26 protein-coding genes and 2 tRNA genes (1 of these 28 only partly in view) are annotated in these 40991 nt (G+C 69.6%); 15 read left to right on the top strand and 13 right to left on the bottom strand.

Features of this window, described 5'->3' with window-relative positions; all coding sequences use genetic code 11:
- The 5 genes from QSK03_RS28240 to QSK03_RS28260 all read left to right on the top strand — a co-directional run.
- Positions 1-146 carry the final stretch of a PH domain-containing protein gene (locus tag QSK03_RS28240; RefSeq protein WP_285658910.1) on the top strand. 1327 nt of this gene lie to the left of the window's left edge, so the window shows 146 of its 1473 coding nt (coding positions 1328-1473); its start codon lies beyond the left edge, outside the window; it ends in the stop codon at positions 144-146.
- A gap of 10 nt (positions 147-156) precedes the next feature.
- Positions 157-831 (top strand): oligoribonuclease, encoded by a 675-nt coding sequence (gene orn, locus QSK03_RS28245; protein ID WP_285658911.1) that lies wholly within the window; start codon positions 157-159, stop codon positions 829-831.
- Between the two features lie 86 nt (positions 832-917).
- A tRNA-His gene (locus QSK03_RS28250) sits at positions 918-990 on the top strand.
- Between the two features lie 63 nt (positions 991-1053).
- A tRNA-Lys gene (locus tag QSK03_RS28255) sits at positions 1054-1126 on the top strand.
- Positions 1127-1227: 101 nt separating this feature from the next.
- Positions 1228-2451: a tyrosine-type recombinase/integrase gene (locus QSK03_RS28260; protein ID WP_285658912.1), complete on the top strand. Its 1224-nt coding sequence runs from the start codon at positions 1228-1230 to the stop codon at positions 2449-2451.
- Between the two features lie 466 nt (positions 2452-2917).
- On the opposite strand, the gene QSK03_RS28265 is transcribed toward QSK03_RS28260, so the two are convergent.
- Entirely contained in the window at positions 2918-4726 is a 1809-nt protein-coding gene (locus QSK03_RS28265; protein ID WP_285658913.1) for a hypothetical protein, read from the bottom strand.
- The gene (locus QSK03_RS28270) at positions 4707-5018 is read right to left on the bottom strand and encodes a hypothetical protein (RefSeq protein ID WP_285658914.1); all 312 of its coding nucleotides are present in this window, start codon (positions 5016-5018) and stop codon (positions 4707-4709) included. Before QSK03_RS28270 ends, QSK03_RS28265 begins: the two co-directional genes overlap by 20 nt.
- 952 nt (positions 5019-5970) lie before the next feature.
- Between QSK03_RS28270 and QSK03_RS28275 the strand changes: the two genes are divergently transcribed.
- The 9 genes from QSK03_RS28275 to QSK03_RS28315 all read left to right on the top strand — a co-directional run bounded on the left by QSK03_RS28275 (position 5971) and on the right by QSK03_RS28315 (position 27711).
- The gene (locus QSK03_RS28275; RefSeq protein WP_285658915.1) at positions 5971-7185 is read left to right on the top strand and encodes a hypothetical protein; all 1215 of its coding nucleotides are present in this window, start codon (positions 5971-5973) and stop codon (positions 7183-7185) included.
- Between the two features lie 133 nt (positions 7186-7318).
- Positions 7319-8560, top strand: a complete 1242-nt coding sequence (locus QSK03_RS28280) for a hypothetical protein (protein WP_285658916.1) — start codon at positions 7319-7321, stop codon at positions 8558-8560.
- A 103-nt stretch (positions 8561-8663) separates the two neighbouring features.
- Complete coding sequence (locus QSK03_RS28285; RefSeq protein ID WP_285658917.1) at positions 8664-9263, top strand: hypothetical protein; 600 nt, start codon at positions 8664-8666, stop codon at positions 9261-9263.
- 195 nt (positions 9264-9458) lie between these two features.
- Positions 9459-12383: a helicase-related protein gene (locus QSK03_RS28290; RefSeq protein ID WP_285658918.1), complete on the top strand. Its 2925-nt coding sequence runs from the start codon at positions 9459-9461 to the stop codon at positions 12381-12383.
- Positions 12380-17101 (top strand): class I SAM-dependent DNA methyltransferase, encoded by a 4722-nt coding sequence (locus QSK03_RS28295; RefSeq protein WP_285658919.1) that lies wholly within the window; start codon positions 12380-12382, stop codon positions 17099-17101. The genes QSK03_RS28290 and QSK03_RS28295 overlap by 4 nt, the downstream gene beginning before the upstream one ends.
- A complete protein-coding gene (locus QSK03_RS28300) occupies positions 17098-23433 on the top strand; it encodes a DEAD/DEAH box helicase (protein WP_285658920.1) in 6336 nt (2111 codons plus the stop codon). The genes QSK03_RS28295 and QSK03_RS28300 overlap by 4 nt, the downstream gene beginning before the upstream one ends.
- 14 nt (positions 23434-23447) lie before the next feature.
- Positions 23448-25604 (top strand): UvrD-helicase domain-containing protein, encoded by a 2157-nt coding sequence (locus QSK03_RS28305; protein WP_285658921.1) that lies wholly within the window; start codon positions 23448-23450, stop codon positions 25602-25604.
- An 81-nt stretch (positions 25605-25685) separates the two neighbouring features.
- Positions 25686-27191, top strand: a complete 1506-nt coding sequence (locus QSK03_RS28310; RefSeq protein WP_285658922.1) for a hypothetical protein — start codon at positions 25686-25688, stop codon at positions 27189-27191.
- Positions 27192-27270: 79 nt separating this feature from the next.
- On the top strand, positions 27271-27711 hold the full coding sequence (locus QSK03_RS28315; protein WP_285658923.1) for a hypothetical protein: 441 nt from the start codon (positions 27271-27273) through the stop codon (positions 27709-27711).
- On the opposite strand, the gene mobF is transcribed toward QSK03_RS28315, so the two are convergent.
- The 11 genes from mobF to QSK03_RS28370 all read right to left on the bottom strand — a co-directional run bounded on the left by mobF (position 27696) and on the right by QSK03_RS28370 (position 39979).
- Entirely contained in the window at positions 27696-32153 is a 4458-nt protein-coding gene (gene mobF, locus QSK03_RS28320; RefSeq protein WP_285658924.1) for a MobF family relaxase, read from the bottom strand. The genes QSK03_RS28315 and mobF overlap by 16 nt on opposite strands.
- Positions 32154-32442: 289 nt before the next feature.
- On the bottom strand, positions 32443-33318 hold the full coding sequence (locus QSK03_RS28325; RefSeq protein WP_285658925.1) for a hypothetical protein: 876 nt from the start codon (positions 33316-33318) through the stop codon (positions 32443-32445).
- The gene (locus QSK03_RS28330) at positions 33308-33688 is read right to left on the bottom strand and encodes a hypothetical protein (RefSeq protein WP_285658926.1); all 381 of its coding nucleotides are present in this window, start codon (positions 33686-33688) and stop codon (positions 33308-33310) included. The genes QSK03_RS28325 and QSK03_RS28330 overlap by 11 nt, the downstream gene beginning before the upstream one ends.
- Positions 33685-34410 carry a hypothetical protein gene (locus QSK03_RS28335; RefSeq protein WP_285658927.1) on the bottom strand — a complete coding sequence of 242 codons (726 nt, stop codon included), beginning with the start codon at positions 34408-34410 and terminating at the stop codon, positions 33685-33687. Before QSK03_RS28335 ends, QSK03_RS28330 begins: the two co-directional genes overlap by 4 nt.
- The gene (locus tag QSK03_RS28340; protein WP_285658928.1) at positions 34407-35846 is read right to left on the bottom strand and encodes a hypothetical protein; all 1440 of its coding nucleotides are present in this window, start codon (positions 35844-35846) and stop codon (positions 34407-34409) included. Before QSK03_RS28340 ends, QSK03_RS28335 begins: the two co-directional genes overlap by 4 nt.
- 458 nt (positions 35847-36304) lie before the next feature.
- Positions 36305-38179: a type IV secretory system conjugative DNA transfer family protein gene (locus QSK03_RS28345; RefSeq protein WP_285658929.1), complete on the bottom strand. Its 1875-nt coding sequence runs from the start codon at positions 38177-38179 to the stop codon at positions 36305-36307.
- The gene (locus QSK03_RS28350; protein ID WP_285658930.1) at positions 38176-38535 is read right to left on the bottom strand and encodes a hypothetical protein; all 360 of its coding nucleotides are present in this window, start codon (positions 38533-38535) and stop codon (positions 38176-38178) included. Before QSK03_RS28350 ends, QSK03_RS28345 begins: the two co-directional genes overlap by 4 nt.
- A complete protein-coding gene (locus tag QSK03_RS28355; RefSeq protein WP_285658931.1) occupies positions 38528-39058 on the bottom strand; it encodes a hypothetical protein in 531 nt (176 codons plus the stop codon). The genes QSK03_RS28350 and QSK03_RS28355 overlap by 8 nt, the downstream gene beginning before the upstream one ends.
- Positions 39055-39465, bottom strand: a complete 411-nt coding sequence (locus QSK03_RS33480; protein WP_502872231.1) for a WhiB family transcriptional regulator — start codon at positions 39463-39465, stop codon at positions 39055-39057. Before QSK03_RS33480 ends, QSK03_RS28355 begins: the two co-directional genes overlap by 4 nt.
- Positions 39462-39695, bottom strand: coding sequence for a hypothetical protein (locus QSK03_RS28365; protein ID WP_285658932.1), 234 nt, complete (start codon positions 39693-39695; stop codon positions 39462-39464). The genes QSK03_RS33480 and QSK03_RS28365 overlap by 4 nt, the downstream gene beginning before the upstream one ends.
- Positions 39695-39979, bottom strand: coding sequence for a hypothetical protein (locus QSK03_RS28370; RefSeq protein ID WP_285658933.1), 285 nt, complete (start codon positions 39977-39979; stop codon positions 39695-39697). Before QSK03_RS28370 ends, QSK03_RS28365 begins: the two co-directional genes overlap by 1 nt.
- Positions 39980-40178: 199 nt before the next feature.
- Here QSK03_RS28370 and QSK03_RS28375 point away from each other — a divergent pair, with 199 nt between their 5' ends.
- Positions 40179-40889, top strand: a complete 711-nt coding sequence (locus QSK03_RS28375; protein ID WP_285658934.1) for a hypothetical protein — start codon at positions 40179-40181, stop codon at positions 40887-40889.
- The last annotated feature ends 102 nt before the right edge of the window (positions 40890-40991 follow it).

The raw sequence follows: 40991 nt of genomic DNA on the forward strand, positions 1-40991 counted from the left end.
CGGTCACCGCGGCCGGGCGCGGGCGCTACGAGGTGCTCGACGTCGGCGCCGGCCGGGCGCTGGAGCTCGTCGACGACGTCACGCCCGGGCTGCTGGCGCCGTTCGTGATCGACGGTCGGGCAGCCGGGCGCTTCGTGCGCCGTTAGGGTCGGTCGTGTGAGTGCCCGTCTGGTGTGGATCGACTGCGAGATGACCGGCCTCGATCTGAAGAACGACGCGCTGATCGAGATCGCCGCCCTGGTGACCGACGCCGACCTCGTGCCCTTCGGCGAGGGCGTCGACGTCGTCATCCACGCGCCGGACGCCGCGCTCGACGCGATGCCCGACGTCGTGCGCGACATGCACGCGAAGTCCGGGCTCACCGACGAGGTGCGGCAGTCGACGGTGACGATGGCCGAGGCCGAGAAGCTCGTGCTCGACTACATCCGCGAGCACGTCCCCGAGGGCCGCTCGGCGCCGCTGTGCGGCAACTCGATCGCCACCGACCGCGGCTTCCTCGCCCGCGACATGCCCGAGCTCGACGGCTACCTGCACTACCGCATGGTCGACGTCAGCTCGATCAAGGAGCTGTGCCGGCGCTGGTACCCGCGCATCTACTACGCGCAGCCCGAGAAGGGCCTCGCGCACCGCGCGCTCGCCGACGTCCGCGAGTCGATCCGCGAGCTCGAGTACTACCGGCGCACGGCCTTCGTGCCCCTGCCGGGCCCGAGCACCGAGGAGGCCCAGACCGCGGCCTCGTCGGTGGTGGCCGAGGACCGCGCCGGCGTCGTCGCGGCGTCGTCGGAGCAGGCGGGCCCGGCCGGGGGCCAGGCACCGCCGCCGGAGGGCTGATCCGGCGCCGGGCCGGTCGCGAGCGGCTCGTGCCCGGCTTGTAGGCTTGTCGAGGCTCGCCGGGGAGACCCGGAGGGCCTGCCATGGTGGGTGTAGCTCAGTTGGCAGAGCACTGGGTTGTGATCCCAGGTGTCGCGGGTTCAAGTCCCGTCACTCACCCGGACGGCAGAGGGGCCACCCGCTGCCGGATCGGTCCCGAAGCTTTGCTAGGGTTCTGATCACGCGCCGTTAGCTCAATGGGCAGAGCAAGTGACTCTTAATCACTGGGTTCGGGGTTCGAGTCCCTGACGGCGCACCCATCGTTGCAGGTGTCGGGCCTGCGCTGCTTTCCTCCCGGAGATCGACCGGCCGTTTACCGGCCGGAAACTCCTCCGAGCTTCGTCCGGGAGACCCTCGATGGCCCGTCCGCCACTCCCCCTCGGCACACCCGGCGCGATCACCGCCAAGGAAGAATCGCCGGGGGTGTGGGTGGCCCGCTGCCGCTTCCGCGATCACGACGGAGTGACCCGTCGACTGTGGAAGCAGGGTCCCTCGAAGACAGCCGCACGGGGCGCGCTGCACCAGACGATCCAGGACCGCCAGCGCGGCTCCGGTGGTGGTCGCACGCTCACCCCCGCGTCACGGTTCGGCGAAGCAGCCGAGCTCTACCTCGCGAAGATCGACCGGAAGCGCGAGGACTCGACGCATGCTCTCTACGCCTACCACCTCGAGCGCACGGTCCTCCCTGCCCTCGGGGCGCTCCAGCTGCGCGAGTGCACCGTCGCGCGGCTCGACGCCTTCCTGGAGGCCCTCGAGCCCCGCTACGCGCCGGCTACCCGTCGAACGCTGCGCTCCATCGTCAGCGGCGTCCTCCAGGTCGGCGTGCTCCACGAGGCCCTTCCGGCCAACCCGGTCCGCGAGCTGGACCGCATCGAGCAGCCCAAGGGCCAAGCCAAGAGGAAGCCGCGTGGTCTGACCGTCGACGAGCGCCAAGCGCTACTGGGCTGGTTCGACGGCACCTCGGACGACGCCCGAGTTCGGCGTCTCCAACGGGTCGCTCGAGCCGCTGAACTGCCAGAGCTCGTCCGGCTCTGCCTCGGTACCGGCCTGCGGATCGGAGAAGCGCTCGCCGTCCGTCGGCTCGACGTGAACCTCAACGGCGTGCTGGTCCGCGGCGATCACGGACCGGTGCGGGTGCCCGTGGTCACCATCGCCGGGAACGTGACGTGGGTGAAGGGCAAGGGCCTCGTACGGCACGACGGCAAGAGCGAGGCCGCCCTACGAGTGATTCCGCTCCCCCAGTTCGCCGCCGATCTCCTCCGCGAACGCCTGACGCAGCCCGGAGACGAGACCTGGCCTCTCTTTCCGGCCGCCGGCCGGGACGGGCGGATCACCTATCGCTACCCGTCCAACGTGAGGAGGACCCTGCGGTCGGTCCGCGAGGAAGTCAGCCTCGGCTGGATGACGCCGCACACCTGGCGTCGCACCTACGCCACGATCCTCGACGACGAACTCACCTTCACCGACCGCATGAAGGCCGACCTGATGGGCCAGGCCGACTTCCTGAAGAACACCTACGTCAGCCGTGGCGAGCTCCACGCCGGCGCCGCTGTCCTTCTCGATGCGGCCCTCGCTGCGTAGGAACGAGGTCGAGCTGGAGATCAAATCGACTCAGATTTCGACGCATCACGTAGGAGACCCCAGACTCGCGGATGACGCTCGAGGGCATTACCAGGAGCTATTGTTCTCACCCGCGTGTCCCTGAGCATCTCCAGGAGCCCCCGGTGGCGGGGGTTCGCAACACGTTTGGCACTACGGTGCCGCCAGAGCTGAGGTGGATCACGGCTCGCAACCTCACCGAGGCCGCCACAAGACGCGGTCCCCTTCGCGAATCTGATGTGGCGCCGCGCCCAACAGCAAGCACCAGGAAGCACCAGGAGGCGTCTCCTTCGCCGTTGACCGAGGCGGCAGGGGGCGCGCTCGATGGGCCATCGGCACGCGACAACCCTGTATGACTACCTATCCGTAAGGTGACCCGGGCGCCCGACGCATCCGCCACAATGTGCATCACCCGTCGCGCGCACAATCGACACTAGTTCGCGGACCACTATTCGCGGCTCGTTCCGTCTCGATCGCCAAACAAGTCCTCAATAGACGGCAAGTCGGACACGTAAGTGTGTGTGTCAGTCCAACGCTTGTGCCACCGCCTGGCAACTTCGTCAGGTGCGATATGCAACCGCACGGAAGCAACTGTGTAGTGACAAAAGTCCGCTAACTCATACTGCTCTCGTCTCGCCCGTTCCTGATCGGTTAGACCCTTGCCCGGACAGCCCAATGATATAGACGTATAGAAGCAAGATGCTACGCCGGTAGACCGATCAATGAGACCGCATTGACTGTGGTCGACACGTCCCGGCTCCCGGGGTTCCGCAATGGGAGACAGAACCGCAAGACGCAGGGCGTCTGTCCCGACGTCCATCGGAGTCGCATCGATCGGGTGATCAAAGTGGAGCGACTTCCCAGGTACGGGTGTGTCGGGGAAATATTCGTCGCCCAGCTTGATGAGCGGCAACCGAAATCTGTGGGCGAGATCTCTAGGCCGACTGACTAGATCAGGGTACCACCTGGACTCTCCAACACGGCTCGCAAGCGCATTGATCATCATGGAAATGGAGCGAAAGCCAACAAATCCAAAGCGCCATTCGCGCAGGCCAGCGTTCAACGATGCCCACACGCGACCGATATCCTCCATGTGACCAAGCCAGTCGCGCACGTCGACTCTCAGCAAACGGCCGTGCGCTGAGCGAGCTTCGACGACATCTTCTCTCTCATCGTGAAGGCTGCCCAGATAGGCACCAACGATCCGCGTCAGTCGGAGCATCTGCCGGCCAGCGACCTCCGTCGGCGGGGGCCAGCCAAGCTGTCGACTGACATACCATTGGTATCCACCGAGCCACTCGTCGTCTCTCACTTGATTTTGCACCTCCGGAGGAGGCCCCAAATCCACCAGGAGCTTGAAGCGTGCCCCTACAGACACCTCGCGAAAGTATTGCTCGAGCGAGTCGCTGGATTCGCGGTGGTCATGAACCATTGCGCAGTCACCCATCAGCGCACAATCCAGAATCGCGAGAAAGAGTCTCATAAGCTCGCGCACCGTGTACTCTTCCTGCGCAAAGAAGCGCCTGAAGTACAGCCAAGCTCCCCAGTACAGGAGGTCCTCTGACGAGTTAGCCTCTACGAGGGGCTGGTGGTCGGAGCTCAGCGCTTCGGTCACGGACGCCATCGCCTCCGTGAGGTGACGCACGTCGAAGTGCACACGGCCTACAAATCCACTGGAGGAGTGATAGGTCCACCCTACGTAGTGCGTCTCACTGCCGGGACCTCCCCCGGATACGATTCCGTAATGAAGTTCTTGCTCGGCGAGCCCGTCCTCGTCCGATTGCTCTAATTCGACCTCGCCTCTACTTGCGTCCAGTTGCCCGAGAAGCCTTGCGCGCAAGATGTCGACGTAAGCGGAGGGCGCTACAGCGCCACCCGTTGTAAGTCCAGCTAGGAGGCTCGGGTCGCCCCCAGGCACCTCGGCGACTTCACAGCGCACCTTCTCCATCTTATATAGAAGGTTGAGCTGGAGAATTGGGTACGTCAGCAGTTGCCAGTAATGAAGCCTTTCATGATCAAGCTCGCCCAAGGCGCTCACGAAGAACTCAGGCTGATTAACCAGGTGCACGCTATCGTCGGCCGAGTCCGCGGTCAGCCTCGCAGACAGAAGCGCGAAATCACGTGCGGACTCGATCTCGACGGGATCGCGCAACGTGTCGAGCCGACTTCGAAGCGCCTTGGAATCAGGTTCATCGCTGAGCATGTGGCACATGAACGTCGAGAGCTCCAGATACCCACTAAGGTCGAGCATCGTCATCCCCAGAGCACAGCTTATCAAGCCCGTGTCGAGTCGCGAGAACGCTAAAGGCGGCCACCGGCACCTTGTCGAAGGCCGGATTGTCAAGCAGGCCGATAGTCAGCGCGCACGCAATGTCGACGTACTCGGCCGTATCATCGCGCACTTTAGCGTAAATCTCGCAGATCTCTTTCCGAACCGTTTGCAACTTCGCGTTGAAAAGCTGCCTGCCTCGTCGCGCTCTGCCCGATGGGCTGTATAAGGCGACATCCTCGCTCTCGACCAGGAGGAGCCGCAAATCGTCGTCGGACAACCCGCTAAGCTTATCGACGGTGGCTCGGATAGCTTCGGGACTGCTGGTAGACACAACCTCTTCCCTCATTTCTTCCGCCTTCGCTTCGATGTGTATACGTGCAGGCTCGGAGTACTTAGCCATCACCAAAGACGTGTGCCTTGAGCCCTCTTGCCAGACCTGGCTCGAGCATGCGGTCACATCTCTCGAGGACCGAGGAATGCTGAAAGATTCAGTACGGTGGCAAAGTCCAGGATTACATCCCCCTACCGTCAAAACTACGTGTCTTGATGGCGCTACAGGCGCAGCCAACATTGCCTGTCGTACCGACCACAGGGCCGACTGGGGAGGTTTGCTGCGTCCGTTCGAGTGACGACCAGCCCACGAGCCGCCGCGAGTACATGTCGAGCACGACCGCGCACAACACCTTGCCCTCGCGGGTGGGGTCGGTGACCCACAGCTGGTTGGGTCTCTCGCGGGCGAAGTCGCGCGGGCGAAGTCGCGCGGACGGGGCGCCGGCGACCGACTGGCCGCTGGTGCCTTGGGTTAGCACTTCTAGCCTGCGACCGACGGCTTGTAAGAAGGCGGGAGGTGCTTCTCAAGGCTCCTACCAGGGCCTTTGTTCTCGCTGGCGTGTCTCTGAGGGCTCCACGAGCCTCTGGTAGACCCCAGTTCGCACCACGACCCGCACCACGCGGAGCGATCTCGAGGACAGTCGCTCTCGACCTCACCGAGCAAGGGCGCTCTGCTCCCTGTCCAGGTGAACGACCCGTCAGCGCGCTGCGGCCCACGCCTACAGACGTTCTGCCGCCAGATGGGTGGCTCACCTATGGGCTTCGCGCAGCGTGGGTAGGAACGACACATGGCCTCGCGCTGGACCGCACCGCCGAACTGGCCTCAACCACCGCGCGGCTGGGAACCGGCCGCAGGGTGGCGACCCGATCCCGCCTGGGGCCCGCCGCCGACGGGGTGGGTGTTCTACCAGGACGATGATGACCGGCCCGGCGCTGACGGCGATCTCGTATGCGGGCAGGGGACCAGTCGCAAAGCGGCCAAGCTTGCCTCGCGGCTCGAGCCCCACCTGGGCGAGGCAGAAGAGCTTCGTGGCCTGTTCCTCGTCAACTCGTTGCGACCACTGCTCAACATCTTGGCCGTCACGTCCGCACGCCTGATCTTCGGTACTGACGATCTTCATCGCCGCCCACCGAAGCTTGTCCTGAACCCTGAGGACCTGGTCGGCTTTGCCTTACCGAAGGGCAGGATGGGAGTCCGCCTGGTTCGCGACGACGAGCACGGGCAGCCGATAGCCATCACGACGCTGGTACACGAGCGCGACACCGAAGCCCTCGCGGCGCTCGTGAGCGATCTTCGGTCTCGCCCGATTCCGCCCGGACCGCCGCGCGGGAGCCGCGTCGGCACGCCCGCGCCATCGGCAGAGGTGCCGCGCGACCGAAAGGCGTCTCGCGAAGACCGAGTCGCCGACATCGAGCGCCGCGGCTCGGAGCTGCTCCGACAAGCGGCGGGTAGGGCTGCCGAGCAGGATGTCCAGGGCGAGGAGCGACTGATTCACCGCGCACTCCAGCGTTGCTCTGAAGGCCCAGTTTTCGCCCGCGGCGCACTCAAGAAGAGCTTGCAGGCGCAAGTCGATGAGCTTGTTCAAGCTGGCGAATTACGGCGACGAGCGCGCTTCATCGGCACGGTTCACCAGCTGAATCCCGTGGGGTTCAGCTCGATGCCACCACTTATGGTGTACGACGACCGCATCATCCTGGCCGACGCCTGCCAACTGTTCGATGGCGACGTCAGCGCCTCGGTCGAATGCGATGGACAGGTTCTCGTCCATCACCGACCGACCATGACCCGAATGGCTGCCGGAGCGGTACTGCCGGGATCGGCGCTCCTCGTCGGGATGGCGACGGCCAAGAAGGAGACCACGGACACGCGCTCCGCTCGCTTCATCGTCGTCCACCCCGAGTGGCGGTTCTCGATCGCGATCAGCCCCGATGCCCTTGGTGAACCACGCGCGTTGGCCGCACAGATCAACAAGATCGCCGACACGAAGCGGGACAGCGGCGGCGGTGCTGACGACAAGCTGTCCAAGCTCGAGCGGCTCGCCGCCCTTGTTGCGTCGGGGGCGCTCAGCGCATCGGAAGCCGAGCGGCTGCGCGGCGAAATCCTCCGCAGCTAGCCCGTCGTCGGGACATTCCCTCAACGGAGGGACCCGAGATCGCGGCCGGTAGGAGGCGCCGTCCACCTCCGCGGCACGGTCTGTGGCGGGGATCAGACATCATGCTCCGAGAGCGCCGACGGAAGGGGACTGGGTGCCGGACGAGGCCGAGCAGACGGGCGCCGACAGCAGCGCCACCACTGACGTGACCGCGTGGGCGGAGGATGGACGCCTGCTGGTCGCAGGGGAACAGGCCGCCGTCGACGCCTTCATCGCCGAGCTGGCGCCGGACCGGGAGCTGGATCTCCGGCCCTACCGGGCGCTCAGCGAAGGCGTGGGGTCCCTCGGCCAGTCGCGCACGGGTGAGATGGCGAAGCGCTACGTGGAGCTGGGCGCGGAGCGTTGGAAAGAGGTGGCCTCGTCCGGCGGGGTAAGCAGTGAGCTGCGGGTCGTCGCTCGCGACGCCAAGACTGGCAAGTTCGTGGCCAACGTGCCCGCCCCGAGCCTGAAGGCGGTCGCGAAGGTCCAGCCCGAGGTCATGATCGCTCTTGCGGCCATCGAGATGGCGCTGCAGTCGTTGACGGAGACCGTCGAAGAGATCGCCAGTAACGTCGAAGATCTTAAGCGCATTGCCGAGACTGTCGAGATCGGGAACCTCGCCGGGCTCTACCGCGTCCTCGCCAATGCCCGCACACAGGTTGATCGCACGGGCACGATCTCGCGGACGACGTGGGAGTCGCTGGCGACCCACGAGGTCACCGCACAGCAGTCAGCAGACCGGCTCCGCGCCTACCTGCAGCGGGTGCTCAAGGACCTTCCGGTGGCCAAGGACGCCGGCGACCGCTCGAAGGCCGCGGGCCGCCTCCTCAAGGAAGGGACCCTCCAACGGACACTCCGGCTGCTGGTGCTCGCCGAGCAGTGCCGGCTGTTGTGGCGGTCGCTGAAACTCGATCAGGTCCGGGTCGCCGAGCCCGAGGCACTCGACGCCGAGGCGGAAGCCGCGAAGGCATTGCTCGCCGAGAACGCGCATGCTGATCGCGAGCTCGTTGCCGCCCTGCGACAGGCGGTCGAGCAACTCACGAAGGTTGGGCCCCTCGACGGCGCGCGGCTGATGACACGGAGCCAGATGCCCGAGCAGCGCGCGGCTCTCCGCGCCCAGGTGGAGGAGTTCGCCACCTCCCGCGCGCAGCAGTTCGACTCGTGGGCGCCCGACCAGAACTACAAGCTACGCGACGCTGTCCGAGAGGTCGGCCAGATCACCAAGCGCGGGGCCACCGTTGGTACTGACGTCGTCCGAGGACGGGTGGCAAGCTTCGGCGCCTGGCTCCACGACACCGCCAGCTCGGGCGGGACGTCTGGTAGGCACTCACACCCTTCTGACGAGCGTGACAGCTAACGGCCACTGGGTCCGGTGCGACGCACGAATGGCCGTCGCTGATCAGGGTGGAATCAGTCTCCGAGCGTGTCCGACCGTCCTCGACCAGTGCCACGGTCGAGAAGTGGACGCCGCGCAGCGAGTACAGCTCTTAGTCTCGGCGTACGAGGACTACCTCGCCGACGTCAGCGAGTACTACGACGAGGTCGTCAACGACGTCATCGGACGCGTCCGACAGTCCGGGTGCCTCTCGAAAACCGACATCGCGGCGCTGGTGAGTTGGAAGCGACTCCAGGCGAACACCCTGTGGATGCGACGTCTCATGGGAACGCCTGACGAAGAGGTTTGGAAGGTCACGAGCGAGGCGGTGACGCTCGCAAGGGACGAGACCGTCGACCCGCCTCACTCGGCCACCGCGGCTCGGTCGGCCCTGTCGAGCTTGGCCGGCTTCGGGAGTGGGGACGCCCTCGCCTCCACGATCTGCTTCGCCGCCGCCCCTGACCGTTTGGCGGTTTACGACCGTCGCGCGGACGCGGGGCTCGGTCACATCGGGCTTGAGCTCTCCCGACGTCGGGGCAGGTACGGGCGATACATAGGGCTCGTTGAGGGCTGCCGACAGGAGCTTGCGGGCGCTGGATACGCGTGGTCGGCGCGGCAGGTCGACCTCGCTCTATTCCAGCTGGGCCGGCCCTCGCTGGCCGCGAGCGGGACAACTTCAGTCTGATCCGACGAGGGCGCAGCTGATCGACCGGGGGCCGACGAATCTGGCGCTCCATCCGTAACGCCACCCCTTCCGGTCACGACGTGTCACCAGGACGTAGCGTGATCGGAGTGTCGGGGGGCACACCTCGGCTCACCGAGATCGGACCTGTCGGGGCGTGACGCCGGGCGTCGCGCGGCGAGTTCGGAGTACAAGCGCTTGACGACCGCACCGAGCACGACCGCCGACCCGCACGAGGCGAATGAGCAGCGGACGGAGGCCGAGTCGGGACGGGTCGGGCACCTCGCTCCGGGGTCGGTCGTCGTCGTCCGTGACGAGGAATGGTTCGTCCGGGCCACCGAGGAGACGGCCGACGGACTGCTCGTCCACGTCCAGGGCCTCGGCGAGCTGGTCCGCGACACCACGGCCAGCTTCTACGCCGCCCTCGACGACATCCGCCCCCTCGACCCGGCGGCCGCGACCGTCGTCGCCGACGGCAGCCCGCACTACCGGACCGCGCGCCTGTGGCTCGAGTCGACGGTCCGCAAGACGCCGGTGCCGCTGGGCGACCGCTCGCTGACCGTCGCCACCCAGGCGCTGAGCAACCCGCTCAAGTACCAGCAGACCGCCGTGCGGCGCGCGCTCGACCCCGATCACCTGCGCCCGCGGATCCTGCTCGCCGACGCCGTCGGCCTGGGCAAGACCCTCGAGATCGGCATGATCCTCGCCGAGCTGGTGCGCCGGGGCCGTGGCGACCGCATCCTCATCGTCACCCCGCGCCACGTGCTCGAGCAGATGCAGCACGAGATGTGGACGCGCTTCGCACTGCCGTTCGTCCGTCTCGACTCGGCGGGCATCCAGCGGGTGCGGCAGAAGATGCCGGCGACCCGCAACCCGTTCACCTACTACAAGCGCGTCATCATCTCGATCGACACTCTCAAGCGCGACAACTTCCACGCCAGCCTGCGCAAGCAGCGCTGGGACGCCGTCGTCATCGACGAGTCGCACAACCTGTCGAACAGCGCGACACAGAACAACAAGCTCGCCCGCCTGCTCGCGCGCACCGGCGAGGCGTTGATTCTCGCCTCGGCGACCCCGCACAACGGCCGCGCCGAGTCGTTCGCCGAGCTGATCCGGCTCCTCGATCCCTCGGCGGTCCCGCCGAGCGGTGGCCTCGTGGCCGAGGAGATCGAGGACCTCGTGATCCGCCGCCACCGGCACAGCCCCGAGGTGGCGCAGGTGGTGGGCGCGGACTGGAAGCCGCGGCAGGAGCCGCTCAACCTGCTGGTGCCGGCGACCCTGGCCGAGGACGCGATCGCCCGCGAGCTCGAGGACGTCTGGCTCTGGCCCGGCGAGGGCGGCAGTCCCTGCTCCGGGCAGAACGCGACGCTCTTCCCCTGGACGCTGGCCAAGGCGTTCCTCTCGTCCCCGGCCGCGCTGCTCGAGACCGTGAAGGAGCGCACGAACCGGCTCGGGTCGGGCGCCGAGCAGGAGCGTCAGGCCCTCGACCGCCTGGGCACGCTCGCCAGCGACGCCCTCGGGCAGCCGTCCGCCAAGTACACGAAGCTGCTCGAGCACCTGCGCGGGATCGGCGTCGGGAAGGGCAAGCCCGCCCGCGCGGTCGTCTTCGCCGAGCGGGTCGCGACGCTGCGCTGGCTGCAGGAGCACCTGCCGAAGGACCTCGGTCTCGACGCGAGCGCGGTTGACATGCTGCACGGCGGGCTGGCCGACGACGAGCAGCAGCGCATCGTCGAAACGTTCAAGCAGGAGACGGCCCCGGTGCGCGTACTCGTCACCGGCGACGTGGCATCCGAGGGCGTCAACCTCCACGCCCAGTGCCACGAGCTAGTGCACTTCGACATCCCGTGGAGCCTCATCCGCATCGAGCAGCGCAACGGGCGCATCGACCGCTACGGCCAGAAGCACCCGCCCCGGATCACCGCGCTGCTCCTCGACCCGTCGAGCGAGCGGTTCGCCGGCGACGTCCGGGTGCTCGCCTCGCTGATGGCGAAGGAGGACGAGGCGCACACCGCGCTCGGTGACGCGGCGTCGTTGATGGGCGAGTACGACGTCAAGGCCGAGGAGGCACAGATCCGCGCGGTGCTGGCCCGCCGGGCGACGCTCGATGACGTCGTCCGCACTCCCGCCGAGGCTGCCGCCGGCAACGACCTCACAGGCCTCGTCGCCCGCCTCGCCGCAGGGAAGGCGAAGAACGACGACGAGCCTGCGGTCGTCGACGGGGCCGAGACCAACGCCGGGGGCACCGGGCTCTACCGCGACGACGTCTCCTACCTCGACGACGCGCTGCACGCCGCGTTCATCGACCCGACCGCGTCCCCGAGCAAGAACGGCGTGTCATGGCGGCGCGACGACACCTTCGGCACCGCCGAGCTCGTCCCGCCGAAAGACCTCGTGCAGCGCCTCGAGGTCCTCCCCCAGACCTACCTCGCCGACCGCGACGTCACTGCCAAGCTCGTCCTGGCCACCAAGAAGACGCGCGGCGCCGACCGGCTCGCCGCCGCGTTGCGCGACGAGACCGGCTCGAACTGGCCCGATGCGCACTACCTCGGGCCACTGCACCCGGTGCTCGATTGGGCGGCGGACCAGGCCCTGTCGAACCTCGGGCGCAACGAGGTGTTCGCCGTGCGCGGCGACGTCGAGGCTCCAACGGTGCTGCTCCTGGGGACGCTGACCAACCGGCGCGGGCAGGTCGTCGCCGCGGCCTGGCTGACCGCGGCGTTCCCGGATCCCTCGGATACCGACTTCGTGCTGGTTCAGGCCCACGCGTCTTCTGCGAAGGCGCTCGGCGCCGTCGGATGGGACCGCGAGCGCTCGAACCCGGGGCCGCTGTCCGACGCCGACAAGCTCACCGCGCTCGTGGCACCGGCGGTGCGGCGGGCCCAGGACCAGATGCACGAGCTGTTCGCAGCGGCTCGTGACGACGTCGCCCGGCGCGTCGAGGCGTGGTCGGGCCGGTTCGACCGCTGGGACGCCGAGGCCGGCGCCCTGATCCAGCGCGGTGAGCTGCGCACGCGACGCACGAGCGTGGCCGAGGAGCGGGAGCTGGCGACGGCGATGACACCCGACCGGCAGCTGGTGCGCCCGCTGCTGGTCGTCGTGCCCGAAGGAGAGGACGAGCAGTGAGCGGGTCGGACGCGATCCTGGTCGGCGAGGGCTGGATTTCCGAGCACTACGTCACCACCGACGCCACGTCCCAGTCGTTCCGCGCGCGGGTGCTGGAGCGCCGCAAGACGTGGGACGCCGAGGCCAAGGAAGATCGCACCACCCCGCGGACCCGATTCCTCGCCGCGCGGTCGTCGCTCGAGGCCCGGCTCGCTGGCTTGGCCGAGCTCGCCGACCCCGACACGCTCGCGACGGCGACGGGCGACGTCTACGAGACCGTGCTGGAGGTCCTGGAGCTCCGAGGCCACGGCCTGCGGCTGGACCAGTCGGGCCCCCTGCTGCGTGTCTCGGCGCCGGGCATCACCGAGCGGGCGCCGCTGGTGGTGGTGTCGGCGCGGCCAGTCGCCGCGGTGGAGGACGTGCTGGCCAAAGACGAGGAGACGCTGCTCGCGCCGTTCGCCCTGGCCGACGACGGCCCGAAGCTCACGTCGGCCGCCCGTTTGGTCTCGGCGCTGTTCGTCGAGGAGGACACAGCACCCGACCTCGTCCTCGTCCTCGCCGGCCGCTGGGTCGTGCTCGCCGAGCAGGAACGCTGGGCCGAGGGCCGCTACCTCGCCGTCGACCTGCAAACGGTGTGCGAGCGCAACGACCAGCGCCGCGGCGGGGAGATCGACCGGGCGCTGACGTGCCTGTCCGCCGAGTCCCTGGCCCCGGACGCCGACGGCAACCTCTGGTGGCACGGTGTGCTCGAGGAGTCGGTCAAGCACACCGTCGGGGTCTCCCAGGACCTGCGCGACGGCGTGCGGGAGTCGATCGAGATCATCGCCAACGAGGTGGTGGTCCGCCGTCGCGACCAGGGCCTCGACCCGCTGCCCGCCGCCGACGCGAACGAGCTGGCCAAGCAGTCGCTGCGCTTCCTTTACCGCATCCTCTTCCTGCTCTACGCCGAGGCCTCCCCGGAGCTGGGGGTGCTGCCGGTCGGGGCGGCCGAGTACGACGCCGGCTACAGCCTCGACCGGCTGCGCGAGCTGGTGCAGGTCGAGCTGGCGACGCCGAAGGCTCGCACCGGCACCCACCTCTACGCCTCGTTGCACGTCCTGTTCGGGCTCGTCGACACCGGACACTCCCCCGCCACGCCGCCGACTGTCGACGACGCCGACGCCGACGACGTCGGCGCCGCGTTCGACGAGGGACTCACGTTCCACGCGCTGCGCGCCGATCTCTTTCGCCCCGCCGCCACCCAGTTCATCGACGCCGTCCAGCTGGGCAACGAGGCGCTACAGGAGGTCCTCGACCGCCTCCTGCTGACCAAGCAGAAGGCCGGGCGCGACCGTGGCTTCATCTCCTACGCCGAGCTGGGCATCAACCAGCTGGGCGCGGTGTATGAGGGCCTGATGTCCTACACCGGCTTCTTCGCCGAGACCGACCTCTACGAGGTCGCCAAGGGCGGCGACGACAGCAAGGGCTCGTGGGTCGTCCCCGTCGACCGCGCCGAGGGGATCGCGACGGCCGACTTCGTCCGCGAGAAGGATGAAATCACCGGCGAGGACAAGCCGGTGCTGCATCGCCGCGGCTCGTTTGTTTACCGCCTCGCCGGCCGCGAGCGCCAGCAGTCGGCGTCCTACTACACCCCCGAGGTGCTCACCCGCTTCACCGTCGGGCAGGCCCTGGAAGAGCTGCTCGATCAGGACGGACAGCGCACGACCGCCGCGGAGATCCTCGAGCTCACGGTGTGCGAGCCCGCGCTGGGCTCCGGCGCGTTCGCGATCGAGGCCGTGCGGCAGCTCGCCGACGAGTACCTCCAGCGTCGCCAGGACGAGCTCGGCGAGCGGATCGACCCTGACGAGTACCCGCGCCGGCGCCAGGAGGTGAAGGCCTACCTCGCGCTGCACAACGTCTATGGCGTCGATCTCAACGCCACCGCCGTCGAGCTTGCCGAGATCTCGCTGTGGCTCGACACCATGGTGTCCGGGCTCTCCGCGCCGTGGTTCGGCCTGCACCTACGCCGGGGCAACTCGTTGATCGGGGCGCGGCGCGCGGTGTACTCGCGCAAGCAGGTCGCCGACGGCTCGTACCGGACCGCGGTCCCCCGCGACGTCCCGCTGACCTCGCTCGACGCCGACATCGCCGCCGAGCGCGTCGCCTCCGACCTCGGCACCGACATCCACCACTTCCTCCTGCCCGCCGAGGGCTGGGGCGCTGCCGCGGACGCCAAGGAAGCCGCGACGCTCGTCCCCGACGCGGTGAAGGACCTCAAGCGCTGGCGCGGGCAGTTCAAGGCCAAGCCAACCAAGAAGCAGACCGACGCGCTGGTCGAGCTGGCGAACCGCGTCGAGGCGCTGTGGCAGGTCGCGTACCGGCGTCTGACGATCGCTGAGTCGGAGGCGCGCCGCTCCATCCCGGTCTGGGGCGCCCAGGATCTGCCTGTCGGTGGCGCCGTCTCCCGCGAGCGGATCGAGCGCTCGCTCGCCGACTTATCGGGCGCCTACCAGCGGCTGCGCCGAGTGATGGACGCCTGGACCGCGTTGTGGTTCTGGCCGCTCACGGAGACGGCCACGACCGTCGACGGCAAGCGGATCGAACCACCGACGCTGGACCAGTGGATCGCTGCGCTCCAGGCGCTGCTCGGCCGCAACCCCGACCTCGGCAAGAAGAAGCGCCACGATCAGTATCGGCTGAGCTTCGCGACGGGCTGGGACGAACTCGAGGCAGCCGAGGAGTTGGAGCTGAGCTTCGCGGGTGTCCGGTCGGTCGAAGCCGTCGTCGATGCTCATCCCTGGCTGGCGGTTTGCGAACGCGTCGCCGAGCAGCAGGGCTTCTTTCATTGGAACCTCGACTTCTCCACGGTCTTCGCCTCACACGATGGCTTCGATCTCCAGGTTGGCAACCCGCCGTGGGTCCGGCCCGACGTCGACGTCGCCGCTCTTCTGGCCGAAGGCGACCCATGGTGGAAGCTCGCGGTGAAACCCACTCAAGCGGCAATTGCCGAGATGCGGTCAAGGACCTTGACTCTGCCAGGGGTCGAGGCTCTTGTGGTGGGAGGCACAGCCGACATTGTGTCGACCGCCGACTTCGTTGCTGCGAAATCTCAATTCCCCTACCTCGCGGGTCTACGACCGGATTTGTATCGCTGTTTCATGGAGCATACGTGGCGGACCGGCTCGACAAGCGGCATTATCGGGCTCATCCACCTCGACACGCACTTCACGGATAACAAAGCCGGTCGCCTGCGGGTCGAAGCTTACCAACGTCTGAGGCGACACTGGGAGTTCGTGAACGAATTAGAACTCTTTGACATCCACAACCAGAATCACTACAGCGTTAACGTTTACGGAACTCGTCGCAGCGAGCCGGCATTCGACCATGCAGTGTCACTTTATCACCCCGATACAATACTTCGATCCTTACAGCATGACGGATCAGGGGACGAGCCTGGATTCAAGGATGATGACGGGGACTGGGACTTGCGGCCGCATCGCGCCCGACTCACGAGAGTTACAGATCAAACGCTGACGACGTGGCATTCGATTCTGGAAGACGGACACACCCCGCTACGTGAAGCCCGCATGATCTACACAGTAAATAGGGCTTCCTCATCAGTTCTGGCCCTTGTGTCCCGGGCTCGTCGGGTCGGAGACCTGGGCGCTCGCTATTCCCTTGGCTGGGACGAGGGCGCGGCACCCAAGAAGGGACTGATCGAAACTAGGTGGGGAGCGCCTCTGTCCTGGGACGATGTCGTACTCCAAGGCCCACATCTCTTCGTCGGGAATCCTCTATACAAGTCGCCAAACGAGAGCTTGCTGCACAACCGGGACTGGTCCACGATCGACCTAGAAAAGCTGCCGCCCCAAGCGATCCCGATCACCGCCTTCAAGCCTGCGGGAGATCGGTACCGCTATGACTGTGCGTATACAGATTGGGGTGATGAAAACGAACCAAAGCCAGCCCGGGACTTCTATCGGATCGCTTGGCGGTGTATGGCTGCGAATACGAACGAGCGGACACTCATACCAGCGATCATTCCACCGGGACCGACTCATGTTGACGGAGTTCTGTCGATCGGCATCCCTGAGGCTCCGCTTCGCGATCTCGTGGCCTGCGCCGGCTATCTAAGTTCGCTCGTGTGCGACTTTCCGGTTCGCGCGATATCTAAAGGTCATATCCGGGCCGCAACAGCGGAACGCCTGCCGTACACCGAGGGCTCACTTCAAGACGAGCTGATCCTTCGAGTCCTCCGCTTGAATGCACTTGTAGCTTCGTACACGGACCTCTGGGCGAATTGCTGGACCGCGGCCTTCGCTAAAGATCTCTGGGCGGGTGGTCTGGACCACAGTTCACGCGTAGATCTCGGTGCCGTCGGACCCGACTGGACGCGCACGACGCCCCTACGGATCTCCGCGGATCGGCGACAAGCGCAGATTGAGATCGACGCGCTCGTGGCGCTGATGCTCGGCCTCACCGCCGATGAGCTGTGCACGATTTATCGGACGCAGTTTCCGGTCCTCTACGGATATGATCGGAAACGCGACCACTACGATGCGAACGGCCGGCTCGTACCGAACTCCGTCGTCGCCACCTGGCGCACCAAGGGCGATCGCGTCTCAGAGTACGAGCGCACCGCGACCAACCAGGCAGGCAACACTTACGTCTACGAGCTGCCCTTCGTCACTCTCGACCGCGAGAAGGACATGCGGGTGGCGTACGAGCACTTCGAGCAGCGGCTGGCCGAGCGCTCGTGAGCGAGCTACTGCCCACCGTCCAGGCTGCGAACATCCGCCGCGGGCTGGTCGACTACCTGACCACCACGTTTGCGCTCACCGACCCCGACGCGCAGGACGCTCTCGACCGCTTCCTCAGCGACCGCGAGTCGGGGATGTTCAAGGGCCCCTACGTGCGGCTGCGGCTACCCTTCCGCGCCGCCGGCGAGGGCTGGCGCGACGCACTGGACTGGTACGAGGGCCCGCCGCCGTACGGCCACCAGGCCGCGGCGTTCGCCCGGCTCTCGTCGGCCCGAGGCCGTCGGCCGCGGCCGACGCTCGTCACGACGGGCACGGGATCGGGCAAGACCGAGGCGTTCCTGCACCCGATCCTCGACCACGTCCTGCGGGCCCGCCGCGAGGGCGTGACGGGAACGAAGGCCCTGATCCTCTACCCGATGAACGCGCTGGCCAACGACCAGGCCCAGCGGCTCACGCGGCTAATCACCGAGCACCCCGCGCTGCACGGCGTCACTGCCGCGATCTACACCGGGCAGAAGGGCCCGCAGCGAACGATGGTCACCCCCGACGGTCTCATCACCGACCGGGAGATCATCCGGGACACCGCGCCCGACATCCTGCTGACCAATTACAAGATGCTCGACCAGCTGCTGCTGCGGCACGCGGACCAGCGCATCTGGGAGCAGTCCGCCACCAGTCTGCGCTATCTAGTCCTCGACGAGTTCCACACCTACGACGGCGCCCAGGGCACCGACGTGGCGATGCTGCTGCGCCGCCTCGGGCTTGCGCTCAAGAGCCACTGGCCCAAGCACTCCGCCGAGATCACCGACGAGGACCGGGCGCGTCCACTCGGGCTGCTGACCCCGGTCGCCACCTCGGCGACCCTCGGCGACAAGGGCGACCCCGAGGTGATGCTGGAGTTCGCCCGCACCGTGTTCGGCGAGGCGTTCGACGCCGGCGAGGGCGGCGCGGTCGTCACCGAGTCCCGCCTGAGCCTCGACGAGTGGACCGCCGAGGCCGCGGGCGAGACGGACCAGGCGACGCCGGTCCCGACCCTCGACATCGACGTCGCCGCCGCGAACCAGGCGATCGGCGACCTCGGCCCCGACCCCGCTGGCTCGGTGGTCGCCCGGACCCTCGCCCACCACCTGTACACCGACGTCCCCGGTGAGCCGAGCACCGAGCTGCTCTTCGCGCTCTACCGCGCCCATCCGCTGATCAGCGCCCTCGCCCGCGAGGCCGCCGACGCGATCGCGCTCGACGACCTCGTCGCCCGCGTCCTCGGACCCACCGCGACGCCGGCGCTCGCCGTCACCGGCACCGACCCCGCGTGGGCATCCCTCCTGTCGAGCCTCATCGCCGCCCTCGGTCACCTCCGTGCCGTCGTCGGCCGGAGGGCGCTCTCGACCGAGGCGCACCTGTGGGTGCGGGAGCTGACCCGCATCGACCGTTCCGCCGGCCCGACCACGCAGTTCCGGTGGGGTGACGACGGCCCGCCCGCTGCCACCACTGACCAGGGGGCCGGAGATGTCCGCCCGTCGTTCCCCTCGATCTACTGCCGCCACTGCGGTCGTTCCGGGTGGGGTGTCGCGCTCGCCCCCGTGGGGGCCGGTCTCGCCGCCAGCGACGAGTCGATCCGCCGTGATCACGCCGGGCGCGAGGGCCGCTTCCGCCCGCTGCTCTACGCCCCGGTCGCGGCAGAGGCGGCGTACCGCGGAGAACGTCCCGCCGAGGGGCTCGTGTGGTTCTCGGTGCGCCACCGGGAGCTGCTGGCCTCTCCACCCGCACAGGACGATCCGGACCTGCTCGACGGCTGGGTGCTGCCGGTTCTCACGAGTACGGGGAAAGACGCCGACGACGCCGCCCGCGGCGACACCTGCCCCGCGTGCGGGCAGGAGGACGGCATCCGCTTCCTCGGCAGCGCCATCGCCACGCTGCTCTCGGTGTCGCTCTCGACGCTGTTCGGCTCCCACGAGCTCGAGCCGCGGGAGAAGAAGGCCCTGGTCTTCACCGACTCGGTGCAGGACGCGGCGCACCGGGCCGGCTTCGTGCAGGCCCGCTCACACACCCTGACCCTGCGCGGGGCGCTGCGCGCCGCCGTACAGGACGGTCCGCAGCCGCTCGACCAGCTCGTCGACGAGGTCGTCCGGCTCGCCGGCGACGACCCCTTCGCGCGCTACCGCCTGCTCGCCCCGGACTGCGCGGACCGCGACTCGTTCACCCCCTTCTGGACGACACCGACCCTGCGCAAGGTCCCGCAGAGCGTGCGGTCGCGGGTGCGCAAGCGTCTCGGCCTCGACGCGGCGCTCGAGTTCGGTCTCAACGCCCGGACCGGACGAACGCTGGAGCTCACCGGCGCCGTCACGGTGGAGGTCGAGGCCGGTCAGCCCGCGAAGATGGCCTCCACCGCTCGCGCGACACTCGCCGCCGGTCCGAACCAAGGTTCCTTCGACGGCGACCCCGACGACGCCACCCTGGTCCGATGGGTGCGCGGCGTGCTCGACCGGATGCGCGCACAGGGCGCTATCGAGCACCCCTGGTTCGACCGCTACCGCCGCGAGGACGGCAACCGCTGGTGGCTCACCGGTGGACGCAAGCAGGCCCGCGCGGACGGCATGCCCGCGTTCCCGAAGGGACGCCCGGCGCCGGGCTACCCTCGGGTCGGCGGCGGCGACGCGGACGGTCTGGAGCCGGTCACCTCTGCGAAGTCCTGGTACGCCCTGTGGACCTCGCGCGTGCTCGACGTCAGTCCCCACGACGGCGGCCGGTGGGCCCGGCTGCTGCTCGACCGCCTCTCCCGCGACGGCGTCATCACCGCCACGACCACGACGTCGCAGGCCACCGCCTACGCCCTCCCAACCGCCGGCATCGTGGTCGCTCCGGCCGAGCTCGACGACCTCCTCGCGGGGCGGACCCTCCTCACCTGCACGATGTGCCGCGCGCACGTCCCCGGCTCCCCGGCGACGGTCGCCCAGCTCGACGGCGCGCCGTGCCTGACAGTGCGGTGCCGCGGCACGCTGGCGCCGACGACAGCGACCGACAACTTCTACCGCCGGCTCTACGCCTCCCCCGACATGCGCCGCGTGGTCGCCCGCGAGCACACCAGCCTGCTCGACGACGAGACCCGCCTCGCCTACGAGGACGGCTTCAAGGGCGCCGAGACCAGCCCGCAGTCCCCCAACGTGCTGGTGGCGACGCCGACGCTGGAGATGGGCATCGACATCGGCGACCTGTCGACGGTGCTGCTGTCCTCGCTGCCCCGCACCGTCGCCGCGTACCTGCAGCGCGTCGGGCGGGCCGGCCGTCTCAGCGGGAACGCTCTCGACCTCGCCTACCTGACCGGACGCGGCGACCAGCTCCCGCGCCTCGGAGACCCGCTGTCGGTCATCAACGGCGAGGTCCGTCCCCCGGCGACGTACCTGCAGGCCGAGGAGATCCTGCGCCGCCAGTACACCGCCCACCTCGTCGACGAGTTCGCCCGGGACGACACACAACACCACCCGCGCAGCGCGCCGAAGGCGCTGGGCTCCAGCGAGCCCGACACCTTTCTCGGCGACTTGATCGCTCACGGCGAAAGCGGCGCCGCCGAGCACGTCGACCGGTTCATCGCGGCCTTCGACGGGCTGCCCGAGGCAATCGTCGGCGACCTGCGCGGCTGGCTGGCCGCGGCCGACGGGCCGGGGACCAGTGCCTTCGCGCGGCACCTGCACGAGGCGAGCGGACGCTGGCAGCGCACCGTCGAGACCCTCAAGCACCGGCTCGACGCCGTCGACGACGTCATCCCAGCCCTGGAAACCCAGGCCGCCTCGCCGGCCGCGACCGACGACGACCAGCGCGCTCTGCGCTCGGCGCGGACCGCGCGCAAGCTGACCGCGGGTCAGCTCGCGCGCCTGCGCGGCGAGTACTGGATCGGGGTGCTCGAGGAGCACGGGCTGCTCCCGAACTACACGCTGCTCGACGACAGCGTCGTCCTCGACGTCGGGCTGAGCTGGGCCGACCCCGACACCGGCGACTTCCAGACCGACCACGCTCAGATCCAGCGCGGGTCCGCCCAGGCGCTGCGCGAATTCGCCCCGGGCGCGCGCTTCTACGCCCGTGGCTGGGAGATCACCATCGACGCCGTCGACCTCGGCGTCGACCAGGTCGCGATCCGGCCCTGGGTCTACTGCCCCAACTGTGGTCACGCCGCCGACATCGCCGTCGAGGGGGTGGAGAAGCACCCGTCCTCGTGCCCGCGCTGCGGCAGCACCGGCATCGCCGACACTGGGCAGCGCCTCGACGTCGTCGAGCTGACCCACGTGACCGCCGAGGTCCGCCGCGACGAGGTGATGATCTCCGACCGGCGCGATCAGCGGAACACCACGGTCTTCCGCGTCGTCACCGCCGCCGACGTCGACCCGGCCCAGATCGAGCGCCGGTGGTTCGTCGAGGGCGTCGGGCTCGGCTGCACCTACGTCCGCGCCATCGACCTGCGCTGGCTCAACATCGGCGTACCGGGCCACGGCAGCGGCCGTAAGATCGCCGGCGCGGAGCACTCCGGTGCGCTGTTTCGGGTGTGCTCGGGCTGCGGGAAGCTCGACACCGACTCCGGGCGGAACCGGCGACACGAGCACCGCCCGTGGTGCCGCTTCCGCACCGCTGTCGAGGAGAACACCAGCACCGTCGCGCTGTCACGGACGCTGCGCACCCAGGGCTTGCTGCTGCGCCTCCCGACATCGGTGACGATCGGCGACGACTTCGCCGCGCCCAGCCTCGCCGCGGCGGTCCTGCTCGGGCTGCGCGAACGGCTCGGCGGTCACCCCGACCACATCCGCATCGAGCAGGTCGTCGACCCGACGCTGTCGGACGGCTCGGGCAACCACGCGGCGATTCTGCTCCACGATGCCGTCCCCGGCGGTACCGGCTACCTCGCCGGCCTCGCCGACCCCGCGGACCTGCGCGCCCTGCTGCTCACCGCGTGGGAGAAGGTCCGCGACTGCCCCTGTCGCGACGAGCCCCGGCAAGCCTGCCACCGTTGCCTGCTGCCCTTCGTCGCCCCAGCGCAGATCTCCCGGGTCTCGCGAGCCTCCGCTGAACGCCACCTGCACTCGCTGCTCGGGCCCGCCGAGTGGACGACCGTCGACGAGGCGCCACCAGAGGATCCTGAGTCCCACCTCGAGCAGCGCTTCCGGAAGCTGCTCGTCGAGCGGCTGCGGACCATGGGGGCGACCCTCGTCGAGATCCCCGGGGCGATGGGCAACACCGTGCGTTTCACGCTCCCCGGCCAGTCCCGTCAGTGGACGCTGACACCGCAGGTCAACATCGAGAACGCCAAGCCAGACTTCGTCCTCCAGACCACCGACACCACCGTGCCTGCGGTGGCCGTCTTCACCGACGGCCGCACCTTCCACGCCACCGTGGACCACAACCGACTCGCCGACGATGCCGCCAAGCGCGAGAACCTGCGCGACACCGGCCGCATCGTCCTGGCGGTGACGGCTGCCGAGGTGGCGGCGGCGGAGCAGGGCTCTGTCGCGTCGCCGCCATGGTTCTCGCAGGACACCGTCCACCAGCTGATCGCCCTGGCGCCGTTCATGGCCACGCCTGCCGCGTACGACGAGCTTCGCGCCGGCCCGATCGACTGGCTGCTGAGGTGGATCAGCGAGCCGTCGCCCGACGACCGGCGTGCGGTCGCGCGGGCGGTGCCGCTGTTCATGATCCCGGGCAGCGATGTCACGGTGTCTCTCCCAACCGGTGCCGCCCTGGAACAGGCTGCCCGCGGGACGCTGCTCGACGAGGCTTCCGCTGACGGAGACCGACAGGTCTTCGTCAGCCGGTTCGGTGCCTGCGCGATCGCCGTGGAGCTCGACGACAACGGGCTCGTCGCCCGGACCGCGCTGGTCCTCGACGACCGGGACGCGGTACTCGACGCTGCCCACGTCGAGGCGTGGCAAGAGTGGTTGCGGCTGTCCAACGCGCTCGCGCTGCGCGACTGGCCGACCGTGATTACCACGACGAGCCGCGCCTCGGCCGCGGCGACCGTGCCGACGACACCCTATGTCGCGGAGCCCGCCCCGACGACCCTGAAGCCCGCGTTCGCGAACGCCCACGCGAAGGCGCTCTCCGAACTCGAGCGCCGCCTGATCGTGGCGCTGAACGAGCACGATGTCCCAGCTCCTGCGATGGGCAACGAAACGCCCGACGGAATCATGATCGACATGTCGTGGCCCGAGGAGAAGCTCGCCGTCCAGCTGCCGGACATGCCGCCGGAGGACCGCGATGACCTCGAGACTGCGGGCTGGCAAGTTCTCGAGCCGAGTGCCGACGCGATCATCGCCGCGTTGGCAGGCGCAACATCGGAGGGGACGAGCTAGTGCCAACGATCATCATGACCAAGTGGCCGGTGAAGCTCGACGGCTCGGTGCGGTCGAAGGCGATGGCCTTCCTGCAGAAGCTCTCCCACGACGACACCACGCCCGGGCTGCACGTCGAGCCCATCAGCGGGTCCGCCGACCCTCGCGTGCGGACCGGGCGCGTCGACCAGTTCTGGCGGGCGGTCATGTTCCGCCTCGACGGCAACGGTGAGCGCCACTACGTCATTCACGGGGTGTGGCCTCACGACGACGCGATCACGGTAGCCGGCTCGGTGCGGCTGTCGATGAACCCGATCAATGGGCTACCTCAGATCGACGAGATAGCCCCAGTGGCGTCCCCTGCCCCGACGTCGATGTCCGTCCCGACCGCATCCGAAGCTCAGACTCCCGACGCGGCGAGCTCCGAGCCGTTGTTGATGCAGCTCGGTCACTCTCGCGCTGCCCTGATCGATCGGCTCGGGGTTCCCGAGGACGTCGCCAACGCCGCGATGGCCGCTCCCGACGAGACCGCGGTCGTCGCCCTCGCCGAACGCCACGAGGGCTGGCTGGGCATGCTGCTCGTCGACCTCGCCGCCGGGGAGTCGATCGACACGGTCGTCGAGCGTCTGGAGCTGGGCGGCACACCCGAGAGCACCGGTGACCAGGACGCCGACCTGCTCGACTCCCTGCGCCGACCGGCCGCCCGCACCCAGTTCTCCTTCATCGAGGACCAGGAGGAGCTCCGCCAGGTCATCGAGCAGGGCGATTTCGGCGCCTGGCGGATCTTCTTGCATCCCGAGCAGCGCCGGTACGTCGACAAGAGCTACAGCGGCCCGTTCCGGCTCTCGGGCGGCGCCGGCACCGGCAAGACCGTCGTGCTCGTCCACCGGGCTCGGGCCCTGGCACGGCGCCGGCCCGACGCACCGATAGTCCTCACCACCTTCACCACCAACCTCGCCGGGTCGCTGCGCGACGGGCTCGCCCGGCTCGACCCACGCGTGCCCCAGGTCGACGGTGTCGGCGAGCCCGGGGTCCACGTCACCGGCGTCGACGCGCTCGCCTCGGCCGTCATCCGCTCCGCCGGCTCCGAGGTGGCAACCGCGGTCCGCGCCGTCCTCGGAGAGGAGCGAGCGCAACCGAACGGACGGACCTCGTCCGCGGGGTGGCGAACGGTCCTCGACTCCGCGTCCACGTCCCTGGCCACGGACATCGCCAACGAGACCTTCCTCACCACCGAGTACGCGCTGATCGTCCTGCCCAACCGGGTCACCACCGAAGCCGCCTACCTCCGGGTCCGCCGGCCCGGCCGCGGTGTCGCCCTCGACCGGGCCAAGCGTGCCGAGGTGTGGTCGCTGATCGCCGCCTACCGGGCGCAGAACCGCATCGAGGGCACGCTCGACTTCGCCGAGGCAGCCGCCGTCGCCGCCGCGCACCTCGAGAGCGCCGGGCCCCTCGCCGATCACGTCCTCGTCGACGAGGGACAGGACCTCTCCCCCGCCCACTGGCAGATGCTGCGCGCGCTCGTCGCGAGCGGACCCGACGACCTCTTCATCGCCGAGGACTCCCACCAGCGCATCTACGGCCCGCGAACCGTCCTCGGTCGCTACGGCATCCGCGTCGTCGGCCGGTCGCAGCGTCTCACGCTGAACTACCGCACCACCGCTCAGAACCTGCGCTACTCGATGGCGATCCTGGAGGGCGGCGAGTACGTGGACCTCGAGGAGCAGCCGGAAGCCAGGGGCTACCGGTCGGCACGCTCGGGGCCCGACCCCCACCGGATCGACTCCCAGTCACTGAGCGACGAGCTGGATTCGGTCGCCCAGCAGATCCGGAAATGGACCGAGAACGGCACCGACCCGGGTACTATCGCCGTCCTCGCGCAGGACCGATTCCACTGCGAGCGACTCGTCACGGGGCTGACCGAGCGGGGCGTGACGGCTCGGCTCGTCGACCGGGAACGGCCCCCGTCGGACCGCGTGCTCGTCATGACGATGCACCGCGCCAAGGGCATGGAGTTCGCCAAGGTAGTCCTCACCGATGTCGGTGCGTCCTCGCCCTCCGAACGAACACGTCTCGCAGCTCTCGACGACTCAGAACGCTCCGACGCGGAGCTCCGCAAACGCTCCTTGACCTATGTTGCGGCCACTAGGGCGCGCGACGAGCTAACCGTCGTGCAACGTGAGCAATCGTAACGCGAAACGAGGTTTCGACCGACTCCGCTGGCTGCCCCATCTCCTGGGTGGCGACGCAAGCGACTGAACGGAAGGGCGCGCATGGAGGACGATCGGTATGTCGACCTTGAGAGTGCCGCACGGCTTCTCGACACGAAAGGGCGGAAGATTCGCCGCGCACTTCGCAGGGGACATTTCCCGGAGCCGGACAACAACAATGGCGACGAACTCTATTGGCTCCGCTCCAAGCTGTTGAGATGGGCGATGCGTTCCGACCCCACTCGCTACGCACGCACAACACCCCTTCCTCTTTGGCCAACTCCTGATCGACCTGCCGACTACAGCGGAACAACGCTAAGCAAGGACAAGAGCGGCCCTATTGTCGTTCAACGATGGCAAACGCAATTCGGCGTCGTCGCAGTGCTGTGGCGCCTAAACGATCCGATCATGCTGCACGCCCTCGACGTGGAACATGACGTCAAGGATGCGGTCCTCCTAGTCCAGGTTGACCCTGGATTGGGCTTTGACGGGCCAGACGCTTCTGCAATCAATCCAAAGGGTGACCGCGAGAAGTACGATATCGCTTGGCGTGACCTCGTGGTCGCGATCGGTCAGCCCGCACCGTTCTGGCCACTCGCGTTGCGAGTTGCGGAGCTCATCACAACATGGCAGCCCGGCGATAGACCAGTTGAGTGGCCTGCGCGCGTCGACCTCACCATCGAGCCACTTCTCGAAGCAGCTATGGCTTACCGGCCTAGCCACCCTACCCACCGCTGCTTGATCAATCTTGTGCAGGTCGATTACGGGTGCTCAACGAAGTCAACCCTTGACGAGCTCGAGCAGCTAGAAGAAGTACTAGCGAGAGCTCACGCTGCTACGGATCCCGACACCGCTCCAAGTAATAGGCTGGCCGTAGCAGCCCGCCCGCTGCCGGTCGCGGAGATCGATGAAGACCTGCCTGAGGCAGACGAGCGCGCCGGATGGCTGGAACTGCTCGGCCGAAGCGATCCCCTGGCCAACCAATGCGTCCGAGAAGTACTCACTTGGAATGGAGGAGGTCGATTCCCTTATAGCCGGAGCGTAGAGATTGACGTGGCATCCGAGGCGGCTACCCAATGGATCAACAGACTGCAGCCGATTAGGCGAACTGCTGGATTCTGCGTTCTCGACATGCAGACGGGATACGAGATCATAGGCACCTTAATTGATCCTCTGACCGACGCCCCGGCGGGCCGCAATGTGGACGGGCAGGTATTTGCAGCTACTCCGCAGCGCCTACCGACCGCAAGTTCGCTGGCCGCTATCGAGCTAGGCGGCAAGAACAATGTCTGGGTGTACACCGAGGACGGCAACGTCTACCCGGCGCCAGAGCGATCGCACGGCGGCTACGGCTGGGGCTACGGCGGTACCGGAGCGATGCATCTGGGCTGGCTCATGGACGCGCTCCTAGATGACATCACGGCCGCGGGAGCTGGACTGTCCTCGTCAGGCCACACTGTGCCCGAGGGCCTCAAGAGTTTAGTCCGGCAGCCCTGGCCAAGTGGTACCAAGTTTGATCGCTCGCAGCTTCAGGCCGCCCGCGAAGGTCGTCCACCTTCTCTGAGCTGAAGACTGTGATCAACTCCGAGGCCGTCGTCCGGCGTGCCACTTCCTCGCATTTGCGAGGGGAGAGTGCCACGCTGAGTGCGTGGAGGTCACGCACGCGGACATCGCCAGCATTCCGCCCGGCAATGTTCGCGTGCCCGACTGCGACTTCATCGCGGTGTGGCGTGGCGCGACAGCCCGCGGTGCCGAGGCGGCCGCTAGTGGTGTCACGGACTGGTACGCCGGAGCAGTCGCGCTGACCTGCCGCTGGATTGCCGCCGCGCCCACGCGCACCTCACGAGGTGGCGCCTTGACCCGCTCGCCGGCGAGGAGAAGGAGGGTGCTTGCCTACGAGGAGCTGATCGAAGAGGAATTCCTCGCTGCGCAGGACCTCGAGCAGCGGCGTCCTGACCTTGCCGCCCGACCTGGCTGGTGCGAGGGGGTGCGGGCGACGCTGTCGTGGGCGTGGCGGGCAGAGGGTCCGCCCCCGCTTGAGCTGCCCGTGGCGGACGAGCTCGACGACGCCAATCACGCCTCAGCATGATCGACCGCGTCGGTATCTTCGATGTCGGCGCCCTCCTCGATGCCCGTCTCGTTGACCCGGTCGTCGGCCTCGTCTCGCGCCTGCCAACCGCCGAGCTGATCGGCGCGGTGTTGCTCTTCCTCGCGCGCGTCGATCTCGTCGCGCGACCGCATCTCGGCGAGGGCTCGGTTGGCACGATCGATCGCCGCTGAGGTCTCGTCGGCGGTCGGGACCCGCACGTTGTCCTCGGCGGCTTGAGCCGGCTCCGCATCGGCGATCTCGCGTATGTCGGGTTCAGGCGGTCGGTGAATGCCCTGGTGCTCGTCCGCGATTGGCTCGTCGTCCAGGACCTCGCCCGACTCCGGCTGGTCCTGTTGGGCCTTCTCCGCACCCTCGTCGTCGATGTCCACGGGGCGGTCGGTGACGTCAGCGTCGGTCACCTCGCGGTGGGCTTCCTCGCTCGCGACGGCCTGGCGGTGCGCCGCAAGCCACTCCTGCGCAGTGACTTCGGGCTCAGGCACGACATCGTCGGCGTGGCGGGCTGCGAGCTCGGCCTTCGCGCGTTCGGCGGCCGCGCGAGTGCCGGCGGTGTGCGCGAGCCAGCGGGAGCGGGCGTCGTCGACCTCGGCGAGTTCGCCCGCGCGGGCGGTGAGTGTGCCTGCGAGCGCCTCGGTGGTATCGGCGGCCTTGTGCAGGCGCTCGCGTTCGGCTTCGTCAGGGGCGGCTTGGGCTTCGGCGCGGCGGAGTTCGGCGTCCTGGCGGGCGCGGTCGGCGGCCTGGTTCGTGCCGGCGAGTTCGTTGGCGACGTAGCGGGGCGCCCATGCGGCTTCGCGTTCGTGGGCGCGTACGCGGAGCCGGAGTTGGCCGTCGGAGAGCTCGAGTTCTTCGCGGTCGATGTCGGGGCGGCCGAGGGCTTGCCAGGCGGCGCGGTAGGAGGCGTAGGCCTCGACCTTGCCGGGTGCGGGCGCGGGACCGAGGGCATCGTCGGGATCGTCGTGGCCCTGCAGCTCGCGCCAGTTGGCGACCGCCCCTGCGGCGTCGAGCCACTCCTCTCGCTCCTGGGGGTCGGCAGGCACGCGCCCGAGTGCCTCTGTCAGCCAGGGCTGCGGGGTCTCGGCGAGCTCCTCGGCGAGCTCAGCTGTCCGTTGATCAGCGGCGTCGGCAAGGGCCTCCAGATACTGGTCCCAGTCGGGGCGGCCGGTGCCAGGCGTCCACTCGCGCCACGTCGTCCCTTGTGGGTCAAAGGTGTGGGCGTCGCGGATGCGGGCATGGATGACGTTGGTGAGGTTGCGGGCGCCGTCGAGAGGCCGATCGGCGACGGCATCGTGCAGGACCTGCTCGGCGTTCTTGCCGGAGATCTCCGCGCGGCGCAGCACGCGCGTGAGGCTGGCGGCACCGTCCTCGGCAGCGAGCCGGACGCGGTCGTCGCCGGTGATCACTCCGTCGGCGGCGAGTCGGTCGAGCCACCGGCCGGTGCGTTCGGTCGCGGCCAGGGCCGCGGCGTCGGCGAACAGCTCGCCCGCTGTGCGGGTGGTTGCTGCGTCGGCGGCGGACTCGGTGGCGATGGCCAGCGCCGACTTGGCGTCGAGTCCGTCGTCCTTGGCCATGACCGCTGCGAGCACGGCGATGGGGTCGCGGTGGACGGAGTGGTCGGCGGCGAGTCCGTGGGCAGGGTCGGTCGGGCCGGTGACGGTGGTGACATGGGCGGTGTTGGCTTGCTGGCCTCGGCTAAGCCCCACGTAAGCCGCGGCGCGGCTGGTGGCCGGGGTGATGACCTGGTGGCCGGTGTCGACGGTGGCGCCCTGCGCGGAGTGGACGGTGCCGGCGTAGGCGAGGGAGACATCGGCGTCGACGTACTCGGCGGGGAGCACGATCGGTCGGTCCGACGCGCGTTCGAGGCCTGCCGCCTCGCCGTCGGTGCGGATGACGGTGAGGGAGCCGTCGTCGCCGACGGCGGTGACGCGGTAGGTCTCGCGGTTGATGGGTCCGCGGTGGTTGCCGGCGTGCCCGGTCAATTCCCAGCCGTTGCGGCGCGCGGCGACGACATCGCCGACCCCGGCGTAGGTGCCGTCGCGCCCGAGGAGCGCGCCGTGTTCGGCGACGCGTCCGAGGCGGACGAGGTCGGCGCGCAGGGAGGCGTTGAGTCGGGCGGCCTGGTCGTTGGTGTCGACGATCAGTAGAGAGCGTCGGCCGGCGAGGGTGTCGGCCAGCCACGCCCGCGAGGCGGAGGTCTCGGCGTCCTCGAGGCGGCCGCCGTCGATGAGGCGGCCGTGGCGGTGGTAGTGGCGCAGCACGATCTCGTCGCCGTCACGCAGACGCAGGGAGGCGGGGCCTTCCCAGTCGTGGTGGAAGCGGCGGGCCTCGGCGAGCTCGTAGCGGGTGCCGGTCTGTGCGACGAGGTCCATCGCGCCACCGGCGCCGACGGCGGCGAGCTGGCGGTGGTCTCCGACGAGCAGGAGCTTGGCGCCGGCGGCTTCGGTGTGGGTTCGGACGGCGGTGAGCGCCGAGGTGTCGGACATCGCCGACTCGTCGACGACCACGAGGTCTCCGGGCGACAGGGTCCACGCTGCGTCGGCGGGGTGCGGACGGTCGGCGTGCGCAAGGCGCTCTTGGGTCTTGAGCCAACGTTCGACGTTGCGGGCGGTGAGGCCTTCGTCGGTGAGGACGTCGGTGGCGACCTGGCTGGTCGCCATGCCGAACACGCGGCCGGCGGCGCCGCCGCGCAGGTCGGGATCGGACCACGCGCGGGCAATGGTGCCGACGACGAAGCTCTTGCCGGTCCCGGCCGGCCCGACCAGGGTCTCGACCTTCGCACCCGAGGTGAGTACGCCGCGGACGGCGGCCGCCTGGTCGACGCCGAGCTCGAGTCCGGCTTCACGCAGCTGGGTCAGGAATCGGTCGGCGACGAAGTGCGGTGCCGCTGCGGCCTCGCCCCGTCGGGCGGCGGCGACCATGGCCCGCTCGGAGTGCACATGATCAGGCGTGGCGTAGAGCCGCGCGCCCGGCGCTTGGTAGGCCGAGGAGCCGTCGGCCAGACGCAGCTGATCAGGTAGGGCGTCGTCGCCGGGGCGGGCGGCGTCGAGCGGCGTGGCCAGGGCGATGCCCTGGTCGGTGAGTCGGTCGAGCAGCGCGGTGACGTCGTGGCCGTCGGCGACGCCGAGCGTGTCGGGCAGGGCATTGTTGATCGCGCGGGTGAGATCGGCGCGGGTCCAGCCGGCCTTCTTGTCCTGGACCTCGGCCAGCGCGGTCTCGAGCACGGCGGTCGGCGACCAGGAGTCGACCGCCGGTCCCGACTCGCGCCTCGCGGCGAGGACATCGTCGGCGACGCCGCGCAGGCCGCCGGCGACCTCGTCGCGCAGCTGGCGGTCGATGCGGTCGAGGAGCTGCTCGCGGGTCTCGCCCTCGTGGGACTTCGCGCGACGGGTGACCATGGTGGCCTGGCGCGAGAGCCGGTCACGTTCGAGGCCGTTGGCCTCGCGGTCGTGGCGGGCCTCGAAGTCGGCGATGAGCTCGGCTGCCTTCGCGGTCACGGCGCGGCGACGGGAGGAGAGCAGGTCGGTGGCGGTCTCGTCGACGCCGATGACCTCGCGGGCCTTGCCGTCGGGGCGCATCGCGAGCCGGACACCGAGGGTCTGGGTGAGGCGCTCTTCGGTGGTGCGCTCGCCGACCGCGGCGGCGGCCGGGCGGAAGCGGTAGATGCTGCGCCCGTCCAGGGTGCGCCACTGCCCGTCCGGACCCTCGACGCGGTTGAGGATCGGGTTGTGGATGTGCAGCTGCGGGTCGTGGTCACGGGAGTCGTGCTGGAAGAACGACGTGCCGACCCAGTCGTGGGCGTCGACGTAGCGCCCGGCCGCTCCCCCGTGGTGACCCACACGCGCGTAGCCGGCGTGCTCGGCGAGGTAGCCCAGGGCAGCGTTGTTGCCGGCCCAGATGGCGTCCTCGACGGCCTGTCGGTACTCGCCCCACGCCGCCGCGGCCTCGGTGTCGCCCGCCGCCCGGGCGGCGACTTCCTGGGCTTCGAACGCGGTGTGCAGCACGGTGACTGACTTCTGAACGCTGAACGTGGCGTCCAGGAAGGCAACGTTGTGCCGGGCCTGCTTGCCCGCCTCGACCTGGAGTTCAGCGCGGCGTTCAGCCGAGGCGTCCGGCTCGCGGTCAAGCGCCGCGGCGTACAGCTCGTCCTCGGTGGCGTACCGCCGGCCGCGGTGACCAAGGGTCGGAACCTCGTCCCACCGGTCCGGGTCCCGGAACGCCTCGTGGCGTGGGTCGAGGAAGTGCTCGTAGACCGCGCGCATGTCCTGCGGGTCGACCAGGCCCCTCAGGCCGAGCTTCTCGGCACCGCTCCCCCACCAACGACCCGGCGGCTCGCCGTCGGTGACCGCGCCCGTGTAGTAGTTCTCGCGGCCGACGGCCACTTCCTTGAGCAGGTAGTCCGGCGAGTAGCCCGACGCGACGCTCAGCATCCGGACGACCTTCGCTGCGGTGCTGCGGGCCGCCCTTGAAGATCAGCGAGGCGGGCCGGTCGCCAACGGCGTGTTTCGAGCCGGCCGAAGGCCGGCCCGCGCCCGGGGATCGTGATGCATAGGTGTGCGGCTCTTGATCTTTCCCTTGATCCTTTCGTCCTTCGGTCCTGTTGCTCGTGTCTTGTCGTCTGTTCGGCGTAGTGATCGGTGCCGGGAAGTGGTCTCGGTTCTTGATCTTTCTTCTTGCTCTGGTTCTTGGCTGTGGTCGCGGTGATCGGCTCGTCGGTGGTCATGGCTGGGCCTCGTCGGTGGCGTCGGGGTCGGTGGTGTTGATCAGGCGTAGGGGCAGCGGTCGGTCCCGGAGCGCCTTGAGCGCGGCCGAGGCGGTGCCGCGGCTCACCGCGGCGGCGTCCTCGAGCTCGGAGACCGTCGGCCAGGCACCGTGGCGCTGGGCGTGCAGGGACGCGGCTGCCTCGGCCCGGTCGCGGGCGGGCGAGGACGCGGTCCGGGACCGGTGCGGCGTGGCCGAGCCGGCGTCAGCGCCCCCGTGAGCGGCAGGCTGGGTGCCGCTGCTCGGCCATGGCTGAACGGGCGGCGGGAGGCCCTCGGGCTGAACAGCCGGCGTGGTGAACGGGTCGGGTTGAACGCTGCTCGGTTGAACGGCGGGCTGGTCGAACGGCTCGGCGTCGGCGGCGGCCTGCTGAACGGCCAGCTGGACGACGGGCTCCGCTGTCGCCAGGAGGTAGAGCAGGTGGGCGACGACGGCGGCCGCGATGGCCGGCCACGCGCCGACCCCGAAGCGCAGCGCCGGCGCGACGGCGACGGTGGGGCCACCGGCGAGGTAGGTGGCCTGGGCGAGCCCCGACAGTCCGGCCGCGGTCACGACGACCGCCCACGCGTAGCGCGCCGCGCCGTCGCGAAGCCTGGCGGTCGCGCCGTAGGCGACGAGAGCCAGCCCGTCAGTGATCAGTGGATAAAGCCAGGCGATCCCGGCGGGGACTCGGGACGCGATGGCGACCTCGAAGAGGCCGTGAGCGGTGGCGACCGCCGCGCCGAGAGCGACCGCGAGGCCGGGCAGCCACAGCACGCCGAGCCGTGCGCCGCCGGGCGGAGCTCCTCCCGGCCTTGCCTCCGCCGACGGTCCGCCCGTGGCGTCAGTCCGCATCGCCGGCGCCATGCTGTGAGACCTCAGGAGTGTGCCCAGAAGCGACGGCGAGGTCGCGCCCCTGGCTCTCGTCCCCGTGGCCCGCGAGCCGAAGCGTGGCGCGCGAGGTGGCGAGCTTCGCGGCCACCGCCGGATCGTCGTCGCGTCGAGCCGGGCTCCCATCCTCAGTGGCTCGTGCGGAGTGGTCTCTACCGGCACGTCGCTCCAGGTCGGCAACGGTCCGTCGCAGGTCATCGAGGGTGCCGCAGAAGCAGACGTAGGTGGGCCACAGCACGCGGAGCCGACCGATGAGGTGGTCCCACTCCGCGCGCTCCGCCGCTTCCCGGGCCTTGCGCTGCACCTTGGTCTCTGCTGGCACGGCGGCCGTCATCGCGACCACCCGCCGGACTGGCTCGAACCGTTCATGGCAGTACTGATGTCCGACTCGTGACGGCCGGCTGCGGTCGGTGCCGGCTCGGGAGCCGCTCGATCGCGGGCGGTGGCCCACCAGCACGCGATGGTGGTGAGCGCGTCCGTGCTCGGCACGGGCGAAGCGCCGCGAGGGGTGCTGTTCCAACCGAGGCGGGTCTGGTGGTTCTCGCGCGAGCACGAGCCGACCGAGGAGCGCAGCCGGCGAACAACGCCAGGACGCTGGCGGTCGTGCCAATCCCCTGCGAGCTGCACCGAGGCGCCGCGGCCGTCGTAGGCGGCGCGCCAAGCGTGCATCAGCCAGACCAGCTCCTCGATGACGTCGGGATGCCAGAGCCAGCACTCGGGCAGCACCGCGGCGCCGTCGGGGTAGCGCAGGAACACCGCGTGCAACCAGCGCGCGAGCTCCTCGAGCAGCGCGACGAGGCCGTCCGAGTCCGGCGGCGCCGTGAGCCACGATGGCGCGACCGTGGGTCCAGGACGTGCGGGGACAGCGGCAACGGCGTCCGCCAGCTGGGCGACGGTGCGCGCAAGGTCGTCGACGCGGGTCGGGGTGCCGACCAGGGCCTCGAGGCCGCGGCGCAGCCCGTCGACCTCGCGGGCCAGTCCGGCCAGCGCCTCCACGCGGGCGAACTCCTCGCCGTCGCCTCCGCCCCCCGGCGGGCCGGGTGGCCGGCGGGTCATCGCCCCCACCCGCCCTCGTCGGCTCCGTCGTCGGCGATCTCGCTGCCCCGCGTTTCGGACGTGTTGGGGGAACGGTGGTCGTTCTCGTGCCAGCGGGCGAGCTGTTCGCGACGCTCCTCGCCTTCGCCCTCGGCACTCGTGCCCTGGGCGGCGAGCGTGGCGCGCAGGCCGTCGATGCGCTGGCGCAGCCGCTGCGGGTCGCCGGGGCCGTCGAGCTGGTCGTCATGCCGCTCCGCCGGCGCCGACGCGTCGGGCTCGCCCTGCTCGTCTCGGGGCAGGTCGTCCAGGGCGTCGCTCGTGGGCAGGGGCGCGAGATCCGCGAGGGCTTCGAGCCGGTGGTACTCGGCCCACGCGTGGGGATCGGAGTCGTGAGCTCGATCGGAGAGGACCGCACGCTCCCCGGCGTCTTGCAGCGCGTCCTCGACCTCGGTCAGTGGCCGCGGCGCCCATCCCGTCGGTGGGGCGGTGTGCTCGGCGAGCCACGCAGTGCGTGCCGCTGTTTCCGCGTCGGAGGCGGGTTCGCGCCAGTCAGGCTCGCCGTGGTCGGCGGCGGGGTTGTAGGGGGTGGTCTCGTCGGGACGGCTGTCGAGGTAGGCCTCGTGCTGGGTCGCCGTCCAGGTAGCCGGCTGGGTCGCGCGGACCTGGTCGGTCAGCGCTCGATGCTCGCCGGCGGTCAGCGGGCGGAAGCCGCCAGGCTCCGCCGGGTCGAAGGCGACGTGCCCGTCTCGCTCGGCGATCGCGAACGCCGCGTCCCAGTCCCCCGTCGGCTCAGCTCTCCGAGCGGCATCGTCGTCGGCGAATGCCGGTATAGCGGCCTCGGCGACCCGGCCATCGAGACGTACCACCTGGCCGGTGTCGGGGTCGGTGTAGATGTCGGTGTCCGCGTCGTAGCCGGCGACGTCCACCCCAGCGCCCTGGGCGAGGCTCTGCGCCCGGTCGGCCCGCTCCTCGAGGGTCAGCTCCCGGGCCGCGTAGCGCCGCCTGCCCCCCTCGGGGTCGGCTGACGCCTCGTCGGCGGTGAGGACGTGCGCAGTCGGGATGTCCTCACGGGGCCCCGGGTCCTCGATCTCCAGCGGTCGGAGCGCGTGGTCGAGCTCCCGGCGCCACGTCGTCGTCTCGGCGGCGAAGGCGTGGTCGTAGTCCTCGCGGACCAGCCCGATGTAGCCGGCGACCTGCGCCGGGATGCTGACCGCGGGCCGCCCGGCGGCGCGGCGTTCGGCTTCGGCCCAGGCGTCGTCGAGGTCGCGTCGCGCGGCGGCCTGATCGGAGGGGCTGCCGGTGTGGGCGATCTCGTCGCAGTACTCGGCCCAGGCGATGAGCTCCCGGGTGGTGAGCTGGCTGAGCGGCCGTGTCGGGTCCGGAGTCGGCCAGCCCAGCGCTTCCGCCGGAACCTCGCCCGCGTCGATGTTGCTGTCGTGTTGGGTGCGGTCGGTCATCGGAGGCTCCTCGGAGGAGACGGGGTTCGCATCGAGCTCGGGAAGCTCGTCGGTGAGGGGGGCCGCGGTAGCGGTCCTGGTCGAAGGCCATTCCGGCGGCGGTGGCGGCCTGCTCGGCGCGCTCGACCTCCATCGCGTACTCGGTGAGGGAGATCTCGGAGGTCGTTCCGGTGGCAGCGGCGATGTCGTCCCAGCTGGCGCCCTGCTCGCGGGCGGCGGCCACGGTCTGCCAACGCCACCCCTCGAGCTGAGTCGCCAGTTCGTACTGGGCGGCGAGCGCCTCGAGGGCTGACGGCACCCTGCGCTTTCCTCGCCGGCGACTAGGGCGTGGAGGGTGGCGGCGCGTTCGCCGTCTCCCGTGGTGGTGGCGCGATGAGCGGCGCGAGCGAGGACGTCTCGGCTGTTCCAGGCCTGCCAGGTCGCGAGCAGCCGAGCAAGGCCGGCCGCTTCGGAAGTCGTCACGGCTGCCACCACTCGGCGTCACGCAGCGGGTCGGGCTCACGCCGGTGGGTCGGCTCGTCGCCGGGACCGGTCCGCGGATCGACGTCGATGACCATCGGGGTTGAACCACCCCGGGGCGGCTGCCAGTCCGGAACCGTCGCGCGACGCCGGCTCGTGGCCCACCGCCGCGTGCTTCGCGCCAGGCTCGGAAGGCCGGCTTCGACCCACCCCCGGGCCCGCCGCCAGCGGCCGCGCCACCCCGTCGCCGCGGCTGCGCCGTGCTGGGCGCGGACGTCGCGGCGGTCCCAGGCCATCCGGGCCCGCCCGATGACCGGGGCGATCCCGCGGCGGTAGGTCACGACTCGCTTGGCGGGCAGGTTCGCGATCTGGGCCGGGGACAGCACCGGCACCTTGCGGACAGTCTTGCTCGCGACGCGGCCGCGCATGTCGGTGGTGGTGATCCGCTCGTCGCGTTCCCCGGCCAACGTGGACCAGAACTGCAGGTCGGACTGGTCGCGAGTGCCGCCGAAGAGCAGCACCGATCCGGTGTTGTTCAGGATGGTCGCGGTCTTGTACTCGCCGTAGCGGCCGAGGAGCTGGGCGCGGGACTGGAACGACGCGACGATCGTGACCCCGCGACCGCCCATGTCCGCGGTCCAGTTCTCCAGTGGCACCGGCGAGACCAGCGCGGCCTCGTCCATCGCCAGCAGCAGCGGCGGGTCCAGCCGACCAGCCGGTTTCGCGACCGCGAGCCGACGCGCTTCGCGGGCGATGTGCCCGGTCAGCGCGCACACGAGCGCGCCGGTGTCGGCCTCGTCGGCGCCGAGCATGAACACCGTCGCCCGGGTCGCGAGCAGCTCGGCGACGTCGAAACCCTGACCCGACGCGGCCGCTGCGGCGGCGGGGTGGTTGAGCCATCCCAGCGTCGGCATGATCGAGTTGGTGATCGACGTGCGCGTGCGGTCGTTGGTGGTGACGAACTGCTCGGCGGCCTTGTCGAACGACTCCACCTGCGAGCGACGCAGCAGTGCGGGGACCTCGCGGGCGGCGCGGTCGTTGTCGGCCACCCACCCGAGCACGTCACGCATCGATCCCCCGCCGAGCGCGGCGGCGTGCAGCAACGCCGCGAGCACCCGGCGGGCCTGCGCGTCCCACCGCTCTGCGTCGCCGCTGCTGGCGCGCGAGGTGGCGGAGACCATGTCGGTGGCGCGTTCCATCGCGGTCACCGGATCGGTGCAGCCGGTGAGTGGGTCGAACGCGATCGTCGTGGCGATCCCGCCCAGCCCGACGGGGTTGAACACGAATACCGGGCCGCGGCTGTTCCGACGTATCGGCCCGCAGAGCTCGAGCAGATCGGTGCGCGTCGAGGTCACGACCACGGCGCCGGGGGCATCGAGGACCCGGCCGGCGAGCCAGCCGGTCTTGCCGGTGCGTGGGCCGCCGAACACCAGAGTCACGTCCTCGACCGAGGACCACACGCGCTGCACCCCGACTCGGCACAGCTCGACCCCGACCGCCGATGTCGGCACCCCGAGTCGCTCCCGCGCTGACATCGCGGCCAGCGAGGGGCGGACGGTGCACGCGCGGCGGCGCGTTGCGACGGTGCCCGCGTGCCGGGCCACGTCGACGGTCGAGGCGACCCCGGCGCGGCGCCGTGAGCGCGCCGACCACCGAGTCACCTGCGCCCGAGAGCGTGACCAGCGCTGCCATCCGACCAGTGCGACCAACGCCGAGAGGGCGATCACCGCCGGCCACGACAGGGCCTGCAGCAGCGTCGTCGCCGGCAGACCCGCCAGCGCTCCGCAGCACACGGCCTGACGGATGGCGCCGCGCATCACCAGCACCGCGGCCGCGCCGAGCAGTACCACCAGGATCAAGAGCGTCGTGATCACCGCGACCACCCGCCCTCGGCCCGACGTCGATCGCCGAGATCGGCGACATCGGTGGTATCGGCCAGCCAGTAGCCACCGCCAGGGCGGCCGAGCTGGAAGCGGACGCCGTCGCCGGTGATGCGCCACGCCCACGCCCGCGCGGCGTCGTCGGTCATCGCCTCGTCGGTGCGGCCCACCAGGACCGCGTCGATGAACAGGGCCCACGTCACCGGTCCGCCGCACGGGGCCTCGCCGAGCTCCAGCCCGAACGAGCTGCGAGCGACGTCCGCGCGGACCAGCTCGACCCCGAGCAGCAGCGGCGTCGTCGAGGGCGCCGCCGCTCCGAGTGACGTTGTGGTCGGCCTCCGGCTAGTCATCGGTGTCTCCCTCCTCGCGTCGGAATGCCTCGAGTGCCGCCGTCTGGCGGGCGCAGTCGTCGTCGTGGCCGACCTCCCGGTCGTCCGGGTGAGTCGCGAACGGACCTGCGTCACGGACACGGGCGCGGCAGGTCGTGCAGGTCCAGACGGCAGACGGCGGAGGCTGCGTGGCCGGCGCCAGCGGGCGCCGCTCGATCAGCCAGTCCCACGCGGCCTCGGCTCGCGTGCCGTCGTGGGACCAAACCGGCAGCTCGAGTGCGACACCCACGTCGTCCCAGGTGCGCCCGGCGCCGCGGGCTCGGAGAGCCCATTCGCGGAGCGCTCCCGCCGTGACGTCGGCGACCAACTGTGCTGCCCTCAGTCCGGCCAGTGGTTCGTCCAGCACGGTGCGGGACAGACCGTGGAAGCCTTCGATCGGCTCCTCGATCTCGTGGGCCTCGTAGGCCGAAACTGCGACTCGTCGGACGTGCTCGCGGGTCGCCGACGCCGCTTGTTCCCTGCGGCTGATCTCGATCGCGCTCATCCGGCACCCCCGCCGCACCGGTGCCCGTGGTCACGACGGAGTTGAGCGGCCCAGCGCTCGACGGTGCGGACGCTGACCCCGCAGAGCCGTGCGACCTCCGGGTGAGAGCGGCCCTCCAGGAGAAGTGCGCGCCACCGTGGCGGAGGCAGGACGGTCGCCGGACGAACCGCCCGACGCTCGCTCTCGGTGAGACCGCCGGCGATCCCGTGCGGGACCCGCTGCAACGCGTCGCGCAGGCACGCCACGCGCACCGGGCACCGGTGACAGACCGACTTGGCCGCCGCCACCTGCGCCTCGTACGTCGGTCCGTCCGTGGCGGCCGGGAAGAAGAGCTCCGGGTCCTGGTCGCGGCACGCAGCGAACGCACGCCAGTTCCAGAACGTCAGCTCACGCTCGTCGGGGCTCATCGCGTGCCGCCGTCAGCGTCCGAGGTCCCACCGAGCGCCGGAGTGGTCGCCTGGTCGACGGCGGACATGAAGGCGGAGATCGCGTCAGGGATGCCCTGTCCCACGGGTGTCCCGATGAACAGGACGAGGGCCACGAGGGAGAAGACGACGGCGCCGGCCGCCGAGCGGGTCTTGGCGCAGATGAAGGCGCCGAGGACGGCAATGAGGATCAGGAGTCCGACGCTCGACATCACGCACCTCCGACCAAGCGGTTGTCGGGGTGGGCCATGGCCGCGGCTGCATCGGAGCCGGCCGCCCATTCCTCGGCGATGGCCCGGTTCACATACCAGCGGTTGCCGATTCGACGTGCCGGAAGGATGTGCGGAATGAGCCTGCGAATCCGCTGACAGTTGGTGCTCGCCGAGCCGTTCTTACCGACTTCCCCGAACCACAGCCGTGCGACATCTTCCACGGTGATCAGTAAGCCACCGTCGATGCGCCCGGCATCGCTGACCGTTGCTTCGTCGTCGTTCATGCCCGCTCCCGCTCTCACGTCCCTTGCGCTGCAGCTCGATGAGCCACCAGTGACTGACGTGGTGAACGGTGCTAGGAGCAGCCGTAGCGTTACGACACCTTGGCTGTCGCGTTCTCGGCCTCGACGTCTAATCTCGTTGCGTCTGTGTCTCGTCTTGTCGTAGTATCGAAGTACTCATTCCCCAGCATGGTGAGACCACATGGCCGATCCCGTCGTCCTCCGAGACCTCCTGCGCGAGAAGCACTGGCAGCAGTACCAAACGTTTCTGCGCGAGTACGACAAGGCCGCGTCGACCGTCGACAGGTCGCTCGTCGGTACGGCTCCCAGCCGAGCCCAGCTGCATCGATGGCAGTCGGGAGAACTCAAGGGGCTGCCGCATCCTCGGCACTGCGAGGTCCTGGAGGCGATGTTCCCGGGGCTGCGGGCAACCGAGATGTTCGTGCCGGCGCAGCGCAACGGCGACTCACCGACATCGCCGCTCACTGCCGCGGTCGAGGACGGCCTCGAAGGTGTCGCGCCGGTGCCGTCGGCCTGGTCGGCCGCACGACCTTCAGCCGAACCCGCAGGCCTCGCACCAGGCAAGACGTTCCAGGGCCCGGCGCAGGACCGTGCCGAGTCACTCGCGCGTGCTCTGCAACTGCTCGGCAAGCGCCTGCGCATCTCCGAGCAGGAGATCGCTGACCTGGCGCTCCTCGCCGGCAACCTCGTCGACCTCGCGCTCGACTGCTCCATCGACATCGACTCCGAGGGATGGGGCGCAGTCACCTACCGGTTCGAACTGCTGAACCTCACCGACGCGCCCGTCAACCGGCTTCTGCGCGAGCAATGGTTCGAGAACACCGAAGGGGTGCGGATAGAGCCCCACTCGAGCAGCGATCGCCGAGTGTCGATCCCAATGCCGCTGACTTAGGGTCCGCCGCGGGAGGCGACTGCAGCGGAATAGTGTCTGGTCGTTTAATAGTCTCTCTGCCTCGCGGCGCGTCGAAAGAATCTTTCGCGAAGATCTGATTCA

It is taken from the genome of Actinomycetospora sp. NBRC 106375 (assembly GCF_030269665.1).
GTDB lineage: Bacteria > Actinomycetota > Actinomycetes > Mycobacteriales > Pseudonocardiaceae > Actinomycetospora.

Coding starts and splice junctions, on each gene's coding strand:
- QSK03_RS28260 (WP_285658912.1), top strand. CDS start 1,228: ATGGCCCGTCCGCCACTCCCCCTCGGCACACCCGGCGCGATCACCGCC.
- QSK03_RS28265 (WP_285658913.1), bottom strand. CDS start 4,726: ATGACGATGCTCGACCTTAGTGGGTATCTGGAGCTCTCGACGTTCATG.
- QSK03_RS28305 (WP_285658921.1), top strand. CDS start 23,448: ATGACCAAGTGGCCGGTGAAGCTCGACGGCTCGGTGCGGTCGAAGGCG.
- QSK03_RS28310 (WP_285658922.1), top strand. CDS start 25,686: ATGGAGGACGATCGGTATGTCGACCTTGAGAGTGCCGCACGGCTTCTC.
- mobF (WP_285658924.1), bottom strand. CDS start 32,153: ATGCTGAGCGTCGCGTCGGGCTACTCGCCGGACTACCTGCTCAAGGAA.
- QSK03_RS28325 (WP_285658925.1), bottom strand. CDS start 33,318: ATGCGGACTGACGCCACGGGCGGACCGTCGGCGGAGGCAAGGCCGGGA.
- QSK03_RS28330 (WP_285658926.1), bottom strand. CDS start 33,688: ATGACGGCCGCCGTGCCAGCAGAGACCAAGGTGCAGCGCAAGGCCCGG.
- QSK03_RS28335 (WP_285658927.1), bottom strand. CDS start 34,410: ATGACCCGCCGGCCACCCGGCCCGCCGGGGGGCGGAGGCGACGGCGAG.
- QSK03_RS28340 (WP_285658928.1), bottom strand. CDS start 35,846: ATGACCGACCGCACCCAACACGACAGCAACATCGACGCGGGCGAGGTT.
- QSK03_RS28350 (WP_285658930.1), bottom strand. CDS start 38,535: ATGACTAGCCGGAGGCCGACCACAACGTCACTCGGAGCGGCGGCGCCC.
- QSK03_RS28355 (WP_285658931.1), bottom strand. CDS start 39,058: ATGAGCGCGATCGAGATCAGCCGCAGGGAACAAGCGGCGTCGGCGACC.
- QSK03_RS33480 (WP_502872231.1), bottom strand. CDS start 39,465: ATGAGCCCCGACGAGCGTGAGCTGACGTTCTGGAACTGGCGTGCGTTC.
- QSK03_RS28365 (WP_285658932.1), bottom strand. CDS start 39,695: ATGTCGAGCGTCGGACTCCTGATCCTCATTGCCGTCCTCGGCGCCTTC.
- QSK03_RS28370 (WP_285658933.1), bottom strand. CDS start 39,979: ATGAACGACGACGAAGCAACGGTCAGCGATGCCGGGCGCATCGACGGT.
- QSK03_RS28375 (WP_285658934.1), top strand. CDS start 40,179: ATGGCCGATCCCGTCGTCCTCCGAGACCTCCTGCGCGAGAAGCACTGG.